The organism is Adhaeribacter aerolatus, from assembly GCF_007991635.1.
GTDB classification, from domain to species: Bacteria; Bacteroidota; Bacteroidia; order Cytophagales; family Hymenobacteraceae; genus Adhaeribacter; species Adhaeribacter aerolatus.
The window spans coordinates 57672-115342 of the sequence record NZ_BJYS01000017.1; the positions used below are offsets into that span (position 1 = coordinate 57672).

Genomic DNA, 57671 nt, shown 5'->3' on the forward strand with positions numbered 1-57671 from the left:
TTTGGCGACTTGGTTAAATTGATGGCTACTTTTTTATGGGTGCTGGTAGCGGGCATCACGCGGTAAATACGTCCTTTGTCGCTGCCAGCCATAAAATCCATATCGGCTTTTAACTCGTCCGGAATAGAAACCGGGGTTTCGATATGCTGCCGGTAATAATCCAGCACGTACAAGTAGCCGTCGGGGCCAATTAAAAAATTAGTAGGCCGGAACCAGGAATCGGTAGAAGCCATAAACTCCTGGCTTTTTTCTACATCAGCGCGCTTGGCTACGTAAACCGGACTCTTATCGCTGGGCATTAAAATATCCCGGTGAATTAGATTCCCGGCTACTTCGCTTACAAAAATATTACCGTAGAATTCTTTCGGAAACGCACCGGCCGCGTAATAAGCCATGCCCGCCGCCCCGGTAAACCGGTCTTCGTCGTATTCTACCCGGTTTAAATTATTCTCTTTAAACGCCTGATTGCGTTGTTTTGTCCGTTCGGCCCGCCAGTAGGGCGGCGGGGTTTCCTGAAACATAATTTCTTCGTGATCGGTCAGGCTAACCACCGCTTTGGTTGTTGGCAGGTACGGGTGCCGGTGCGTGTACCGCCACGGAATAACAACTTGCTGCAGGTGTAAAGAATTTTCGTTGGAGAACCGGTGACCCCATTCATCCAGGGCTTGGCCAAACTGCGCCGGCCCGGTTTCCAATTCAAATTTATTTTGGTCGAGCCGGAACCGGAAATCAGCGCCACGTACCGGAATTGGTTCGGCATTCGGGGTCCGGGTAAAGGTTACTAAACCATGCTGGCCGTGGTTATTGGCATAAATCCAGTTATCAATGCCAAACCGCAGGTTGGTAATTTGGGCTTCCGAATTGTTCTGAAAGAAACCCGTAAACAGCACTTCCCGTGTATCGGCTTTGCCATCGCCGTTGGTATCTTTTAAGTAAAGAATATCCGGCGCCGCCGTAACAATCAAACCGCCCTGCCAGGGTAAAATACTCGTAGCTTCGGTTACATTTTCGGCAAAAATAATGGCTTGGTCCACCCGGCCATCGTTGTTGGTATCTTTTAATAGCCGTATCCGGCCTTTACCTTTACCCGGTTCCACTTCATAAGGGTAATCGGGCATTTCCACAACGTAGGCATTACCTTGTTCGTCAAACTCCAGGTCTACCGGATCTAAAACATGCGGCTCGGCGGCGTATATCTCGGCTTTAAAACCTTTAATTATTTTTATTTTTTTCAGCGACTCTTCCGGCGAAAGCGGTCCGGGATACCGCTGCGCCAGGCCCGTATACCCCACTCCCAGCAACAGTAATATTAAACCGGCTTTTTTTCCGGTGGCATAAGTATTTATCCTATTAAACATAATGTTGGCGATATTTTACTTAATTAGATTTCTTAAACTTTAAGCTTAAATAATTTCTTCGCGTTTTCGTAGAGTAATTTGCGTTCTATTTTTTTAGAAGGAGACAACCTGCGAATGGCCGCAATAGTCATGGCGCCCTGGCAGGCTTCGCCCTTTCCGGCGGTGTCGGCGCAGTCGCTGCCGTAAATTAGTTTATCTTGGTGCCGCTGCAGAAACGCGCGGGCGTGCTCTTCGTCGCGGGTAAGGGCGCTTAAACCAGAACCAGCCGACATGTCGGCGTACATATTGGGATAATCGCGTAGCAACCGATCGGTGATGCCGCCCGGTGTTACTTTGCTTTTGGGGTATAAAACGTTCTGGTTGGTATGATTTTTATCGATATTGGCCCACCAGGTTTGAGCGTGGCCCAGGAAATTTACCTTCGGGTATTTTTCGAGCATCTTATGAAAACGATCAAAACCCCAGTTAAACATTTTGTGCTGCCAGTGCATAATCAACGGCACATCATAAGCTTGCGCCAACTGATAAATCTTTTGCATTTCGGGGGAGTCGCACTCTATGTTAAATTTTAACTCGCCGATAACCGGTGCTCCCAGCTTTAAATATTTTTCAATTTCGGACACGGCACCGGGCACATCGGGTACTTCGTTGGCGCCAAACAAAAATTCTTTCGGATACTGCTGAGCTACCTTATAAGCCGCTTCGTTGGGGGTAACCTTTGCCTGCAAGCCGTTCGAAACACCATAGTGGGTAGAGCCATAATTTACCGGATGCCCCGCCGGCAATAAAATAGTAGTGGTAATCCCCATAGCCCGCTGGTGCGTTACCAGTTGTTCGGTAGTCAGGTCGTGGTAATCGGTGTGCTGGTGAATATCAATGATAGGCTCTTGGGGAGCAGCCTGAAAAAAAGGGGCCGCCTCTAAGTTTAGTGCCGTACCCGCCAGCAACATACCGGTTCCGGCTAAAAATTCGCGACGGGTAAACAACTGAGGAGTAGACATAGAGATTTTATTTTTTATTCCGCTCTGGTTTGTAAGAATAAGATTTTAATAAATTATTAATATTTTTATCCGACTCGTAAGGACTGGGGTCGGCGAGCTAATAAGGTGACTGTACTCTTCGCACTAACCCTTAAAAAAAGCAGAATTAAATCATCGGTAACGTACCCGAAATTAAAAACCTTTTTTAACAAAACCAACCTTTCAGGTAATTATAATAAGGCTGATTTAAGAAAATTTTCTTAAACCAGCTTATTTGCATTAAATCAGTAAACCTATATCGGAATGTTGTCAACTTATTTTTCTTCTTACATGTGGTTCATTCTTCAATGGCCTGGAGTGGAGGAACATTATTTTCTGCGCCCTGGTAACCGATATTCTGGTTTATCTTACCCAGTGTATTGGCGGTAATTACGCTTTGGGGAATAGCCCAATAAATATTATAGGGTTTTATGCTAACCGTCTGGCTCCGCCACCAGGTTCCGGTTGGCTTCTTGTACAAATCATTATACTGCATTACCCTGTCGTACCACCAGCTTTTCTGGCTGATATTGTTTAGGCTATAGCCATTCAGGTTTAATTTAGCCATAATATTCGATACCCTTACCATTTCGGAGTGGCGGGGCTCTTCGGCGTATAATTCCCGGGCCCGCTCATCGAAAATATAATCAATGGTAACCTCGCTGGCGGTAATTAAAGGCGCTTTTGACCGGGCTCTGACTTTATTAATGTCCGCGGCTGCAAGGGCAAGTTGATTTTTCCAGTAATAGGCTTCGGCTCTTAACAAATAAGTTTCGGCCAGCCGGAATACATAAGCATCGCCGTTGCCCCCGCTCCAGGTACTCTCGGCCTGGTTAGAAGGATTGTAAGTTAAGTAGTGCGGCCAGGAAAACCACCGGATAGTAGTATCGCTTTTATTAGGCCAAAGTTGCTGAATACGTTCGTTTAAGTTGGGCGAGCCGGGCCGGTTGTATTTTATTTCGGCCATATCAATCCAGTTAATATCGGCTCTTCTTAAATCCGGCGTATTTTTCCAGTTATAAGTGGCATCGCCCCATAGCTTAAACTGGTAAAAACGGGAGGCGGTAATAATCCCCTGCCCTCTCATTAAAGTATCCATCATGGGCGATGGGTACACAATTCCGCGTGAACCGGATTTATCCGGCACATCCCAATAATGGGGCATAAAATTGGCAGCCAGGTTCTGATTTTGTCGGGCCCCATCGGGCGCTTCCCACCGGTCAACCAAAGCCAGAATGGTTTCGGTGTTTTGCGCCAAATTAATATTTTCGTGCCGGTGCAGGTCCCAAATCACATTCCGCTCGGCGTCAGCAGCCCATTTGCCAAACCGGGCCGTCATTAAATTGTAAGGCCCTTCAATAACCTTATTAGCTGCGGCAATGGCTTTATCAAACTCGGTATTGGCCAGGTATATTTTGGTTAAAAGATGATTGCCGGCGCCTTTGGTTGGGATGCGCGGGCCGGCCGTAACCGATAGCCACTCCACTGCCCACTCCATATCAGTCTTAATTTTTTCGAGGATTGCCCACCTCGAATGAGTTTGAAAATCGAGCTTGGCACCGGTTAATTCTTTCCCAATAAACGGTACATCGCCGTAAGAATGCACCAGCCGGTAATACCAATAGGCCCGGTGCCAGTAGGCTTCGGCCAATATCCGGTTCTTTACTTTTTCATCTTTCCATTCTATATCATCTATCCGCGAAATCAGAACGTTGGCGTTTTTAATATAGCGGTAGATAGGGTCGAACATGGTACCGTAAGGCACCCTATCCGATGAGGTGGGCGTATTAATGGAAAAATCGGGCACATAGCCAGCTATTGCCAAATCACTGGGGGCAAACTCAGCGGTGGAATAATTAAACTGGCCGTAGAATTCGGCTTTCAGGCTCTTCCGCATGGTTACCAGCAGCGATTCAAATCCGGCTTCATTTACATACACGTTGCCGGGCGCAAAAAAAGATAATGGTTCCGGCTCCAACCATTCTTTGTTACAGGCCGCCTGTACCAGCATCGTTACCGTTAGAATAATCCGGGTAATTTTTATTTTTAAGTGTCTCATCGTATTTCGGATCAATATTGGGGTAAGATTATAAAGATAAATTCAGACCAAGAGTAAACGTTTGCGGCATAGGGGTCATGCCCGACTCCGGGTCCCATCCCGGCCATTTATCAAAACTGTACAGGTTCCGGATGGCCCCCATAATGCTCAAAGAATTCATTTTGAGCCGTGCCGTAACGGCAGTTGGTACGGCATAAGCCAGCGATATATCCTGAATGCGTACAAAAGAAGCAGGTTTGTATATGCCCAACCCACCACCGTAAGCCGAGTGGATGGGCCGCAAGCGGGCATAATCGTTGTTCCGGTTCTCGGGGGTCCAGTACGGCATCGGGCCGCCATCGTAGTTGCGCCGGTCGTGCGATAAGGAGCCTTGCAGGGCCTGATTAAACGGCAAAATATGGCCCAGATCGCCACGCACAAATACCGAAGCAGTAAAGTTTTTGTACGTGAAATCGTTGCGGAAGCCCAGATTATACCGGGGCGTGGTATAGCCGATAAATTGCTTATCAATCAGGTCGGTATATTTACCATCGTTGTTCACGTCTTCGGCCTTAAAATCGCCCGGCGACATATTGTATACTTTGGCGGCTTCTTTATCTTCTATTTGCCATATCCCTGTAACATCATAGTCCCAAACTACATCTACGGCCTGACCGGGGAACCATTGATTAGAAAAATCGGGTAACTCCCCCGTGCGGGTTTCCCCTAATAAGGTATATTGGCCCTGGTCGCCAAAGAGCGATTTTATTTTATTGCGGTTCAGCGAAAAAACAAAATCTGAACTCCAGTTAAAGTTTTTGGCATTAATATTTACCGTTCGGAGGTTTAGCTCAAAGCCCCGGTTTTCCAGTTCGCCCAGGTTGGTGGTAATATTTCTGAAACCGGTAATGGTAGGCAGTATCCGGTTCATGAGCATATCGGTGGTAGTACCCACGTAGTAATTGGCGCTCACGTCTAGCCGGTTTTTAAATAATCCAAGGTCTACTCCCAGGTTTATTGAGGTGGTTTTTTCCCAGACCAAACCCGGATTAGATAACCTTGTATTTTCTACCCCAACATCAATCTTAGAACCATTGTAATCGATAACTGAGCCTAGTTGAGCCAGGGCAGAATAAGCGCCGATTGCCCGGTTGCCGTTTACGCCCCAGGACAATCTGAATTTAAGGCGGTTTACGAGCCAGTTTTCGTTAAAAAAATCTTCGTCAGAAATTTTCCAGGCAAAGGCAGCGGCCGGAAAGTACGCCCAGGGTTGTTCCTGTCCGAATGCCGAGTACCCGTCTCTTCTTAAAGAGGCGGTAAATAAATATTTATCTAGTAAAGTATAATTTACCCTGCCCATCAGGGCGTCGCCGGTTTCCTTTGTATCGGTATTATTTAAAGACGGATTGCTGCCAAATTGCAGACCATGGTAGCTCAGGTTCGGATTAGGCGAAAAGTTTTGATTGGCTTGCAGTTCCGACCAACTGCTGTACTTTTCGATGTTGTACAAGAAAGTTAAATCAATCTGATGCATCTTGAATTGTTTGTGCCAGCTTAATAAATTATCTACCATCCATTCGCTGGTTTTATCGTTCTGCCGGGTGCCCCGCCCACCCGGAAAGGTTTGGGTTCCGGTGATGGTTTGGTCGCCCCAGAAATTTCGTTCGGTGGCAAACGAGTACCGCGGCTGAAACGAGAGTTTATAATTAATGCCCAATGGCAATTTTACGTTGGTGTATAAACTGGAAAACAAGGTGTTAACTTTCCGTTCCCGATCCTGCCCGTAGTAATTCATCAGCGGATTATAGGCGCTGGGGTCATCATGGGGCCGGAGGTTGATTCGGCCGTCTGCATTATACATTTCGCCGAACGGGCTGGCAATGTACATCAAAGACAAATCGGCCGGTACCGCACTTTCGTCGCGCTCGCTAAACTGTGTATTTGCCCCTACCGATAACCAATCCGTAATCTTAAAATCAACATTCAGCCGCGACCGGATTGCCGCATATTTATCGCCACGGATGATACCTTCATTATTTACATAACCCACCGACCAGAAATAACGGATATCCTCAGTACCACCCCCGATGCTCAGATCATAGGTTTGTCTTATCCCCTTCGCCATCACCCTGTCGTACCAATCTTCGGTTTTGCCGGCCAGGGCATTTTTTTGTTCGGTAGGATATAAGTTTAAGCGTTGTAAATATTCGGTATAAGCATCGGCATTGGGGTTGCGATTATAATTTAACCACTCCTGCAGGCTTACATTATCAGGAAGTTTGTTTGGATTGGTATAGAAGTGTTTCGGGATAGATGGATTGTTAATCGCCCCCTCAGCGAAGTAGTCGCCCCGAAAAGTAAGAAATTCTTCGGCACTTAGTGGTTTACGATCTTTGGTAGGCTGAGACACGCCGAGTCGGGTAGAAAAATTAATGGTAGGTTTCCCTTGCTTGCCTCTTTTGGTAGTAATAATTATTACTCCGGAGGCGGCCCGGGCACCATATACCGCCGATGAACTGGCATCTTTCAAAATATCAATTGCTTCAATGTCATTCGGATTAATATCGGAGAGGCTCCCATTGTATATTACCCCGTCCAGTACAATCATAGGCGAAGTATTGGCACTTAAAGAAGTACGCCCCCTGATTTCGAGCGAGCTACCGCCGGCGGCAGTGGCGCTTTGGTTAGCATTAAGCCCCGCTATCGTACCGGTTAGCATATCGGTTAGCTGGGTCATGGGCTGGTTCTTGAAAGTTTCGGCATCCACCCGTTCTACCGAACCGGTTAAATCACTTTTTTTCTGGGTTCCGTAGCCAATTACCACCACTTCGCTTAGCTGGGCCAGGTCGGGCGTCAGGCTAATATTTATTACCGTTAGATTTTTTACCGGAACTTCCTTTTTAAGGTAACCCACATAACTTACTACCAGCACGGCCTCCTGACCGGGCGCTTCGAGCGTATATTGGCCAGCGGCATCCGAAGCCGTACCGGTACTGGTACCTTTCAGCATAATGTTCACGCCCGGCAAAGGGTCACCGGAAGCAGCATCGGTAACTCGCCCCGTAATGGTTTGCCTGGCTTGCCAAACCACCGAGGCGCTTACACCAGCCTGTGCCTTTAAGAAGAATGTCAGAAAAAATAACAAAGCCAGCTTTATTTTTGAGCCCTTGTTAGCGCTAAATAAAAGATACAAGCTTGCAGTACCGGATGATTTATCTCCTGCTGGTTGGTAGTAATATGCCATTGCTTTATGGTTTAGTTACTGATTTTTATTTTCATATTTCCCTGCTAAAGCCGGTTGCCTGTTTATAATACAAGCCAGCAGGGGCCTTCTATTCAGATATAGCAAATGCTACGGGTACGCTATCGCAACTCTTGATAAAATATTCAATCACCTAATATCGCTTCCTTATTAGCGAAATATTAAATTACTATTTGCCACGCGGAGGAACTGCCCCCCTACTTATGCGGGGAAGTACCTTCTAAATATTATCATATTAAACTTCTATTAAGTTTTTGTAAGATGCCTGTCGTTAAATTAAATCTCTCAGGACAAGCCAATAAGATTTTGTTTCATTTCTGAATGCGCGGTAAGTAAGGGCAAAAGAGACCTATCTTCATCTATCTAGTACAATTTAAAGCTTGCACCTTCCGGATAAGTTTGCCAGAGCGCCCGGGCTGGATGCCCATGCTTCATACATTAAATTCTATTTTATAGAGGTGTTTTCATATAGTTTAATTTAGTTTAGGCGATAATTCAGTATTCATTTATCCGGGAAATACAATTTATACTGATTATAAAGATTTGTTTTTGCCAAGCTGATCGTTTTTGTATCGCTTCGTCCTACTAATTTTCATTTTACAGCCACTAACCAGCACAGCAGGAAATTTTATTTAATCCTGTTTGAACCAGAAGCGGCTGGGCTAAATCAGCGGTTCCGCCACCTTTGCCAGCGGATCGGCCATTTTTACTAAATCCTGGATTACCCTGCCGTTGCATTCGAAGCGGGCCAACGTATAAATATTGCCGTCGGTGCTAACCGCAATGGAATTTACATAAGTGGGCCGGTTACCATCTTCGTAAAAAATAGGCCCGTGATCCACGTATTCCTGCCGGGGTAAGTTGAAAGTTATCAAATGCAGGTTTTCCAGCCCTTTGGCAGCCCCCTTGGCTATTTTGTCTTTGCCCTTCAGGCGTTTACCATTTATAAATATTGGACCACCAGTTAAGTAATAAATGGTTTGCAGGTCGGGGCCTAACTGAAAGCCCAGGTAGCCGTAGCTGAACTGGTCGTACATACCGCTCTTTTTTGAGGGCTCGGAGGTAATCCGCTCCAGGAGTTCAAGGGTTTGCTGCCGCGGATCGAACCGGAATAAATAACCGGAATTGCCGTGTACCCCGTAGGCCACTTCTTCGGTCGGGTGCCAGAATATTTTCCGCCAGTTGTAGCCCATACTGCCGGGCATGGTGGGATCGTACTGGCCAAAATAATCGAGCCGTAAATCAATGTCCGTTACTTTTTTAATAGCCGCACTTCCCGGCTTATAGTTAAAAATATCGCCTTCGGCTGTAGAGAAATATACAGCGCCGTCTTTGGGATCGACAAATAAAGAGCGGCAAAGCGAACGAAAATCGCTGCCCGGTGTGCCGGCTTCGCCTTTAGCCGAACATGGCCCCAGATTTGTTAATTTATTTGCGGCAATATCGTAATTAATAAAATTGCCGGTTGGCCACGTAATGCCATACAGATGCCCCCGCTCACGGTCCATGGTCATCGATACTACGCCTTCGCCGTTGGGTACTATTGCTAAATCTTCAAACGTGTAGGTAGTTAAATCGAATGATAAGAAATGGCCGCCGGGATAAAGCTGATATCCCGGAGGAGGCGTTTCGGGCAGGCGGTCCATGCCGGAGATGAGCTGGTAATAACCTACATGGGTAGCAAAATAGAGCTTACCTTCGCGCTCGTAAAACCGGACGTGGCTTTTGCCCTGGGGAATGGCTTTGGCATCCTTTTCGCCACAAACTTCGGTTAAATCTGCAATAAATTCTGTTTTATCGTTTATCGGATCGTAAACATACATCTGGCCGCCAACTTCGTACGAATCAGAACTAAGCACATAATATATTTTACCGTCGCTGGCTGCCGAAATGGCATTGTAGGTATCATGTGCCTGTTCGAACCCTGAAAAATAACTTTTCGCCTCCAGCGAAGGCTTTACCGGCACTTCCAGCGGCAATAATTCAAAATCTGGTTTTTTCATGATGCTTTGATTTTAAATCTTTCCTTTTGTGCATTATTATTCCGGGGATATATTTTTATACCCAAACACCGGCGGAAAGATCCGGGAATTATTTTGTTTTTACGTTGTTTGAGGCGGCCGGCGCTACGCCGATTTGCCTGGCTAAACCGGTCATGCCGGTTAAAATAACTTCCTCCAGACCGGGCGCCCAGGTCGTATGCAAACCGTAAGCCCGCTGCGAAGTTTCTCCTTCGTAACCGCCCTCTTGTAATATTTTCTCCGAAGGAATGTAAGACATCACATCGTTGGAATAACCTAACACAAAAGTATTAAGCCCGAATATTTGTTTTAGGCGAATGGCATATTCTATCACCAGTTCCCCGCCCAGGGCCAGCATTACCTGGTCGCCGAGTTGCCAAACCTGTAAGGGATAAGGATATTGGGTCCGGAACGGTTTTCCCTTTTTCATTTCGGCCAGCATGCGGGTAGCCCAGCGCTTATAATAATCCACGTTGGTTTCACTGATTAATTGGTTCAAGGCTGCTTCGGTAGGCGGATTGCCCAGTGGTAAATCTACTTCGGTGTAAGCCGTTTTAATGTTTGCCGACAATACGCGCATGTCTTCTTCCAGTACCCGGTTTACGGCTGCTGCCAACTCCCGCCCGTATTGCCGGGCCAGCGATTCGGTGCCCCGGGGCAAGGGATTTTGGTCGGCGCCGGCGCTTTGGAAAAACATGGCGGTTACGCCCGGATGAAATTTTTCGAGTTCTGCCTGGGCATAGCCCGGATAATCGCCCGACCATTTGTAATCGTTCAGCACGGTAGGATGACAGGCATAACCGAAAGCAATGGCCTTTAATTTTCCTTTGGTATTTACTACTTTAAAAACCGGTACGGCGTAATCGTTGGGGCCATTGAGTTCGGTTTGCTGCAGCAGTGCAGCCTCGCGGTTGTTGCGCCGGTTTACCTGAAAACGGGTAACCCCATTTTGGGCATAAAGCTGCACCGGCTCCATGGCTTTAAGCGCCGTTCCAACCAATCCGACTAATTGCTCCTCCAGTTTTCGGGTATACTCGGGTACTTTTTTCCATTCGGCCGCATTCATGGGGTAAACATCCGATAAGGCATTACCCACCACCGGGGCCGAGTGCGTATGGGAGCTATTTAATAATACCTGGGCTTTGGCCAGGCCATATCGGGCCTGCAACTGCTTCCGGATATTATCTGATACGTCTTTGGGTAAGCCCAGCAAATCGATAGTTACCAGCACAGCTTTCTGGCCATTGGCATCTTCTATAACCAGCGCTTTGGCCCACAACTCCAGGCGGGTGCCCTCCGATGGCTTCGTCCGGACACCATACCCAGCCATCCACATGGGTTGTTTGGGAGTAATATTTACCCGGGCCACCCCCGCTTTCCAGTCAGTTGCCGCCGGCGTGATAAATCCATAGGTTACCTGAGCTTGAAGTAAAGGAAATACAAAAACCAGGAGCAGGATGACATTCTTCATATTTTAGCGGCTTTCTTTATTTTATCGGCATTTTTATGGGTTTTCTCAATAGCTGCCGCAATAGCCGACATATCGGATTTGGTCCCGAGCAATAAATTCTGGGTAAACCACACGGCTTCTTCGTTACAGATGCGGTCGTTTTCCGGACATTTATTCTGCTCTAAATATTTGTTATAATCAAGCATTTCTTTCGGGTAAATTTTCTGGTAGTTTTTCGATTGAAAAACTTCTTTCAGGAAAGGCTGATTATTAAGTGTAGTATAGCCGCTGGCGCACGGAATACCTTCGGCCCGCAGTGCTTTCAGGAAATCTTCGCGCGACAAGCCTTTAAAATCTTCTTTTTTATACCGGAAGGCAAAAAGGTGAAAGGCGCCCCTGGTTACATTGTCGTATAATTTATAAGGTATAATGCCCGGTATATTTTCTATTTGTGATTTCAGGTAAGCCGCATTCTGGTTGCGGGTAGTCGTTTGGGCATCCAGGCGCTTTAACTGAGCCAGCCCGATGGCGGCCTGGTATTCGGTTAAACGCACCTTCGTACCTTCCCGGATGCTGCCGGTACCCACCGAACCGACTACACTGCCGTAAGGCAAACCTAAATTCTGGTAAGAAAAACAGCGGTCCATAAAGGCATCGTCGTTGCTCACAATAGCCCCGGCTTCGCCGATAGGCAAATTTTTAGAATTCTGGAAGCTGAAACAGCCGGCGTGGCCGATGGTACCTACCTTTTTACCGTTTATTTCTGCTAAATGCGCCTGGCAGGCATCTTCTATTACCACCAGGTTGTGCTTTTTAGCAATGGCCATAATCCGGTCCATATCGGCTGGTAATCCCAGAATGTGTACCGGCAAAATGGCTTTCGTACGGGGGGTAATTTTAGCTTCTATTTTGGCCGGATCCATCTGAAAGGTTTGGGGATCAATATCTACAAATACCGGCATGGCCCCATTGGCAAGTACCGCCTGCACCGTAGCGATAAACGTATAAGGCGGCACCAGCACCTCATCTCCTCCCCTGATATTAAACTGATTTAGCGCGACAATTAAGGCATTGGTGCCATTGGCAACGGCTAGGCTACGTTTAGCGTCCAGGGCCGCCGCCCACTCTTTTTCGAATTCCGTAACCACTGCAGCCCGCGACCATACCCCGCTCCGCAGTACTTCGAGTACGCGTTTCTCGTCGGTTTCGGGGTTCCAAACCGGCCATTTGGGCCACTTGCGGGTATCCCAGGCGGCCGGGCCACCCAAGATAGCGGGCGTTTGGGCAGCTTTGTTAATACTGGCAAATAAAGAAGGTACCAGGCCCAAACTCAGCGCCGAACCAATGCTGGCCAGTGAGCTTTGCTTGATAAAGGCGCGTCGGGAAAAATTCTTTTTAAACATATTTTTCTGCAATTATTGTTTAACGCTTTCTTCGGGTAAGTTGTAGTAAGGTTATAAACCAATTAAAGCTGGGACGACTGTTCTAATCTTTTAGCCCTTGTATTTACTTATAGAGCTCCAAATGCGTATTTTCGGGTGCGTGCCCGGACACACGGATATATTTATCAACTCGGGACCGGAACAATGGGTATTGTTAGTTCTTCCGGAATAATCTTAACCGGAGAAATAATATTGGATGATTTAACCAACTCTTTATTCTTGAATAAAAAACTTCCGGTAACGTACCCGATAATAGATAAAATATTTTGAATATAAAAATGTATTTGTGTAAATATTTTATTGTAGCAAACAACATTGGCATCAAATACCTTAAAAGCAACTTTTATTTAAGGTTTTTACCTCTTTTTTGGAGAGAAAAAAGTATTAATATCTGCCTTTTTCCGAGCCTCTTCAATTAGTTTCGAGGCAACTTTGCAACCTAACTTGTTTGTCCTTCCGTTCCTGATAATGCACGTTTTAAGGTGCTTTCGTTTTTGTTGGCGAATGATATTATTGCATCCAACCCGCATTGAACTTACTATAAAAAGTAGTATCGTAATCAATACCATTTTTATCTTCAAAATGGCAGTTAATCTTTAAAGAATATTTCTTCCTCAATTCTTCTTGCGTTTGCTTAAGTTCATTTACTTTTAATTGAAAAAAAGCGGTGTCATTCAAGACTTTCTTCACTTTAAACCATTTATCAGTGTTTGATAATTCTTTTTTATAGGTTGTATCTAAAAAGTAGGTCTTCGTATAGGAAATATTTTCTTTATCTGCTACCTGACGTAATGCTGAATCTGCCAGCCAAAATTTCACATTTATAAGGTTTATATTATTAATGGTATCCACTGTTATTATGCCAAATGGTTTATCTAATTGGTCAAACGATTTCCAATTTCTTGGATAATACTTAGATTTCCATAAAGCCAAATAAGTATGGCCATTTAAGGTATCGACAAGGGAGTTAGTTTCTTCTTTTAATTCTTTATTCTCGCTACATCCAACTATTAAGATCAAAACCGCTAAGCTTAAACCTATTACTTGTTTCATATCTAATATTTGCCAATTTTAAAAAGCAAGCTCACAATATTTTGTTTCACATCGGGAAATTTAAAATTTTCATGTTTTTACTAAATATTCTTACCACTGTTGTCTCTGTTAACACTACCCTAAAAAATTATTCGAGTTCTTGGGAATTTGGGATATGCTTTAATATTTTATCTACAAATTGATAAGCCTGTAACCTGGTTTCGGTCGGAAAATCATGGCCGGCCACCGGGTAGCGCACCTGCAGGTTGTCTGCCGCTTTCAGGAAACGGTATACTTCGGAAGCGGATTGGATACCTTTCTTTACGCCGTTTACATCAAAGTTTGTATCGTTTACCGGGGAGTTTGAGAAAAAAGCGCGTGGTGCCAAAGCAGCTATTACCTCGTCAAAATCGAAAGGAATTTGCTTTTCATCCAGGTTAAATTTATCCCGAATAAGAGGCATGTACCTGTCCTGCGCCCAGGGGCCTAATCTCCCACCGTATCTCTTGGATCCCTCTTCGCCAATATTGTAGTAGGCAAAAGGTGTCCAGCCGCAACTGGCTACAATTACTTTCAGGCGCGGGTCAAAAGCACCCACAAACATGGCATTATGTCCACCCAGCGAATGGCCTATAACACCTATGCGGTTAGCATCTACCTCCGGCCGGGCCTGGAGTAAATCTACGCAACGCATGTGGTTAAAAATAGCTTTCATGGTGCCGGACTGATACCGGTCTTTGGTAAAATCATAATCTTTTAAATCGCCGAAGCTGGGATAATCGGGTGCTATTACTACATAACCTCTTTGGGCTAATTCTTTGGCTTGGGCCCGGTTAGAAAGGGGGCTCTCACCATCTACTAATTTTTTGCCGGCGTCGCCGGTGCCGTGCAGCACCAACATGGCAGCCCTTTTTTGTTTTTGTTTTTTGGGTTGCGGCACATATAAATAGGCGGGTAGCTGCTCGTTTTCGGCTACCGTAAAGCGGATGTTATAACGGGTATACGCCGCGGTTTTTAAGCTATCAAGGTATATAATATTCAGCGGAGGCAACTGCTGGCGGCTGGGCAATTTACCCATCACCTGTTCCATGCCACTAATTATTTGCTTGCGTTTCAGTTGCCAATCGGCCGCATTCATCACCGGCTTGCGTTGTCCTTTCACATCCAGATAGTAAAGTAAATCCGAGGGAATAGATTTACTTATCCAGCCACCCAGCATTAAAAATAAACCGAATAGGAATAATGATTTTCTCATACCTTTTATATTGTTTCAGTCTTTATTTTATTGCTGCTCTTACTTTTACCGGCTTGTTCTTTAAGAGAAGTTCTGCTGGCTTTTACTTGGCCGTAATTACCTAAACTCTAAACCCCCAGCATTTTCCGGATATTACCAGCCCGCAACAGGTCTTTGGTTTTTGCATCTGCTTCGGCGTTGGTCATGGACTCAATCCGTAACAAACCGCTTAAATAATCCAGAATGGGCGAATGCGTACCAAAGGCAAATTTTTCCGGGCCATACGATTTTAATAGCTGGGGTAAGGTAGCAATTCCCCGTCCCGAAGTATCTAAAATGACATTTGCCTTTTTTAATAGCTGGGTTTCGGCCTCCCCTACCTGAATACCATTGGCTACATTTAGGATTAAATATTTAGCATCGGGTACTGCTTTTATTATCGGTAGCACGTCTTTCAGCGACCATTCATTTTCAATGTCTAGCCACGAACTTACCCGGCTATCCACCATGCGGAGGGTAAGGGCTACGGGCAAGTCCCGGTCGCGGGCGCTTTTTACCAATTCGATGCAGGCCGGATTCTCCAGGTCGTATCCGTGATACAACGGATAAAGCCGAATACCTTTCATTCCTAGCTTAGTAGCGCTTATTTCCAGATCGTGCCGCCAGCCGTTGAAAATAGGATTGATAACGGCAAATGGTATAAAACGGTCCCGGAACTCTTTTTTTGATTCGATTTCGGCGTAAAGCTCTTCGTTGGCCGGTTGGGTATTTTTATAAAATATGCCGTTCAGATTGCTCACCACCGATGCATCCACGCCAAACTGGTTCATGCGCCCCAGCAGGGTTTCGCAGGTACTGTATTGCAGTTGTTTAAAGGGCCAGTGCCCCACGGAGGCGTTAGAATCAATTAACATGGTGGCCCGATTTTTTGAGGATGTTGTTATAATTTCCAAAAAACAGCTTCTGTTTCTGCGCTTCCGTTAGGTTAGAAGCCAGCACATGGCCAACCGCCTGATAAAAGCTGTTGTCGCAGCCGAAAAGTATGCGATCCTCTCCCAGGTACTTCAGGGCAAAATCAACCATATTGGCTTCGTTGTTACTGCCCGAGGTATCTACATAAACATTCGGCGAATCCTGCAGCGCTTTAATGCCGTCTTCCCAGTCAATGCCACCGCCAATATGGGCAAACTGAAACATGCCTTCGGGGTAGCGTTTGGCTACGTCTACAAAATATTCCGGTATCGATACATTTTCCGGCTCCCGTTTATCAAATTTTATGCGCGATTTACCAATGCCCACGTGCATCAGTATTATCATTTTCAGATCAATAAATTTCTCGATGATAGGAAAGAATAAAGGAGAATTAAATTTTACCTGGGTGTATACTTTCAGGCCTACCATGCCCTGGTCGGTGCAGCGCTTTATTTCTTCGAGCGACTCTTTTGGAAAGGCCGGGTTCAGCGTCATTTGTCCGATAAAGCGATCCGGATATTTTTTTACCACTTTTAAGATAACATCATTGGCCTTCCGGATCTCGTCGGGCGGAGCCAGCCCCCGCGTTACCGGCGCCGAAATAAACAACTTCTCAATTTTTAGTTTATCGGCCAATTCTATCTGCGACTCCGGCACGCCACTGTCCGGGTCCCAGATGTGGGCATGGGCATCTATTTTGCGGTATTTCATTACCTCTGCCATAATATCAAAAGCCTGCTTTCCAGCTGGTTCCGCACCAAAACGGTTAACACCGGCTTTTACCTGACCGGCGTTGGTACAGCCTGCCAGTGTATGGCCCAGCATGGCGCCGGCTGCCCCCAAAGCGCTATTGGCTAAAAACTTCCGGCGATTAATATTTGGCATAACTCTAATTTAAATAACTCATAAAAAATTGAGGAATATCGGATTGTATGCTCCTCAGTAATCAGGAAATAAAATTAAAAGCACAAAGCTTGTTTTGCCTTCTTTGCGGCCAACCTCCTATTTGTTGCCTTATTCAGAGCCGCTTCGGGTAAGCCGGAATGGCCGCTGTAATCCTTCAGGAGACAATTTTAATGACGAGAATATATTCTCGAACAAATCTCCGGGTACGCACCCGAAACTACATTTAATTTTTTAAAATCAAAACAAAAAACCGCAAAAGCTTTATAGCTGATTATACCAGAAATGCACGGTAATTATTAGTAGATTAAAATCTGGGAATAAAAAAGCGAAAGTATTTTTAGAATTGAACCCGCAACCAGATCTTAAGTACTGGAATTTAATCGAACCACTTCGCTACTTCTATAAACTTCCGCCTGCATATTTTTACTAACTTATTACTTACAACTTAATACTAACAACTTAGTAATTGCCGGCACGCACTTTATCTAACACCAGATCCAGGATATTCTCCGGAAAAGCAGAGGGCTGGCCATACCATAGAAATGAGTTGTAGCCTTCGTAAACGCCCGTACGGATGTGCCTTTCCACGGGCAGATAACTGGCCACATCGTTGCAATAGCCGGCTACCGATACCAATTTATCCGGCCAGATGGCTTTTATTCCCAAACTATATTCCGTTACCACTTCCCGTGACAATCCTACCATTTTCCAGTTGCCAATATTTATGGTTTGGATGTAAACCGGCATGTGGTTCGGCATGGTACCCTTGTCGAGCTTTTGCAGCATTAAATCGGCCCAGCGAACGTTCTTCTCCATATCAATATTGCCGGGTTCTTTCAGATTCTCTTGCCGGAAAGCTACTATTTTTTCCCTGCTCCAGGGCGTAGCAGGCGCTTGCAGGGTATCCATATAAAAAGAAATACCTCCCTGTAGGAATGTCATTTTATGGTTTAATACCTGCATGGCATCTTGGGCAAGTTTATGGCCGGTAACATCGGGTTGGTTATCGCGCGGGTTAATGTCGCCGGCGCAACCCTGAATAAACAAAGCGGTGGTATTTTTCTGACTGCGCTCCAGCATATCGCGCATGTAACCCGGATAGTTGCTGCTGATGGTATAGTTTTGCCGGCCCGGTTTTACAAATACCGGATGGCAGCCGGCCAGCACCAATACATAATTATTTTTGCCGTCTTTACTTTCTACTTTTAGCACGTCTACGTCATCGTCGTAGGGTGTTTCCAGGTTTTTATTGCTGCGGTTACGGCCAATGGCGGTTTTGCCCCGGCCAAAGTAAATATCAGCCGGCGCTAAGTTATCCAGCGCCTTTTCAGCAGCTTTCAAAATGGCCGGTTTAACCACCAAGTTTAAATAACTACTGTCGGGCACCTGGTTTTGCGGCCCCCAGGTAGCCCACAACTGGGTTACAGGAGCAAAATGGGTATGAGAGGCATTTATCAAAACGGCTGCCGCCGGTAACCCTCTTTTCCGGGTAAGTTCAGCTTTTATTTCCTTTACCATACTATCGTCGAAACCGCAGAGGTCTACCCCCAGCAGCACGACAGTCTGATTAACCTGTTTAATAGCCAGAGCCGTGGCAAACAGTTCGTCGGGTTTGTCGCCATAAATTTTGGTAGCTTCGTATAAATTTCCTTTTTCGTCGAGGCTATACAACTTATCATTGGCTACTAGCAATTTTTGAACCTTCACGTTCTGAATTACCTGGTTGTAATAGCCGGCTTTGATCCACCTGCCTGGCACCTGGTTTAAATTATACCGGTACAAGGTATCGGTGCCGGTAGCCGCGTAAATAGATTGTCGGTGTACCACAAAACTAACGGCGCCGGGTAAGTGGGTTACGGTTTGCCATTGCAACTTTTTTTCATCGGGCACTGCTTTTTTAAAGGATCCGTCGGTACCCAGGCCGAATAAATTATTTCCGGCAAGCACAATCTCTTTTAAAGCCAGTGCCGCACCAGCTTTTTCCCATTTTTTACCGGAACTGCTCTTGTGGTAAATTTTATTTCCGACTGTATTCAGCAGGTATAAGTTATCATTATCTCCGGTGAGGCTTTTGGCCGCCCGGGCCCGACCAATAGTTGTCCACTGCAATGGAAAACGATTAACCGGAGCTTGCTGTAATATGTCTTTAGCGCTAATTGCCAGGAAAACGGCATCCGTTCCGGTTAGCACGGAACCTGGCGCCAGGTTTGCTTTTTGTTCCCAATCCAAAGTAAAACGGCCATCGCGCGGAGCCCCGTAACCCGCCAGGGCCAACGAGAAAGATTCTTTACCGGGTTGCAGGCTTTGCCGGGCTAATCCGGCCAGAAAATTCTGTTGCCCGAATACCTGGCTGGAAAATAAGAAGAGGCAAACTAAAAGCTTAAATCGTTTGGTATTCATGTAATTTAAGTAAAGAAATATTTTAAGTAGCGGTTAGCGATTAGTTTTTAGTGGTAAGTTTGAAGTTATGCTTGCCAGTAGAGAGACTCCGAATATGGCGCGGTAGTTACTTCCGGGCCTTTCCAGCTAAGTTGAATTAGATACTATTTCTACTTTGGCATTCTTCAGCGCCTAATACTTTTGTAAGAAGATATGCGGTTTGCATTATGGTTTTACTTGCTATCCAAAAGATTTATTTTTCAGTTTTATTTGTTGAAGGCACGGAAGTAAATCCGCGCCATAGAGGTCATAGTGATTACAACATCCCTTCTGTCTTCTTACAAAATCCGGATTATTGGAGAATTGTACCAGTTATCTATAAGGCTTTTTGCCTTAAATAGGTTAGGGCTTTTTTAACACTGCCGTAGCGGAAAAGCAATTCTTTGGAGTAGGCATAATCCTTCAAGCCGGCAGTTTCCATCAGCATGCGCACGCCTCGGTCTATAATTTTATTGTTAATCAATTTCACGTTCACCATTTTATTATCTTCTACCCGCCCTAGCTGAATCATAACCGTGGTACTAATCATATCGAAGATTATTTTCTGAGCGGTGCCGCATTTCATGCGGGTGCTGCCGGTAATAAATTCGGGGCCTGTAATTACTTCTATCGGGTAATCGGCTGCCTGGGCAATTGGAGTACCGGGGTTGCTGACGATACAGCCGGTTAAAATATTTTTTTCCTGACATCTGGTAAGGGCCCCAAGAACAAAGGGTGTGGTACCGCTGGCGGAAATACCCACCACGATATCAGCCGGCGAAATATGATGCTGCACCAGTGCTTTCCAACCTTCCTCCTCTTCATCTTCCATTTCTTCGAGGGCATCGGCCAGGCGTTCTATGCCCCCGGCCAGAATGGCGTTTACCATGCCCTTCGGAACCCCGTACGTCGTGGGTAGTTCAATAACATCTAATACCGATAAACGACCACCACTACCGGCCCCCACGTAAAACAGGCGGCCTCCGGCTTTCAGCTTGTTCACAATGGCTTCGATTAAAGCCTGAATCTGAGGCAGCGCTTTTTCTATAGCCAGCGGTACGGTTTTATCTTCCTGGTTAATCAGGGTAGTTATTTCGGCCACCGACTTTTTTTCTAAATCTCTATGGGGTGATGGTTCTTCGGTTATTTTTTGCATGTTTAAGTATCTTCTAAAAATATTAGGTATGTTACGGATATATCCACCCGGATGATGGGCATTAATATTTTTTACGGGCCGTACTGTCCAAAATTTATTCCCGCCTTATGCTAATTAAGGAACTTACACTTTAGCCAATTCGCGGCTATACTTGTGTATTTTCTGAACGGCATCGGCAATTTGTTCCATATCGGTTTTGGAGCCCAGCAGCATGTTTTGGGTCAGCCACACGCCCTGTTCACTGCTCAATATATCGTTTTGCGGGCATTGGTTACGTTCCAGCCATTGCTGCATGGTTTTTTCGCCGTAAATGCGCAGGTAATGTTTGTTTTGGGCCAAACCCGTTACGTAAGCATCTTTGTTCATCTGGCCGTAACCCGCCGAACAAGGTACGCCTTCCGCACTCAGGGCTTTCAGGAATTGCGCCCGGTCCAGGCCGCCAAACTGCTTTTTATCAAAGCGGAACATGTATAGATGATAGGCACTGCTGGTGGTGCCGTCGTACAACTTGGCCGGCTTTATACCCGGTATTTCGCTGAATAATTTAGAGAGATAAGTGGCGTTTTCGTTACGTCTTTTGGTTTGTTCGGCTACGCGGGCCATTTGCGCCAGCAACAAAGCCCCCTGAAACTCCGTCAGGCGCAGGTTGGTAGCCCGGGTACCGCTGCCGGGGTTATATGCAGTGGCATTTCCGCCTTGCCCCTGGTTATGAAAACTGTAGCAGGTGCGGGCAAACTGCTCGTCGTTGGTGCTAATGGCCCCGCCTTCGGCCGAATTCAGGTTTTTGGAAGCCTGAAAGCTAAACGCACCGGCCAAACCATAAGTACCTACCTTGCGGCCCTTCCACTCCGCCAAATGGGCCTGGCAGGCATCTTCCACCACCGGAATATTTCGCCGCCGCCCTACTTCTAATATCTTATCCAGGTTAGCCGGCGAGCCACCCACGTGTACCGGCATAATAACCTTGGTTTGTGGCGTAACGGCATTTTCGATTTTGTTTGCATCAATTTGGAAACTTTCAATATCGGTATCGACAAAAACCGGCAACGCATAATTAAGTACTACCACATTGTAAGTGGCAATAAAGGTATAAGGCGGAATAATTACTTCGTCGCCGGGGCCAATTTCCAAGGCTCCCAATATGGTATAAAGCGCGCTGGTACCGCTCGAAACGCCCAGGCAATGTTTAGCGCCCAATAACTGCTGGTATTCTTTTTCGAAAGTGGCTACCACTTTGCCGCCCAGCCGGCCCCAGACTTTACTTCGGAGTACATCCAACAAAGCTTTTTCCTCGCTCTGATCGAACAGGGGCCAGCTTGGGAAGGCACCGGGGTGGGCCTTGGGCCCGCCCAGCAGGGCCGGTTTCGCGTTAGCTGCTGTAGCGGTGGCCAGGTGCGGCATACCCATAGCCAGGCTAACCCCCGCTAAAGACAAAGCACTGATAAAATCCCGGCGATCCAATTTGTTTTCCATGCTAATTTTTTATATTTCTATTTAAGATTAAGATAATTTACTGCGGGTTACCGGCTACTGAATTAGTAATTCCAGTGGCGTACTGTAATTATAATAATTGCCGGGATTTGCCGTACGGCCACTGCTTCTCAGGTAATATTTAGTGTGCGGCGTTAAATTAGTAATGGTGAATATTTTTTCCCCGGCGGTCAGGTTCTGGGCCTCTACAATTTCCTGGTTAATGGCGCCGCCGGCAAATGTAAAATTATTGGGGTTCGGGAATTTGCTCCAGACAACCGCCAGATGCACCAGTTTCTGGTCGGTGGCTACCTTGTTGTATTTTACTTTAATTTTGGCGGTCGTGCCGCTTACCTCTTCCACAGTTGCCTCCAGCCTGACGTTGGGTATCACCTTAATCTCAATTTCGGCATCCTGATCAACGGTTGTTCTTTGCGGCTCGCTGGTAACCAATTTAAAAGGGCCTTGAGCCGTGTAGGAATAACTGCCGGCAAAAAATTTGCTATTAGTAAAGGTGCCGTCCGGCAGCGTATTTAAAACCAGGGGCTGCTGCGAGTCGCCCTCGTACAACCGTACCACCGTACCGGCATTAATTCCACCCGATTCTACCAATTTATTTGTCTGGGCATCTACAATTTTGCCGGTTAAGGTAACCTCGGGTGCCTCGTAATTATCTACTTCGCAACTAGCTAATAGGAAGAGCGATAAAGATAAAGTATAGATAGCTTTCATTTTCTTATACATTAAAGTTAAACCTTACCAGCCCGGATTATTTACAATTTGCTCGTTGGTAGCAATGTAGCCGGAAAGCGTGCTGTAATAATCTCTTTCGTTGAATACCCGGGGCAAACCGTCGTCAATGGGGTAACCGCTCACCGCCTTATGCATATATTTATACTGGCCGTTTTCGTATTTTAAATAGGGCCACAAGCCGTGCAGGTAGGTATTCCGGAACAAGTCGGTGCCAATGCGCCAGCGGCGGATGTCCCAAAGCCGTTTGTCTTCAAAGGCCAGTTCTACTTTTCTTTCGTTGCGCAGCCGTTCCATGGTTAATTCACCGGCCGTTAAGGTTTTAATACCGGCCCGCTTCCGAACCTGATTAATGGCATCCAAGGCCAAGGGTACGTCGCCTAACTCGAAAGCCGCTTCGGCATAATTTAACAGAACTTCGGCGTAACGAATTTCGATGTAGTTTTGATCAGAGAAGTTAGGTTCTACCACGGCGTTAGCGGTGTTCATGTATTTTTTAATATAAAAACCGGTTTTGCTGAAATTGCCTTCCGGAAAAGGGCCGTCGCGGCCTACCTGCCGCATGGCCGGATCTTCGGGGAAAGGCGCTAAACTCTCGTACAAAGTACCGTTACTGCCGTAAATACCCCGGTAAATCTGTACCGGCCGGCCAGCAAACGGGCTGCCGGAGCGCAGAATACTACCATCAAAACGCGGGTCTTTATCTTTAAAAATCGCGTCGGCTGAATTATAGACTTTGTTGCTTATCTCTAATTTACCGGGTCTTCCATCAATATATTCGTAAGATTCTACCATTTCCAAGGTTGGCGCAATGCCGCTGCCGTTATTGGTGGTATAGCCTTCCGGAATAAACCAGTTATCGTAACTGTGGGCCTTATCGGGCGTGCGGTATGCTTTCTGAAATATTACTTCTTTGTTGCCTTCGTCGCGGAATATATTCTGGTAATTGGCCGCCGGGTCGCCGGCTTTGGTTTCGGGGTTGTATAATTTATCGTACAGGGCAAACTTATTACCCTGTATAACCGCTTTGGCAGCGTTCAACGATTCGGTAAAATATTTTGTCGCTTTATCGGCCGGAATACCTGCTAACCCGTTTAGCTGCACATTGCCGTATTTAGCTACCGAACCGGCGTACAGCATGGCCCGCGATTTTAAAGCCAGGGCGGTATATTTAGTGGCCCGGTTACTGTTGGCGGTGGCTTGGGTTTCGGGCAAATCTTTGGCAGCTTCGTCCAGTTCCTGCAAGATAAAATCGTACACTTCTGCTTCGGTGTTTCTTTTTACCTGCAGCTCCGGCAAATTATTATTAAAAGTTTGCACCTCCTGGATGATGGGCATACCGCCGTATTTTTTTACTAAGTCCAAGTAATAAAAAGCCCGGATAAAGCGGCATTCGGCGGTTAAAACCGCAATCTTTTCCGGCGGCAGCGGACTGGTTTTTACTTGCTCCAGAAAGTAATTGGCGTTCCGGATAAAAGCATACATGCCGGTGTTCAGCGTGTGCGACACATTCCCGAAATCTTTAACCACGGCTCCATCGGGGTAAGTAGCCTCATCGGTAAGCGCCGACTGCGACAAGCGGCTGGTGAAACCCATCGGAATGGCATCGTACAAGGAAACCAGGTAAATATCTATCAACTGCTCCGATTGCCACACATCTTTATCCGAAATAAGATTCAATGGTTTCCGGTCCAGCACATCCTCGATGCAACCAGACAGCAGTATTCCTATTAAAAGGGTGAGAAGCTTCGTTTTCATATCTGTTTTGCTTAGAAAATTATGTTAACCCCCAGGTTGTAGGTCTTTTGCTGCGGATAATAAGATAAGCGGCCACTGGGGCTTTCCGGGTCGATGGGTCCTAGCTCCGAAAAGGTAAGCAAGTTCTGGCCGCTTAGGGTTATTTGGGCACTGGGCAGGCCAAACTTCTTCAATACGTCCAGGTTATAGCTGATACCCAGGAATTTCATTCTTAAATAAGTGGCATCTTTGAGCCAGAAAGAAGAAAACATTTTGTTGTTGGGCGCGCCGTCGTTAATGGTGCTGGGGTATTTGCCCGGTATCCATTCCGAACTGGGGTCGGTCATATCGGCGCGGTGCCACCGGTCCATAAAGTAAGCGTAGGCATTCATGCCGTTGGCAAAAGGCTGAATCAGAAAATGTTGCTGTTCTACGTTAAAGTTGCTGGCTCCCTGCCAGGTCATGTTCAACGAAAACTTCTTCCAGCTCAGGTCCAGGCCCAGGCCGTAGAATATTTCGGGCGTTTGCCCCCGACCTATTACCTGGCGGTCGTTCGCATCAATAATGCCATCGTGGTTATAGTCGTCGTATTTAATATCGCCTGGCCGCAGCGTAGCGTTCGCCTGCTGATCCTGAATCGGTGAATTCATAATGTCTTCCTGAGATTGGAACTGCCCAACCGATTTCAGGCCCCAGTAAATATTTTTCCAGCGATACTGGGTGTTGTTGCGCCAGCTATCGTACTGCGAGGTAAATGGCCTTTGTTCTACATGGTCCCATTTAGACCTGGTAAAAGAGACGTTGGGCGCGATATGATATTTAAGTTCGCCAATTTGGTGGCTATGCCGCAAGGTAATTTCGAAACCCCGGGTATTATCGGAATTTAAATTTTCGAAGGGCAACGAAGCGCCAAAGGTACTGGGTAATTGCAAGTTTCTTTGGGTTAACAAACCACCCCGCTCCCGGTAAAATACATCGGCTTCTAACTCCAATAGCCGGTTCCACAAACTCATGTCTAACCCCACGTTATACATGGTAGATTTTTCCCAGGTAATGTCCGGATTAGGTACGCCGGTTGGTAACATGCCGTTCGAAACCACATTATCACCCATAATATAATTGCGGGCCGGGTAGGTATAACCGGTCAGGAACTGGAAATTACCCGTGTTATCGCTGCCCGATTGCCCCCAGGAAGCCCGCAATTTTAAATCGTTAAGAGCCGCTATTTTATTCCGGAGAAATTTTTCTTCGGAAATACGCCAGCCGCCTGATACGCCGGAGAAAAAGCCCCAGCGTTTATCTACCGGAAATTTGGCCGAGCCATCGTACCGGAAGCTGTATTCAAATAAATACCGACCTTCAAAATCGTAGTTTACGCGCCCTACCACACTCTGGCGGCCGTTATCGGAGGCCCCGCCGCTGTTACTCTTGTTTAAATCCGGTCCGGCAAAAAGCTGATCAATGGGTACCACATAATCCTGCCGGCTGGCCGAGAAGTTAGTAGCCCGGTCTTCGTTTTCTTCGTACAGCAAAAGGGCAGCAACATTATGCCGCTCCAGAAAGCTGCGGTTGTAATTAAGTGAAGCCTGGATGCGGGAAGCGGCATATTTCCAATCGGTTAGTAAAATCCGGTTGGTTTCCCGCGACCCGACCACACTGGAGGTTTTGGTATCGGCATTATACGCATACGTCAGGTACTTTTTACGCCACTGCTTTTCGTCCTGAAAGGACAGATCGTGGGCGGCGGTCAGGCGGGCGCTTAGTCCTTCTACAAAAGGTATTTTGTAGTTAACCGATAAACTCCCTTCAAAAACATTGCGCCGGTCCTGGACATAACCGGTTAATTCCGGATCTAAGTAGGCCGTTAAACCGTAATTGGTAGAAGCAATTTTACCGTCCGGAGTTTTGGGCGCGAAAATAGGCCAGGAATATTGCAGCCACGATGCCATCAGGTAAGAGTCCTGCACCAGATTATTGCGGTCTTCTTTGCGGGCTCCGAAAATCACCGAAACATCCAGGTTTTTGGTAATTTTGGCATCTACGTTAGAGCGGAAATTATAAGTGGCAAAATCCTGGTTACCGCCTTTCCACATAGATTCCTGTTTGGTTTGGCCTAAAAGGAAAAAATATTGAATATTTTCGCTACCGCCCCTCACCGTTAAATTCTGCTGCATTTGCGGTGCGTAATCCCGCACAAAATAATCGTAATAATCGAAGTTCGGGTAGCTGGGGTCAGTGCCTTGCTTGAATTTTTCGATTTCTTCAGGTGTATAAATCAAAGGGCCGCCTAGGTTCGTAGAGGCCTCATTTTTTAATTCTGCGTACTCCGCTGAATTCACAAACCGGGGATATTTGGTTACCGTTTGCACCCCATAATTAAAAGAATAGCCCAGTTCGGGCTTGCCCAAAGTACCTTTTTTGGTGGTTACCAGAATTACCCCGTTGCCGCCGCTTACCCCGTAAACCGCTGTGGAAGCCGCATCTTTTAAGATGGTAATACTCTCAATTTCGTTAGGATTTAACCGGGAAAAATCGCGACCCACAATCCCATCCACTACGACCAGGGCATTGCCAAAACCGCGAATTGAAAGATTGGCATTATCGCGGCCGGGCTCGCCGCTGGGTTGCACCGCTATGAGGCCCGGCAACTTACCGGCCAGGGCAGTAGTGGTATTAGCCACCGGCACTACCGTCAGATCCTCGCTGGAAATAGCGGCCACGGAGCCCGTCAGGTTTACTTTTTTCTGCGTACCGTAGCCTACAACCACCACTTCGTCCAGCGATTTGGCATTTACTTTTAGCGTAACGTTTAGCTGGGTACGGTTAGCAATGGGCACCTCCTGGGTCTCGAAACCAATAAAACTAAACACCAGGGTAGCAGTGTTCTGGGGTACGGCCAGGCTGAAATTACCCTCGGAGTCTGTTACCGTACCGACAGATTCGTTTTTGACAACCACCGATACGCCCGGCAAGGCTTCTCCTTCTTCGCTGGTTACTTTACCAGCTACCTGGGCTTTGGTTTGGGCATTTGCTTCCAAGCAAATGCCCATCCCGAATAGAAATAGCAACAAACAGGAAGAACAGACCAGAAAGGATCTGACTACCCTTATAGTAGATTTTTTGCTCATAATGATGCTTGTTTAGATGGAGAATAATGACTTAAATGCTTGCCTAAATAGGCACTTTTTTTTTCCAGTTGCGCCTGCCACCTAAATGCGCAATTCAGCAACTAGAAACCGCAAAAAGAATATAGTCAGGCGCCAGGCGCAAATAATCTGTAAGAAAAATTTAACCTAAATAATAGAAGAGAAAGTGATTTAGGTTATAAAATGAGCTATTAAAACCTGTTTAAATATTCTATAAACAATCATCCGCTGTAAATTTTAAACCGGGAAGTTTATAGTATTGCGTTTTTAATGCGTTTATGTTGTAAATATAACCGCAAAAGCAACTCCATGCAAATATTTGGGTAATATTTTTATTCCTATAAATTTGACGGGCACTACGCATTCCACCACCGATAAAACCAATATGAATTATGCAGAAGGAAGAGCGGCATAAGTTAATTATGCGGGAAATAAACTTACACAACAAAGTTCTCTCGGCCGATTTAAGTGCTTTGCTGAATGTTTCGGATGATACTGTCAGGCGGGATTTAAAGGAGTTGGTGGAAGACGGGAAAATATTAAAAGTACACGGCGGTGCCATCAGCAAATCTTTTGTTGCCCCTTTTAACACGCAAAATGAGGTGTATGCGGTAGAGGCCAAAAGACAAATAGCATTAAAAACGCTAAAGCTCTTCCGAAACGACATGGTGATTCTGACCGAAGGGGGAACGACTATTCTGGAACTCGCCAAACTAATACCAAATAATTTAAGAGCTACTTTCTTTACCATTAGTCCCCAGGTAGCCATTACGCTCTCGGAGCATAGCAACCTGAATGTAATTACCATTGGGGGCAAACTTAATAAAAACGCAAACTTGCATGTTGGCGCCAGTGTTATAAACCAACTGGCCGAAATACAGGTAGACCTTTGTTTACTGGGCGCGAATGCGTTTTCGGTAGCCGAAGGACTTACTGATCTGGATTGGGAAATTGTACAGGTTAAGAAAGCCATTATTCGTTCGGCTAAAAATGTTGCTTTGTTAATCATCGCCGAAAAACTAAATACGGCCCAGCGCATCCGGATTTGCCCGGTAAACCAGATTGGGTACTTAATAACCGAAATGCCGCCCGAGAGCCATCACCTGGCCGCTTATAAAACCGGCGACCTAAAAATTTTATGAGTACCTGCACCCAGGATTATTTTCGTAACACTCTTAAACATTAACTTCCCAATATTTCTCCCCCAGTTAAAGTTGTTTTACTTCATAAAGAAACTGAAACAACTTACTCGTGGTGCAGCCCCGAAGCGGCGTAATCCCGCAGCGATTGGTGAAGCCCACTTTTTTTTCTGGTTTAGCCCCAGCCCGAAAGGACGTAATCACCTCTTTCAAAGATTAATTATAAAGCCCCTTTTGGACTTAGGTAAGCCACTCTAAACCCAGGGCTACACCCTGGGCTGGGAGTTTCCGTCCTGACAGGACTTAGTCTTAAAAACTTTTAACTCTTAACTTTTTAACGCTTATCTATCTTAGTTATAACCATCGTTCTGGCTTAAAGCACCCGGGCTAACTCTTTGGATTTGGCGCAAGGGAACCGGGAAAAACTTGTAGTGCGGTTTGGGCTGCAAGGTAACCCGCAGTGGAGTCTTGGTATCGAAATTGTAGCCTCGCTCTTCCTGCGATAATTCCTGCACTACGCGGTCGGTTCTAACCAAATCAAACCAGCGCTCATTCTCGAAGGCCAACTCCAGCCGGCGTTCCAGCAACAACTTTTCTAAAAAGCTTTCCGGAGTGGCAATATCGGCTAAAGTATAGTTATGGGAGTTATCGCCAAAGGCCCGGGCCCTCACCTTATTCAACTCCTGTAAGGCCAAATCGGGTTGTTTCAGCCCAAAATAGGTTTCTGCCAGGAGCAGCACCATATCAGCGTAGCGCAGCACCGGCAAATCTATCCCTGATGCCTGGTTGGTTTGTTTTACCTCAAATTTATTTACGTGCGGAAACCAGATAGTTGGCGCATTCGCAGGAGTAGGCGCTTTGTAATATTCATTAATTGTGGCGGCTTTGCGGGTATCGCCGGGTTCGTATAATTTATGCAAATCCCAGGACGGAAAAACACCTTCTAGTCCGGCCGAGGAAATACCGGTTTTGCCGCCAAACGGTAAAAAATCGCTCGTCAACCGGTGCCCATTGGTACCGTCGGTATATTTCATGGTAAAAATAAACTCGTTATTATCTTCATTTTCGAGCTTCCACAACGAGGCAAAGTTTGGTAGCAGACGGTGACCGAAAGCCGGTACCAGATCGAGGTAAGTTTTGGCATTAGCCCAGTCTTTCCGGTACACGTATACCTTGCCCAGCAAGGCCGCTGCTGCCCCCTTGGTAGCGCGCCCTTTAGCCGTGTTGGCCTGCAGGGGCAATTGTTCGATGGCCTCTTTCAAATCCGCAATAATGAGCGTGTAAACTTCTTCGGCCGGGGTTCGGGTAGCAACTTTGGCCTCTTCGGCACTAAGTAAACTGGTAATTTTAGGCACATCGCCGTACAGCCGCACCAAATCGAAATAAAAGAGCGCCCGCATAAACTTAGCTTCTCCGGCAAGTTGCTCTTTCTGTCCGGCTTTGTAATCGGTGGGCACCTCAATATTTGCTAAAACTGTATTAGCCCTGACAATGCCGTAATAAGTATTCTCCCAGAAAAGGGCAAACAATGGGTTTTCGGGGGTAATCGCCATATTATCCACTTCGTTTGCCCCGGCCGCCGAGGTATAGGTAGACCGGTAGAGGTTATCGGTTGGTAATTCCAGCAATAAATAATCGGTTGGCTTGCGGACCTGCAGGCTGCTATAAACGCCTATAACGGCCAAATCCAAATCGCTGGAAGTCTTAAAGAAGTCGGCGTTTGTCAGGTCCGAATCAGGCGTCATGTTTACCAGTTCATCGTTACAGGCACCCAACCCGATCAACAGCAGTACCAGGTATATTTTCGTGCAGATATTTCTTCTCATGGCCAAGTAATTAAAAGTTAACATTGATACCGACGGTAAAAGTGCGGTTAATGGGTTCTGAGCCGGAATTATACCCTGGCATACTGGTTAAACCGGATATTTCTCCGCGGGTGTAACCTTCGGGATTGTACCCGTGAAACTCGTCTTTGGTAAGCACCAGCACATTACTCAAAGATGTATACAGGCGCAAATTATTCAGGCGTAATTTACCGGCGAAAGCAGCCGGCAGGGTATAACCCAGGTTCAGGTTGCGGACGCTCAGGAAAGAAGCATCTTCAAGGTAGATATCGCTGTTCGACTGCCAGGTTAACTTGCTGAGCGCCGCGCCCGGCATCCGGCCATCACCGGGTTCGGCTTCCGACCACCACTGGGTTTCGACTAGCGACCGCCGCATGGCGCCGGCCAGAGCACCCTGGTAATATTCATTTTCGAAATTGTACAACTTAGCGCCCAGCGAAGCTTGCATAATTAAGCTCAGGTCAAAATTCTTATATACAAAATTATTCGTCATACCCATAAATAATTTCGGCTGAAAGCTGCCCAGAATAACCATATCGGCCGGAGTAATTTGCCCGTCGCTGTTCGTATCCTGGTATTTGGTATTGCCGGGCAGCGAACCAGCCAGAATAGGCGAATTGGCTACATCTTCTTTGTTTTGCAGCACCCCAATGGCTTTGTAGCCATAGTAAGAAAACATGGGCTCTCCTACCCGCAATATCCAGTTCATGCCGTACACATCCGGATTAATTATTTCGGTTACGCCGCCGCCTAAACTAACCACTTCGTTCCGGTTCCGCGAAATATTAAACCCGGTTTCCCATTTTAGTTTGCCGGTCAGGTTTTTGCTGTTGATTTCAAATTCCACCCCCTTGTTACTGATTTCGCCGGTGTTGGTGTAGTAATTGGCAAAACCGGTGAGGGCCGACAGTGCATCCTGGTAAAGCAAATCGGTTGTACGCTTGTCGTAATAATCTACCACCAGGTTCAGGCGGCTGTTGAATAAACCTAACTCCAGCCCTACATCATAACTCTTGGTGCGTTCCCACTGCAGGCGGGGGTTAGCATAGCTGGTTTGGGCCTTGCCTTTGGTAACGACTCCGTTGGGTGAATAATAAGCATCGCCAATTACGCCTAAATACGGAAAATCGGGCAGGTTAAAATTACCCGTGACGCCGTAACTGGCGCGCAGCTTTAAGTCGCTGATGGTGGGCATCCCTTTCATAAATTCTTCCTGCGATACCCGCCAGGCAACGGAGGCCGACGGAAAATTACCCCACTTGTTATCGGGTCCGAAGCGGGAACTGCCATCAGTCCGGATAGAAGCGGACAGCAAATATTTATCTTTGAAGTTATAGTTTACCCGGCTGAAATAAGAGGCCAGCCCCCACTTCGATTTTCTGGTAAAAGTAGTTGTGGGTGATATTACCGCATTATTTAAAGTTTGAATGGCCGGATTACCGAAGCTGCCGGTAACAATACCCATGGCCGTTTGGCGCGAGGTATTCTTTTGGTAAGAGGCCCCGGCAATGGCGCTAAAATGATGAACCTCGTTAATACTTTTGTTATAACTCAGGATATTCTCATTTACCAGGTTAATATTTCTTAAATCGGAGGCAGAAGCCCCGGCCGCATTATTAGAGGAACCGTAAGCCGCAACATAATTCTCGTTGGTGGTGTAAGTAATATTGCTGCCAAAGGTAGATTTAAAGGTTAAATCTTTCAGAAGATTCAGGCTCATGTACATTTCCCCGAGGTTATTCATCAAATAAGAATAATTCTGGGTGGCATTTAGAATGCCCAACGGGTTTAAGCCGCCCGTCACGACTACGCCCCAGTAATCGCGGGCTTTTGGGTAAGTACCGTCCGGGTTCTGAATAGGCACAAACGGCGGATATTTGGCCATGGCTTCGATGCCCAGACCTAAATGACGGCGCTTGGTATAGTTGGGGTTAAGCATAAAACCGGCGCTTACCACCGGATTAATTTTTAAATCAACATTTGCCCGCAAGCCATAATAGGTGTAGGACGTATTTTTAACGGTTCCGAGTTCATCGCGCAAGGTACCGGATACATAATATTTGGCGTTATCGGTTCCGCCCGAAACCGAAAGGTTGTAGTTTTGAATAGGGCCGGGCTGCAGTACCGCATTTTGCCAGTTTACATTACCTTCTTTAATAACCGGGTTTACCTGGTAAGCGGCCGGCCGGCGCACATCGCCCCAAACCGGAATGGTAGGATCGCCGCCCACCCACACAAACTCGCGGTTCTGGTAGCGCACCACGTAATCGTAGTATTCTTCGCCGCTAATCCAATCGTCGTGCCCAATGGCTTTGGCTACCCCGGTGTACGAATTGAAGTTGAGTTGCGGCTTACCGGATTTGCCTTTTTTGGTGGTAACAATAATAACCCCGCCCGAACCCCGGGAGCCGTAGATAGCCGCCGCCGAAGCATCTTTCAATACCTCAATAGATTCCACATCGTTCATGTTCACGTTGTTCAGGGTGCCCCCCGGAAAACCATCTATTACCACTAACGGGTCGTTGCTGGCGCTAATGGTACCGGCCCCTCTAATCCGTACCACGGGCGCCTCTCCGGGCCGGCTACGGGCCGTTGAAATATTAACCCCGGCCATCCGGCCTACGAGCGCGGTCTCGGGCCGTCCGGACGGTATCTGATCGAGGTTCGTATTTTCGACTTTGGAAATAGCGGCGGTGACCGAACTTTTCTTAACGGTGCCATAACCAATAACGATTACTTCGTCTAACTGGGCTAAATCCGGCACCAGGTTAATATCTATTATCGTTTGGTTTTTCACTGGCACTTCTTTGGCGGTGTAGCCAATAAAAGAAAATACCAGCACGGCTTCTGCTCCGTTTACGTCCAGGCTGTAATTACCAGTGGCATCGGTAGTGGTGCCATTGGTGGTGCCACGCTCTACAATGCTTACGCCGGGTAAGGCATCGCCGGTACCCGCATCCGTTACCCGCCCGGTTATTACCTGTTTTACCGGCCGGGTAGCCGCCAAAGATCCGGTAGTGTTTACCACCAGAACTACAGCGAAGAGTAACAGTAGAACAAACTTGGCGGTTAGGGAAGAATGGACAATACAGCGCCACCTTAGCTTAGGCGGCACCGGTTGGTAAAGTTCTTTCATGGGCTAATTTTTTATAAAGTAAAACTGTATGATATGCTTTGATGACTGGGTTATGAATGTGTCGGTTCACCGCCTGCTTATATATACCCTGTTTGCAGGTATCTTTAACTAATAATTCGGTAAGCTTACTCCCGGCTGAAAAAAGGTTGTTAAAACGCAGGTTAAAGACTTATGCTTGCTTTTGGCCAGCAGCCAGCTCCTCGCTGTTGCGGGCTACTACTATCGCATCTATAAGTTTTATTTCCACAATCTGCTTTATCTGTTACCTCTAAATAGAGCAGGGAAGAAATATTTACCGGTTTAATTGTAGTTATCGTTTTGCACCAGTACGCCTGGGTTGGCCTGCTCTATTTCCCGGTTCGGGATTGGGAAAAATTTGTAATGCGGCTGGGGCTGCAAGTTTTGTTTTGAAGCCGTTTTAGTATCGTAGTTGTAGTCGGTTTCAACCTGGGTCAGTTCGGCTATCAACCGGCCGGTTCTCACCAAATCGAACCAGCGCTGGTTCTCAAAAGCCAGTTCTAACCGGCGCTCCAGCAAGAGCTTATCTAAAAAAGCTTCCGGAGTAGCGATATCGGCCAGGGTATAATTGTGCGAAGTGTTGCCAAAAGCCCGCTCGCGAATGCGGTTCAGTTCTACCAAAGCCTGCTGGGGCTGATTCAACCGGTACAGTACCTCGGCTTTTAACAAAACCAAGTCGGCGTAGCGGATTACCGGCAGATCGAGCCCGGCGGCGTTCTGGGTGTGCTTTACGCTGTATTTGCTGATGTAGGGTTTCCACACCAAAGGGGCGTTGGCCGGCGCATCCGGCGATTTATAAAACTCCGTAATAGTGGCTGCTTTGCGGGTATCAGTCTCCTCGTACAGTTTATGCAAATCCCACGACGGAAAAGCGCTTTCGTTGCCCCGCGGCGCAATATTACTCACGCCAAAGTAAGGCAGAAAATCGCTGGACATGGGTTGGCCATTGGTGCCGTCGATGTATTTAATGGCAAATACCAGTTCGTTATTATCTTCGTTTTCCAGCTTCCACAAAGCGGCAAAATTCGGCAACAACTGGTAACCAAATTCCGGAAGCATGTCCAGGTAGGTTTTGGCATTAGTCCAATCCTGCCGGAAAACATAAACCTTGCTTAGCAAAGCCACAGCAGCCCCTTTGCTGGCCCGCCCTTTGGCTATTTCGGTTTTGCCCGGTAGGTTGGCAATGGCATCTTTTAAATCCGAAATTACCAGGTCATAAATTTCGGCTTCCGTGGCCTTTGGCACCGCCTTCGATTCCTGGCTGGTCAGAACCGTGGTTATTTTGGGTACCCCGCCGAACATCCGCACCAAATCAAAATAAAATAAGGCCCGCAAAAATTTAGCCTCGCCGGTTAGCTGTTCTTTTTGCTTGGGTTTGTAATCGGTGGGTATATCTATTTTGGATAGTACCATATTAGCCCGATAAATGCCATTATAGGTTTCGGTCCACATGGCACCGAACAAAGGATTTTCGGAGGTAAAAGCCAGGTTATTTACTTCAGGCAAGCCCCCGATGTTAAAATAACCAGTCATGTGCATATTATCGGTGGGCATTTCGAGCATGGCCCAGTCGCGGGGCAGGCGGGCCTGGTAGCGGCTGTAAATGCCTAAGGTGGCCCCTTCCAGGTCCTGAGCGGTTTTGTAAAAATTACCTTCCGTCAGAATAGACTGCGGTACCAGGTCAATAACCTCGTCGTTGCAGGCGCCTAAACTTATAGCCAGGGCCAATAAACCTATATTCAAATATGGATGCTTTTTCATGTTGATGCAGCGCTGAAAAATTAGAAATTAACGTTTAAGCCTAAGGCAACGGTCCGGTTCAGGGGCTCTGAGCCATTGTTGAAACCCGGCATACTGTTAATGCCGGTAATTTCGCCGCCGGTATACCCTTCGGGGTTATAGCCGTGGAATCCCCGCTTTGTCAGCATCAGGGCATTGCTCATGGTCAGGTAAACCCGTAAATTATTCATCCGCATTTTTTGGGCGATAGCTGCCGGAAACTGATAACCCAGGTTCACGTTCCGGATAGCCAGAAAAGAAGCATCTTCGAGATAAAAGTCACTGTTGGAGACGTAAGCCAAAGCGCTCAGGGCCGTGGCCGGCTCTTTTCCGTTGCCGGGTTCTGCTTCGGACCACCATTGGTTTTCTACCAAAGACCGCCGCATGGCACTTACGGTGGCGCCCTGGTAATATAAGTTTTCGAGGTTGTACATTTTAGCGCCCAAAGAAGCCTGCATCATAATGCTTAGGTCAAAGTTCTTATAGGCGAAATCGTTTACCATTCCCAAAATCAGCTTTGGCTGAAAATTGCCCAGGATTATTCGGTCCGCCGGCGTAATTTTGCCATCGTTATTCGTATCCTGATACTTGGCATTGCCGGGCCGGGAGCCAGGCAGCGTGGGCGAATTAGCTATATCTTCGGCATCCTGCAGTACCCCAATGGCTTTATAGCCATAGTAAGAAAAGGCCGGCTCTCCTACTCGTAACAACCAGCTCATGCCGCGCGTGTGGGTATTGATAATTTCGTTTACACCACCCAAATCAACCACTTTATTGCGGTTGCGGGTAACGTTAAAAGCAGTAGACCAGGTTAAAGCGCCGGTTAAGTTTTTACTGTTTAATTCCAGTTCTATGCCTTTATTATTTACCACGCCAGTATTAACCAGGGCATTGGTAAAGCCCGAAACCGAAGGTACCGAAACATTGTACAACAAGTCGTCGGTGTTTTTATCGTAATAATCTAATACTACATTAAGGCGGCTGTTAAACAAGCCTAATTCCAGGCCAATATCATAGCTTTTGGTTCTTTCCCAGCGCAGGGTTGGGTAACCCAGGGTAGTCTGGGCCTGCCCTTTGGTTAGTATACCGTTAGGCGCGTAATATACATCGCTGATATTACCAAAGTAGCCGAAATCGGTTATGTTGAAATTGCCCACCACCCCGTAGCTGGCGCGCAGCTTCAGGTCGCTGATAACCGGTAGGTCCTGTATAAATTCTTCCTGGGAAACCCGCCAGGCCGCCGAGGCTGACGGGAAGTTACCCCACCGGTTATTGGGCCCAAACTTAGAGCTGCCATCGGTCCGGAACGAAGCAGCCAGCAAATATTTATCGCGGAAGCTATAGTTGATGCGGCTGAAATACGAAGCCAGTCCCCACTGCGATTTGGTAGTACGGGTGGTAGTAGGTGAAATAACGGCGTTATTCAGGGTACGGATGGCTTCGTTGCCGAAGCTGCCGGCCAGCACCCCCATAGCGGCCAAACGGGAGGTATTTTTCTGGAAAGAGGCGCCCGCAATGGCACTGATATAATGGATATCGTTAAAGGATTTGGTATAGCTGAATACGTTTTCGTTGAGCAGGTTGATGTTGGTAGCATCGGAAGCCGAACCATTGTTTAAGCCATTTGAATTGGCCGAGGCTTTGGAATAATTCTCAGCCGTGGTAAAGGTAACGTTGCCGCCCAGCGAGGTTCTGAAAGTTAAATTTTTTAAAATATTCAGGTTCACAAAAGCTTCCCCAATGGTGTTCATGGCATCGGTAGTATTCGTAGTACCTTCCAGCGTGGCCAAAGGGCTTACCTGGGCCGAAACCGAGGAACCCCAATAATCCAAAGGTTTGGGATAGGTGCCATTGGCATTGCGCACCGGCGAAACAAAAGGCGATGTTTTCACCAGGGCTTCCATGGATAAGGGAGCCGTGCGGCGGATAGAATAATTTGGATTGACCATAAAGCCGGTACTCACAACCGAATTTATTTTTAAATCCAGGTTTGCCCGCAGCGAGTAATACTTGTAGCCGGTATTCAGCAGAGTTCCTTTTTCATCGCGCAGCGTACCCGACACATAATATTTGGCATTATCGGTACCGCCTGCCACTGAAAGGTTATAATTCTGGATGGGCGCCGGTTTAAGCAACACTTCTTCCCAAACCGTATTTCCTTCTTTTACCACCGGGTTTACCTGGTATTGGGCCGGCCGGCGCACATCGCCCCACAACGGAATAGTAGGATCGCCGCCGGCCCAAACGAACTCGCGGTTATGGTACCGGGCTACATAATCGTGAAACTCCTGGCCGGTTATCCAATCGTCATGGCCAATGGCGCGGGCTACACCGGTGTATGCGTTAAAATTGAGCTGCGGCTTGCTGGACTTACCTTTTTTGGTGGTAACAATAATAACCCCACCGTTGCCCCGGGATCCGTAAATAGCCGCCGAAGAAGCATCTTTCAGCACTTCAATGGATTCCACGTCGTTCATGTTTACGTTGTCGAGGCTACCGCCCGGAAACCCATCTATTACGACCAATGGGTCGTTGCTGGCGCTGATTGAACCGGCTCCCCTTATCCGGATAATGGGCGAGGCGCCCGGCGTGCTGCGGTTAGTAGAAATATTCACTCCGGACAAGCGACCCACCAATGCCGTTTCGGGCCGGGCTACCGGTATCTGGTCCAGTTTGTTGTTTTCAATTTTAGATACCGCCGCCGTTACCGAGCTCTTCTTGACGGTGCCATAGCCAATAACCACCACTTCATCCAGCTGCGCCTGATTCGGCGCTAAACTTACCTGGAGCGTGGTCTGGCCTTTAACCGGTATTTCCTTCTTTAAATAGCCTACAAAAGTAAACACCAGCACCGCCTCGGAATGGGCCACCTCCAGACTGTAATTACCGCCAGCATCGGTGGTGGTACCTAAATTGGTACCTTTTAACACAATGCTTACGCCCGGCAAAGGCTCGCCGTTATCGGCATCGGTTACCCGCCCGGTAACCGTTTGTAACTTTCGGACCGGAATAGCCGCGAAAGTTACTGCCGGATAAATAAATGCAACCAGTGATATAAATAATACCAGCAGCGCCAGCGAAGGCTTACCGGCTAGAAATGGTACTGGAAATTTTCTGGCAAACGGCGTTAGCGCCTGCCAATCGGGGTAGCGTTTTTTCATAGCATTATAAATGGTTAAAAGAAAGTCCAGATAAACGGAAAGTGCCGAAACACCTTCGCTGTTACGTTTCTTGCGGTTTGTTGCGCACTAAAATACCCTACCCTGTACCCGCAGTAAAAATTCTTCCTGAATTAATTAATCATCTTCCGGTAGCGTACCCGGAAAAGAACGAAATAAACATATCAGGTAAATCTTAATTCAAAAAAGCTATATAAAATTAGATTATTCTGGAAACTGAAAAGAAGAGCCTTGCTACCCGAACAGGGTATCTACCTGATTTATCACTTACCTCCGAAGCAGCACGGTAACGTACCCGAATATAGAAAAGAAAAGATCTATTTCAAAAATATTTTATTAATTAATTTATGAATTGTTGGCTGTTGCCCATAGAATTGATATTTAAGGACAAAATTTATCCTTTATAGTCAGTCTAACAGCCGAAAGAATATCCTTATATGAAAGGCTTTCTAATCAAAATCAGAGGTTAGATGATTATTCTTTTTCTTATTAGTGGCACGAAATTACTTCAGGTAAAGGGTTTGTAATCGCATAATAATATCTACCCTGCCAAAAAGGTATTCCATTGATGGGCTAATGTTGTAATAGTATATCTTTTGAAAGATTTCATCTTTCAATGATCAGGTGCTAACTGTATTTGTAGGTCTAAGAAGCCTCTGGGCCGGCGGGCCTCGTTTGGTCACTCGGGCTGCTCATCTTTCTTTTGCTCGTACCTCGCAATGCTGCGCACCGGAAACCTGAAAGGCCCTCGCTGTCCAAACTGCTGTCACTTGCCTGTAGCTACTACTTTACTAGGTGCAATCGTTATTAAAAATAATAGAATAATAAGCCTACCCTTCTAAGCTAATGGCAACGTGCTGGTTCGGCCGAACTCCTTCCCTGATTGAGGGAAGGTGCCCGGAGGGCGGAAGGGTTAATCTCATCCACCAGAAAAGCAAGTGCCCGCCGCACAGACGAAAAAAGAAGTAGCTGAATATTCAAATTAACTTTTCAACTATATTAAATGGAGCAAAAAATTGGAAACAATAACGGTCAGGTAAACCAAGTGTGCCTTCAAGACTCCACCGGGCCTACCTGACCGCATATTTTACACATCAATAATTTTAAATCAACGCAGGACTAATACTTACCAAAAACCTTGGTATGTAAAAGTTACTATTCGTCTGCGGGACAATATAACCGATACCCGGCTGGGGCTTAATTCCGGTAAAAGGCGTAATTTTCTTTGGTTACAATATCAATCGGCATAAAATAAGCCTTTTCGATGGGGGCTTGCTGCACAATTTTATTGTACAAGGCCATAATACCCCGGTAACCTTGCTCCTGGGGCTTCTGACAAATTAAAAAATCGATGGTTCCCTTCTTTAAGTACTCAATATTTTCGTTTAAGAAGTCAAACCCAATCAATAACTTATCCTGAATACTGCTTTCTTCTATAAAATGGGCCACGTAAGAAACCCGCGAGTTGGTTACAAAAATGGCCTTTACATCTTTTTCTTTGGTGAGGATTTTAGCTAAATTCTTTTTAATTGATTTGTAATCGGTCTTACGGATATCTATCTTGACAATCTCTTTGTTAATGTTATTCTTTTGAAAATAGGTTCTGAACCCTTCCTCTTTCCGCAACAGGTGGTGGTGATTATCTATTTCTTTGGAAATATTAACGAGTAAAATTTTGCCGGATTCGAACAAATAATTGATCAGGTGCCCGGCCAGGTAACCGGTTTGAAATAAATCCGGGCCGATAAAACTCAGGCTTTCCTGGTTAGGAATATCCGAATCGATGAAAATATAAGGAATATTACGCTTCTGAAGTTCTTTGGTAAATGCAATAGATTCTTCTATAAAAGAGGGTGCCAGCAAAACACCATCTAAATTGCCTTTCAACAATACCTGTGTTTGCTTTACAAAAGAACTTTTATTGTTCAGGTCGAAAAAATATTTATCCAGTTTAATCCCGTATTGTATAATTTCTGCTTCGGCTTGCTCGATGCCGTTTAGCGGAGCCTGCCAAAAATCTGTTTCGTTGGAAATTTGGGGAATTAAGATAGCAAATTGAATAGCCTTGCGCGAAGCCAGTCGGCGGGCCAGCAAGTTAGGCTGGTAATCTAGTTCCTGGATAATGCTATTTATTTTTTCCTTGGTCTTTTCCGAAACCCCGGTTCGGTTATGAAGAACTCTATCTACGGTGGCAATCGAAACATTGGCTCTTCTGGCTATTTCTTTTACACCAACTAACTCTTCTTCAACTTTCTTCATTTAAAAATAGGCTTATATAGGTAAGAGATTATAAAAGTACGGGATTTGGTTTACAGTATCTGTAAGGTATTATTAGAAAATTATCATTAAGTAGGAAGTTTTACGTGATAAGTGTTAAGGATTGGCTACAAATATGATGGTTGAAGCCCTTACACCATTTCTTCCGAAAGCTAAGGGTACTATCAGAAAGCTTACACAAGCATTTACCTGAACTTATGCTACTTATTAATTGCACCGGCTTCGCACAGTTGGTTACTTCACTTGGCTCGAAAATAAAAACAATATAGCCTTCTGTTCCGAGATCGAGCTTAATTTTTAACCAGCAATTATGTATTTGTAAAGCTAATGCCCGTAATTTAATGCCGCGTTAGAGATATCTTTTTGAATATGATAAACCAAAGCCCATTCTGCTTTATAAAAGACGTATTCAGCGTTAGCCCCGGCGTGGAAAGTTGAAGTTCCACCAAGTTTTCATAATTATTATCATGCCCTGATTATTCTGTTTGGTATAAATCAGAACTTATGCCAAGAGCTTTTGCATCTGTTTTTGCGACGGATACTGACCAGCAAGTGACGAATAAACCTCATTTTCCTCTGGGAGAAGAGAGCCATGCAACTCGGGCGGTTAATTCGCGGACATACAAAAATATAGGTTCGTCCAGAAGGCCTACTATTTGAATAAAAGACATTGCGCTGCGTCTTTCCTTAGAATTCAGTGAACTTCAGTAGAATTTTCTGCTCGGAAGATATTATAGGAAATAATCAATGAAAGTTATTTACCTGTATTCTTGTCTAAACACAAGATACCTTTGATATAAGACGGAGAAGTAGATTTGATCCTGTTGAGCAATAATATTCAGTTAACCCGATTGTAGCGTCTCTGGGCAATGGTTGGGTGGAAGTAAAAACCAATTCTACCATTTGGCCGGATGGGTTTAAACTGGAGAGGCTAAAAAAGCCTGCTAAGTTCTTAAAACCCAACAGGCTTTATCCACCCAAAAAAATTCTTGTGGTATGCCAATGCGGGTAACTTATTTTTTTACAACTACCCGGGCAAGCGTATAGAAAGCTTTATTTAAAAGCTACTCAATTTTAATTCAGTAAAGAACTACTGGCTTTATCCAGAAACAAAACCGCCTGCGGGTGCCTTCTTAAAATAGTAGACGGATACAGTTCCTGTATGTCGCTTTTTAAGGTATGGAAAACCGCTTGGGCTTTGGTTGGCCCAGGCACCATGCAAAAGACATACCGGGCCCGCATTAAAGCCGGTACAGTTAAGGTTAAAGCGTGGGTAGGCACATCGGCAATGGTGGCAAAACAGCCGTCATTTACTTGTTGCTGACGACAAGCCTGGTCCAAATCCACTACTTTCACCAGATTTGGGTCGTTAAAATCGGCAACGTGCGGATCGTTAAAGGCAATGTGGGCGTTTTCACCAATTCCCATACACACAATATCTGCCAGAAATTCTTCCAGCAAGCCGGTATAGCGGACACACTCAGCGGTTACATCTTTGGCTAAGCCGTTAAGATAATTAACCGAACGGAAAGGTACTATGGCAAAGAGGCGGTCTTTCAGAAAATTGCCGAACCGTTGCGGCGCCTCTTCCGGCAAGCCGACGTATTCATCCATGTGAAAGGCATTGATGCGTTCCCAGGCAATATTCTGATTGGCTACCAGGTTTGCTAAAAATTCGTTTTGGGAAGGCGCTGCGGCAAAAATAATATTAACATACTCCTGCTGGTCGAGCAACGCGCTTATTACCTGACCGGCGGCGACCGCTGCCTCCGCTCCCATGGCGGACCGGGTTTCGTAAATCTTAACTTCTAAATTTTCTGTGGTTACTGCATTTAGCATATTGGCCATATTTTACTGTTTTAGTACCTACTGAAAGGCTTGCCTTCAAGGTCGGCACAAATTAATAAAAGGAAAGCGGCGGAAGGCGTTGCCCAGTAGTATTTAACCGGGAGTAGTATTCCACCCAAACATCCTACTCCCTTTAGCACTGAATCCATAACAGTACTTGGTTAAATACTTAATTATTTATTTCTGCTATTTATCTCTGCCGTAAAAATAACTCTTCTTCTTGCTTACTGCCTCTGCCAGTTACATGATGACGTATGCATTAAGGTTAGCAACCTCCCGTTACCTGAACAACCGGGTACCTCCTGCTGCCCGGATTGCCAATTCACTGAATCTATAATCTATATATCGAGGCTTTCGGCTACCAATAGCACTTCCGGAATAATTTGCAGGGCTCCGGCATAGCTTTTAATTTGAAATAGTACCGGCGGCTGAAATATTTAACCCTGCTGAAAACCAAAAAGGTAAATTTTTCGGGTACGTACACGAAAATAGAGAAAAAATTCATTTATCAAAAATAATTTTGATAAATGTTAACTTTTTATTCTTTATTCAAATTTTTTATGTTTGCTAAGGCTGGTGTTTTAGTTGCAGACTGCCAGGTGAGGCATAGGTTACGCCTGTTAAAATAATCAAATAATAAAAAAATGCTGCTTTACCGAGACAGGCAACCAGCCGTTTATGCTTTCCCGGTCTTAGCCAGTACCCCGGCTGAAAGCAAGGAGGCAGAAGCTTCGTCGAGGTAGTAATGGCAATTAGGGTGTAACTGTAAAATGCTGGCCGGGAATAGGTTACTTACTGGTTTTTCAAGACAGTTTTGCACGGCGGCAGCTTTGCGGCTTTCGGGTACCGCGCAAATGATGTGCTTTGCCTTCATTATCTGTTTTACCGACATGCTGATGGCGCTGTTGGGCACTTCGTCGATAGAATTAAACCAACCCTCCTTCCATTGCTGCTGGCGGCACTGCTCATCTAAATCAACTATTAAGTAAGGTTGCTCGGTATCAAAATCGGCCGGCGGATCATTAAAGGCCAGGTGCCCGTTCTCTCCTACCCCAACCAAGGCTACCGCTATCGGATGAGAACTGATAATATTACCTAAGCGCTCACATTCGGCCTGGGGGTCATTTTCACCGTTTATTAAAAAAGTAGCTTGCAGCGGAGGTACTTTGTCTAAGAAGCGTTCTTTCAGGTATTTCCGGAAGCTGGCTTTTGCGGTTTCCGGCAGGCCAATATATTCATCCAGGTGGAACATGGTTACTTTACGCCATTCAATATCTGGTTCAGAAATTAGCTGGTTCAGGGTTTCGAACTGGCTGGTACCGGTTGCCAATATTATATTGGCATAGCCCTGGCCCGCAATAGATTCCCGTATTAAGGCCGCCGCTTTGCTTCCGGCTAGCTTGCCAAGTTCGCCGGGATTTTTCAGTACGCTAATTTCCATCTGACTATTTATTTTAATGAATAACTGTTTTTACGTTTTATAGCGCTTTTGCCTTTTGTAGCTGTTCTTTACTTCCCCTTTAAATATTATTAGCCGTTTAAATATTGTTGTACCACAGCAACGCCAAGCCAGGGCTTAAGTTAAGGCGTAAAAATTAAAAACCCGCAAATCCGATAAAAACAGAAAGAAAATATACTGCTATTTTGGAGCCCCGGGTAGCAGTTAGCTAAAGAATTATAGTAGTTAAAGCGGTTTAAGACCAAAGCTTTCACTTAAAATATTTACGTTAAATATACTTTTAATTCTCTGAAAAAAGGTTGTAACCTTTAGGCGGTTGGGTTACTCTATTGCTATAGAACTAACCTTAAAAGAAATGAAAACGCTTAGAACGCTTAGAAATTTAGCCTTAGCCGGCGGCTGTGTTATCCTCTTTATGCCCGCCACAGCACAGGACAACCCGAAGCTTTCCGATGAAGAAGTTGCTTCGGTGGCGGTTACCGCCAATCAGATTGACATAAATCAGGCCCGGCTGGCGAAAGAAAGATCTAAAAATACCCAGGTGCTGCAATTTGCGGAAACAATGGCCAACGACCATAAGGCCGTAATCGGGCAAGCCTCCGCGCTGGTAAAAAAATTAGGGGTAACGCCGAAGGACAATGCGGTGAGTCGCCAATTATTAGCCGATGCTGCTAAAACGGAGAAGGTCCTTAAAACAAAAAAAGGAAAAGAGTTTGATAAGGCTTATATAGATAATGAGGTAGCTTACCATAAGGCCGTGATTTCCGCCGTTAAGGGGCTGCTGATTCCCGAAACAGAAAATCAGGAATTAAAAGATTTACTTCAGAATATTCTGCCGGCCCTGGATGCGCACCTGCAACACGCCCAAATGCTGCAGAAGCAATACGCTGCTAAATAAAGTCCGATGTTAAACGTTTGGGTTTGGGGGTTATTTTTACCCCTTATTTTTAGAGGCTATAATCCCGGTACGGAAAGCAAGGCGCCGAAGATTTATACCGTAGAAATCAGAGAAATGAAATTTGTACCAGCCGAAATCAGGGTTAATAAAGGCGATACCATTGTTTGGGTAAACCGCGACATGGTGGCTCATAATGTTACAGAAGAAAAAAGTAAAGCCTGGGCCTCTCCTTTATTACCGGTTGGCAAATCCTGGAAAATGGTAGCCTCCAAGAATTCGGCTTATTTCTGCAGCCTGCACCCCGTAATGAAAGGCCGGATAGCGGTACAGTAAGCCGGCTTAATAATGAAAAAATAAACAATATATAAAAATATTGCCATGATACAAGTTGCGGAAGAGGACCTAATCGAAAAAATAATAGAAGGTAGAACCGAGCTTTTTGAAATCCTGATTAGAAGAAATAATCCCTTTTTATACAAAGTAGGTAAGTCGTACGGCTACCAGCACCAGGATGTGGAAGACTTGATGCAGGAAACATTTATCAGTGCCTATAAAAGTTTAGCCAGCTTTCAGCACCGATCGTCTTTTAAAACCTGGATTATTAAAATAATGCTGCATCATTGCTACCAGAAGAATCACAAATTCAGTTTTAAATACGAAAAAGCCGGGTATGAAGAAATTGTTGACAAGCAGGTACCATTGTTTGCCGGTTCTCCTTTGGATATGGAAAAGAATATTTTTACACAGGAGCTAAAAGCGATTATAGAAAAGGCAGTAGGTGAAATTCCGCTGGATTACCGCATGGTATTTTCCTTGCGGGAATTAAATGGCCTGAATGTAGCCGAAACCGCCGAAGCGCTGGGCATATCAGAAGCCAATGTTAAGGTGCGTCTGAACCGGGCCAAAAATATGCTCCGCCGGGAGATTGAAAAATATTACTCTCCCGAAGAAATCTTTGAATTTAACCTCATTCATTGCGACCGTATCGTTAACAAGGTAATGGCAGAGATTACAAAGGAAAATTATCCTGTACCTTAAGCTTACCATGTTCCGAATTATACTTTTTTAATTAATTCGAGCATAACATTTTCCAAACCTGACCTGGAATATTAGCGATGGTACAGTTTAATATTTCATCTTGCCTGATTCTTTTTCTGAAAACTTTAACTAAAAATATAAACCGTAGCCTCCCGACACCAGCACCGGCGGTAATGACCCGTCTTTTCCGTTTCATCAATTTTTTTGGCGGAACCATTGGGTGCTGGGATAGTAGGATAACTATTCTCAATTCCGGTGGCCAACAGAAACGGCTCCGCTAATAAACTGGTCATAACCCAACCGTTTAAGCAGACAGAATAATTGGTTATCGCATCCATATCGGCAGGGAGGCCTGACCCTTCGCTTTATTTTTTTAATTTTTATTTTTCAAATACTACTGCTTCGGGCGAAGCGCCCAGCCGGGCTAAAATATGTTGCAAACCTTCTACCATTGGCGGAGGGCCGCACACGTAGAAATGTCGCTTAAAATCTTCCACATTAGTCTTCAGGAAAGGTTCATCAATATGTCCGTGGTGATAGCGGTTGCTAGGTTCACCGGTAATCGTATAAATGGCGTTTGCTCCCAGCATGGCTGTTAGCTCCTGCCTTAGAATAATATCCTGCTCGGTCTTATTCGAAAAAAAGAGTTTGTTACCGGCTAATTTTTGTTCTTTTTGTAATTGCCGAAGAATGGCAATGAAAGGCGTGATGCCGGCGCCACCAGCAATAAAATAACCGGGACCGTGGTAGGCAATAGCCCCCCAAACGTCTTCAATAATTAATTCATCCCCTACAACCAGGCTATCCAGTTCATTGGTAACGCCTGCATGATCGCGGTATATTTTTATGGTAAACTCCAGGTCCGGCGATGTGGCTAAGGAAGTAAAAGAAAAAGGCCTCTTTTCGGCTTCCCAGCCTTTTTTGTTAATAGCCACATCAGTAGCCTGCCCCGGTATAAAAGTGTAGTTTGCCGGTTTTTCAAACTGAAATCTTTTAACGTTGTGCGTCAGGTTTTCAATTGCTTTTATTTTAACTTTATTTTCCATGGTAATTGGTTATTTATAGGAGAATAATTGAAAAAAGGGTTAGAGAAAATTTCATTTCAGCCACGATAGCAATTCCTTTTTTATAGCATTGTTCTGGAATTTGCCCGAATAATGGCTCGTGCGGGTGGTGCTGGCAATATCCCGTATCCCGCGGGCTGCTACGCAAAGGTGGGTTGCCTCTATTATTACGGCTACATCTTCTGTGTGTAAAGCTTTCTGCAAGGCTTGTGCAATTTGCTCGGTTAGCCGTTCCTGCACCTGCGGGCGCTGGCAATAATATTGTACCAGGCGGTTTACTTTAGATAATCCAATTACTTTGCCACTGGAAAAATACGCCACGTGGGCTTTGCCCATGATGGGCAGAAAATGGTGCTCGCAGCAGGAATACACCGTGATATCTTTCACCACCAGCATTTTATTATAGTGATATTTGTTTTCGAAAAGCGTAACTGCCGGCTTATTCGCGGGATTCATCCCCCGGAATATTTCCTGCACATACATTTTAGCTACCCGGTCCGGCGTACCTTTCAGACTATCATCCTCCATATCCAGACCCAGCATAAGCATGATTTGCCGGAAATAATGACTGATGGCCTTGATTTTGGATTCGTCGGTAGCTTCCGCGCCATTTAACTTTAACAATTTTTCAGGGTTATGGGCAGCATCTTTTCCGTTGGCTTCCTTAACCGGGATTATATTTCCGTTAAGCGTTATCATAGTTATTGCATTTAAGATCTAATCGTCTGTTTCAGGAGAATTAAAACCGGGTGGTTTTACAACTCACTTAATTAATAGAGTAAGAGAGGCAGCAGAAGGTTACAAAAGGCTATGGCAAAAAGATTAATAGGAATAAGGCAATCATATTTAAGAGAAAATACCGGTAAGTTATAATACCGCTGCGCAGACATTCTGTATTTTTAAGAACGGTCGAAATAAATCACTCAAGGCTTTATTCCTTGTAATTTTAAATAATTCACAACTTACCGGTAATAACGCTTGCGAAACAGGTAGTTAAATTTACCTCAAGTAAAAGCGGCGTGATGACAGGTTGTTTTGCTTAAATATATTTCCGAAAACTTCTGGTGGGCTCTTTAAAAATTCTATTAACCAATATTTCTTAATAATATATTAGGATGAGGAATGGCAGCCGCCTGACCATTTAAATATTGACCGCTGCCACAATATTAGCTGCGCTTTATAAATTTTAAGAAATTATTTAAGACAAATTTATCCTTTTTAGTTTTTATTCGTTAAACTCATGAATGCTGCTATAAACTTCCCTAATGTACCTGCACTCCCAACTTCCGCCTCCCTTTTTTAATAAGTACACCAGCCAGTTGCTTCTTATCTTGTTTTTATATGGCTTTACGCCTACCCGGCTTTATGCCCAAAATGGTAGTGAACAAGCCGGTTTATTCAGTCAACCCGGTATACTTATTACTATATTTCTGATTCTGATTCCGCTACTGGCCGCAATATTATACCTGGTGGTTAAAGCCAATAATGTTTACTACTACCTTAAAAGCCGGAAACAAGCAGAGGAAGCTACCCGCTTTGCCGCTTACCTGAAAACGCTGGATGCTGCCACGTTAGCCCAATTACAACAGGAGAAATACAACCTGCAATATTTAAACAAGCCCGGGCAGCTAACCGGTAATTTACCGGTTTGGGATGAGAAAGGGCTTTTAGCCAATATTAATGAACACGCCAACATCCGGTTTATCGAAACCAAACGCAAAGCACTTAAAAGGCCAAACATCGACCCGGCGCTTTCCCGCCTGATTATCTGGTTTTTAGTTACGGCTACCTTCTGGCTGGTTTTCGGGACTACCATTGGCGAGTACCTGGGCATAAAGTTGGTAGCCCCCGATCTAGACCATGCGAGTTGGCTGAGTTTTGGGCGGCTGCGGCCGGTGCATACCAATGCGGTATTCTGGGGCTGGTCGTCGCTGGCCATGCTGGGTTTGGGCTATTACGTGGTGCCCCGGGTGGGCAATGTGCAAATTGCGAGTTTAAAACTAGGCTGGTGGACCTTGTACCTGGTAAATGCTTCGGTAGTGCTGGGCAGCTTGGCTTTAATGGCCGGCATTAACAACGGCGGCGGCGAATACCGCGAATATATCTGGCCCATTCAACTATTATTTGCGCTAGGCCTGGTATTAACGCTGGTTAACTTTTTAAGAACCGTAGCCCGGCGCACTACCAAAGAAATTTACGTTTCTAACTGGTACATAGTGGCAGCGGTTATTTTTGCTATTACCATTGGGGTGGTAGCCTACGTACCCAACTGGCAAAATGGCATGGGCGAAACCATTATTCAGGGCTACTACATGCACCAGGGCGTAGGTATGTGGTTTATGTTGTTTACCCTGGGGCTGGTCTATTATTTTTTACCGCAGCAACTCAACAAGCCCATTTATTCTTACAGCCTGGGTATTCTGGCTTTCTGGTCGCAGATATTTTTTTATACCCTCATTGGTACGCACCATTTTGTTTTCAGCGCAATACCGTGGTCTTTGCAAACCGTGGCCATTGTGGGCAGCGCCGGCATGGCTATCCCGGTGGTATCGGGCACCACCAACTTTCTAATGACCTTCCGGGGTTCCTGGCATAAAGTTTCCGGCAGCTATACCCTGCCCTTCTTTATTATCGGTATCATCTTTTACTTTACCGGGTCCTTGCAAGGCACCGCCGAAGCTTTCCGGTATACTAACCGCCTGTGGCACTTTACCGATTTTACCATTGCTCACTCCCACCTGACCATGTACGGGATTATTGCGTTTTTCTTATGGGGCGGAATTTATGCCATTGTGCCCCGGCTTACGGCCCAGGAGCCGCCGCAACTTACCGTCGGTATCCATTTCTGGATGGCGTTTATCGGCCTCATGTTTTACTCCATTCCCCTGATGCTGGGCGGTACCTTAAGGGGGCTACTCTGGCTGGAAGGTAAACCCTTTATTGACAGTGTGGTACTAATGGCGCCCTACTGGCTTTGGCGAGCTATTGGGGGCTCGCTCATGTGGGTGGCTCATTTAATATTTGCCTTTAATATGTACAAAATGCTTGTAACCCATAAAAAAACCAGGATAAACGGAGTAGCACCGGAAAGACCAGAAATACCGGATTATGAGCTGGTAAAAATGCAATAAGCAATTAAAATTCACCAAAAATATAATACCGAGCATCAAGTATAGAACAGCAAACAGCCAGATATGGATTTTTTTAACGACCATCGGAAACTCTTTTTAACGGCTACCGGCTTGTTTTTTTTCTTAACGTTTTGGGTAGCCATTATGCCGGCCATCAGAAACCAGAATGATAATTTGCCGCTGCCCAACGCCGCCCAGCTAACCGCCGAAGAACTGGCTGGCAAAGCCGTGTATGTGTCGCACGGCTGCGTGGCCTGTCATACCCAGCAGGTCCGGAATATTGACATGGATAAACCCTTTGGCAAACGCCCCAGTGTGGCGGCAGATTATGCCGGCAACGGCCGCACCGACTTCTGGCGCAACACCGCTACCCTGATGGGTACCGGCCGCATCGGCCCCGACCTTACTAATATTGGTAATCGCCAGCCCAGCGCCGAGTGGAACTTACTGCATTTATACCAACCCCGCGCCGTGGTAAAAGAATCGGTAATGCCGGCCTATCCTTTCTTATTCCAAGTAAAGCAGCAGGTAGAAACCGGCGATGTGGAAATAAACGTACCCGACGAATTTAGGCCGGCAGGGCCCGGCAAAATAGTGGCCACGAAAGAAGCCCGGCAACTGATTGCTTATCTGCAAGCCCTGAAACAAACGGAGCTGGAAAATCCGGCAGTTGTCCCGGCATTTTTATATAAGCGGGAAATAAAAGCGGCCGATGTGCCGGCTGGCAGCACTTCCGAACCCGGGTTGGACGGGGTTGCTTTGTACGCATCTAATTGCCAGAGCTGCCACCAGGCCAACGGCGAAGGCCTAAAGGGCGCTTTCCCCGCTTTAAAGGGCAGCCCCATTGTACTGGACGACAACCCCGAACTACTGATTGATGTGATTATGAACGGCTACGACCCGCGCCCGGAATTTGCAGCTATGCCGGCAGTAGGTAAAAACAGCAACCTGAGTGCCGCCGAAATTACCGCTATCATTAACCACGAGCGAACCAGTTGGGGTAATAAGGCCCGGGAAGTACCAGCGGCGGAAGTACAGCAAATTCTGGATTTACTCAAAAAAACAGCTTCGAACTGAATATTTAATCTCATGTTCATGCAAAACCCCAAAGAGAATTATTTACCCGGCAACATTTATACTTCCCCTTTTAAAGGGCACCAACTGGCTATAAAACCGCCCCGCGAATCCGTTGGCGCTATTCAGCCGGATGCCGGAATAGGCCAGGCCTGGCAGAATAAATATGCTACCGATGTCGCCCAACTTATGGCTCCTGCCCGGGTAGTAACCACCGGATTTAAGACCATTCCAAACGCTTAATAATTATTGACACCCCAAAGATTAAGCCTATGAAAACCTATTTTCTCACCATCGTGGCCGCCTTGTTAACCATAACCACCTCGGCCTGCCCCGTATGTGAAAAGCAGCAGCCTAAACTCTTACAAGGCATTTCGCACGGAATCGGTCCGCAAAGTAACTGGGATTACGCCTTGGTTTGGGCTACTGCATTTATTGTGCTGTTAACGCTGTTTTATACGATAAAATGGCTAAGAAAACCCGGCGAAGATAGTGACGCTCACATTAAAAAAGCCATATTAAATGAATGCTAGTCATGGAAGGTAAAAGTTCAATCCTGATTTTTGTAGATGATGCGCCGCAACCCGTCGGCTCTTTTTATTCACCGGTTAACTTTGAACTGGATACACGCAAATTAGTAGACGGCGACCATTATTTACGCATTGTTAGCCAGGACCCCTCCGGCAAAGAGGGCGTGCGCAAAATTCCGTTTGTGGTACGCAATGGTCCGGATATTACGGTAGAAGGCCTGAATGAAGATGAAGTAGTAGACGGAGTGGTGCCTATTATGATTAGCGCCTACGGTAAAGGTGACCAGAAAATATTTTTAATCGAAAGCAGCGAAACACCCCGCAGCATTCCGAATTGGGTTTGGGTTTCCCATATATTATTCGGCGGCTGGGCAATCTATTATTTAATCACCCAGTTTACGTTAAATTAAAGTAGTACCCGGAACCTAGTAAGTTTTACCCGCTTACCCAAGAAACCGGAATAACTGAATAATGGTTTTATACATTGATATTCCATTTCTAATTAATAATTACCTAAAAAATGGATCTTAAACACGACATACAAGGGCTCGAAGAGGTTAAACTAATGGTAGATGATTTTTATGCTAGAGTGGCCGAGGACGAATTGCTGGCTCCCATCTTTAACTTTCGGCTTTCTACATATTGGGTTCCGCACCTGGAAAAAATGTATACCTTCTGGAATGCCGCTTTATTTGGGGTAAAAGGTTATACGGGCAACCCTTTTGCCAAACACGCTACCATGCCCGTGGAAGCCAAACATTTTGAAAGGTGGTTGAGTCTCTTTAACGAAACGGTGGATAAGCACTTTACCGGGCCAATGGCCGAAGAAGCCAAAAGAAGAGCTTTGATTATGGCAAATACTTTTGAACGCCGCATCCGGGAGAGCCAAGGGCAAGACAAGATTACCCTTATCTGAAATACCCGAAAATCTGACTGTTCGGCCCCGGTGGAATTGAGTGATAGCTGCCGCCGAAGACAAAGTTAATGCGCAAAGAAGTATAAATAATGGAGCAAAAACCGCCTGCATCCCAGGAACCATTCGCTTTGCTTTCTCCGGAGCATCATACCGGCTTATTATTCTGCTGGAAGATACGGCAGGGACTGAAGAAAAAGGTGGACACCCGCCGGATTCAACCGTATGCGCTTTTTTTCTGGGACAAACATCTCCGGCAACACTTCCGGGAAGAGGAAATTTATTTGTTTGAAAAGGTTAATGACGATTACTGTTGGAACGCCATGCAACAACACCGGAATATAAGGGCCTCCATTCACCAGCTAAAAGGCAGTTCGCCGGCCCAATTTCCGGATCTGCTAACCCAACTGGCTGATGCGGTAGAAGCCCACATCCGTTACGAAGAAAGAGAGCTGTTTCCGCACCTGGAGAAAACATTAAATAAAAGCGAATTGCTGCTTATAGGAGCGGCTTTAGAACAATTGCACACTAGCCCGGTTCGGGATAACTTTCCCGATGAATTCTGGGTAACGTAGCCTTTTACTCCCTTTCAAAAAGTTTATGAACAGGCAATAAAATAATAAAGTAAAGAAACAATATAAACGGGCGGGGCGAATTAGATGATATCCAAAGCATGTAAATACGGAATACGGGCGGCGGTTTTTGTGGCTTCGCAAGCTGATAAAAACCAAAAGCTGAATGTAAAAGAAATTGCCCGGGAAGTGGATGCCCCGGAAGCCTTCACTGCCAAAATTCTGCAGGTATTAAACAAGCACCGCATTATCACGTCGCTGAAAGGGCCTTATGGTGGTTTTTACATCGAAGATTTTCAACTGGAGCAGCCGGTTATCAATATTGTAAATGCCATCGATGGCATGGCGGTGTTCCACGAGTGTGGCCTGGGTCTAAAAAGATGCGCTGAACTTCACCCCTGCCCCATGCACGACAAATTTAAAGCTGCCCGCGAAACGCTGCGCCAGGTATTTCAGGAAACCACCATCCGGCAATTAGCTTCTGCATTGCAGGAAGGAACCTCTTTTATTAACAATCTGTCTTAAGGCTCTGATTTAGGTTTTTAGTCAATTTCATCGTGCGCCTGTTACGCCGGAAATTACAAGTCGCTGCATTAGCAGATAGTTAAACTTCTGAATTATTCTTAAAAATAATGCAATGAAAAGTAAGCAATTGTATCCCGAAGCCAGTTTGGCTCTTTCGGCTAAAAGGAGTTCTCTGGCTCCCGAAATAGCCGAGGCCTTTCGTAATTTTAGCCAGGCTGTTTTTAAAGAAGGTGCGTTACCCGAAAAAACAAAACAATTAATTGCCGTGGCGGTAGCCCACGTAACCCAGTGCCCTTACTGCATTCGGAGCCATACCGCTCAGGCAATCAGAAAAGGTGCTACCCAGCACGAAATTATTGAAGCCGTTTGGATTGCGGCCGAAATGCAGGCCGGCGGTGCGGTATCCCATTCTAAATTAGCCATCGATGAAATGGAATCTTTGGAAGAGGCGTAAATACTACATCCGGTGCTATGCTTATAGCAATTGATAGCTGCTGTTACGCAAGCCAGCAGTTTGGCCAAAAGTTATACAGCAGTCAATTACTGCCCTTCCAGGAATCCAAAAATCTCTGAGGAAACTTGTTAGTGATCTGCTAAAGAATTTCCTCCGGAACGACAACACCTGCTTAACTGCTGCCGCTTAATAAAATGCGGTGGAATATTAGTTAACAATCCGGTGTACTGGCAGGTCTTCCGCCGCTTCACCGTGCCAAAAACAACAGCTAATTATAGGCCTTTAGCCCGGCTAAGCTTTCGTTTGTGTTAATTAAAGACGGCAAATGTGGCTACAATCAGGACCTGAAATCCACCACTTTATCATTCTGCGGAAGGACAGTTTATATTAAAGCTTTTGACACCTTTTAACTGATTTACCGATTTAATATTTGTAACCAAATGGTAAGCATATTGGGGACAGATCATAATATTATAAATATCATATTATCATAAATATTAGGTAAGGATAGTAAAAGACAGGGTTCCTGAAAATGCTTTTAATTTACCGGCACAAATATGTATACCGGCAACCAACTTAATGGTATATAAGTTATAGTCTTTAACTTTAATATAGCCAATATTCTATAGAACCCATGACAACTATTTCGGATGCGTTGAATAAATTTAAACAGGAAGGATATACAGTAGAGTTCAGCTTAAATGATAATTGCCTGGTTTGTCGCGACAGTTCTTTAGAGATTTACCCGGATGAATTTCTGGTAGAAAGTTATTTCCGCTTCGATGGCATTCTGGACCCGGAAGATGAAGTGTTGGTATACGCGATCTCGTCTAATAAACGTCAGGTAAAAGGCACCCTTATAAATGTGTATGGGGTATACAGCGAAAATACTACGGATGAAATGGTTAGGGCCTTAAACGCAAATATTCCTTTAAAGCGTCCGAAAAAGGCTATTCCGGCTGCGGAAGAGACAGATACCAGCAATTCCGGTGAAAGTTATGGGTTAGAAAAGCACCTGACCGTAATTAACCTGCCCGCCTTAAAAGACCAAATAAAGCAAAGGCAAACCTGGAAATTTAAAGACCGCAATGCCATGACGCTGTGCAAGCGAGATAATATACGACTGGTACTGGTCGCGCTCGCATCGCAGGCACAAATGAAAACCCATCGAGCAGTTACTATCGTCAGTTTACAAGTGCTGGAGGGCAAGTTAAAAGTAAGTACCGAGAAGCAGACTGTGGAGTTAGCGGCAGGTCAGGTACTGGCCCTGACGGCCGGCATCCCGCACCACATATTTGCCGACGAGGAATCTATCTTTCTTTTAACCATGATACCGGGCAAAAAGAATGATTAAGCATTTAAAAAGTAGCTGGTAGAAACCAATACCATATAGTAACTATTGTGTTCCCTGGCAATATTGTAAATAGCGTTACCGGTCGTCATAAGTACTGCTTCCACTTTCATCATAAATTTACAATAAAACGTTTAAACACGCTTCCATTGCAACACTAATAGTAGCTCTTGAAAAACCTCACAGGTTTTGTAGCCCTGTAAGGTTTTAATTACCGCAAGTTAATAGATGCGAATGGGTAGGCGTAAAAACTAATTTTAGGTGGTTTTAGAAATTTGGTTGCAGGGCCCTTCGTAATGAATAAATATATTAATCCAGATAGCGCGGGACCAACGGAAAATAATGGGCAAAAACCCGATTACTACGGTAGCTACTACTCCTATCATCATAGGCATGGTAACTTCTTTTACCAGTTGGCTTAAGATAAAGAAAGCCACCAGAAATATAGCTACATTAAAGGCAAAACTGACGTACATAGCCCCGTAATAATAGCCCGGCTCCTGCTCTAAATCCTGGCCGCAGCAAGGGCAATTCGGGTTCATATTGGCAAACCTGGTGGTATATAAGCTACCGGCCGGAAACATATTTCCTTCCCGGCAGCGGGGACATTTTGCGGTTAAAAGGCTAGACAATAAAGAATTCGGCTGATCCATGATATCTGAAAAGTGCTTTAAATTACTTTACAAAGATACGATTCTGCCTTACCATTTTTACGGGACAAAAAGTCCGTTTGATTGGACTTTTAAGATTAGCAGCTAATATCAAAGCTCTTGCACGCTCTTCCCTAACAGAACTATGGTTATACCGGTTACGCAAACCTCACAGGTTTTCAAGACCGGTGAGGTTTTAAGCAAGGGCAGCTAGTTTATGCGAGTTGGTATTAAATGATATCAGATTGGTTTGATTATCGTCGGATATTGTTAATGTCAGTATAGGATTATTAAATTTAAGCAGATGCCAAAAATGGCATTATTCCGATTTTAAAGGCTGGGAAAAAGTTCTAAGCTAAAGCCCTGGCAACTTGCTGGACCAGGAATATTTGGTCTTCGGTTGCGGGCAATTTAATCGTTCTAACGAATCTTCAACTTCTTTATTAACTTTAGCCGCTATAAACAAGGAAATGCCCAAAGAACATTTGCCCATTTACCAGATTCAGGACTTTCAGGCGCATGTCCAAAAAGAGCACTATTTTTATTTAAGTTCCTTTGCCGCCCACCTGCAGGAGCACCTGTTTATCCGGGAGCCTCATAAGCATAACTTTTATATAATCTTTTTTATCACGCAAGGAACCGGTTCACATACCATCGACTTTAAAACCTATGCGGTTAAACCAAGCCTGGTATTCTTTATGATGCCGGGCCAGGTGCACAGTTGGGAGCTTTCCGACGATACCGATGGCTTCGTAATTTTCTTTACGCCGGAATTTTATTTAAAGGAGTTCCCCCACCGGAAACTATCTGAATTCCCTTTTTTTAATGCTTTACTGCATAAGCCTATCCTCTCTATTTCGCCAGAGGAGCAAGCGGCACTGCTGCCCATATTCCAGGCTTTGCAGAGAGAACACCTCAACCACTGGGCAATATTGCGCCAGGAAATGCTCAGTTGCTACCTGGATATTCTTTTAATTTACCTAACCAGAATCTATCGAACCCAGGAAACAGAATTAACAGTACCCGGCGGAGAATTTTCGCTGTTACAGAACCTGGAAGCCCTGATAGAGAGGCACTACAAAGAGCATGTGCCGGTAACTTATTATGCCGGAAAATTAAACGTAACTGCCAAGCATTTAAAAGAGGTATGTAAAAGCTCTTTAGGAAAGACGACTACTGAGCTGATTCAGGAACGATTGATACTGGAAGCCCAAAGGTTATTGGTGCATTCGGAATTAACCAGTTCCCAAATTGCCGCAGAACTAGGTTATTTCGATAATACCTACTTTTTCCGCTTCTTTAAAAAACGCACGGGCTGCACGCCCGAGCAGTTCCGCAGTTTAAACAAATAACACCAAATAGTATGAAGCCTATTCCATAG

Annotated in this window: 43 protein-coding genes (1 of these 43 only partly in view); 15 read left to right on the top strand and 28 right to left on the bottom strand. The window is 45.6% G+C overall.

All coding sequences use genetic code 11. The features are described 5' to 3' along the window. The 17 genes from AAE02nite_RS12220 to AAE02nite_RS12300 form a co-directional block, all read right to left on the bottom strand. Positions 1–1358, bottom strand: partial view of a PVC-type heme-binding CxxCH protein gene (locus AAE02nite_RS12220; protein ID WP_146898022.1) — the 5' portion only. Its footprint begins 775 nt before the window's first position; only the first 1358 of its 2133 coding nucleotides appear in the window; it begins with the start codon at positions 1356–1358; its stop codon lies off the left edge, out of view. Between the two features lie 32 nt (positions 1359–1390). Further along, on the bottom strand, positions 1391–2359 hold the full coding sequence (locus AAE02nite_RS12225) for an amidohydrolase family protein (protein ID WP_146898023.1): 969 nt from the start codon (positions 2357–2359) through the stop codon (positions 1391–1393). Between the two features lie 316 nt (positions 2360–2675). Then, positions 2676–4436 carry a RagB/SusD family nutrient uptake outer membrane protein gene (locus tag AAE02nite_RS12230; RefSeq protein ID WP_246151001.1) on the bottom strand — a complete coding sequence of 587 codons (1761 nt, stop codon included), beginning with the start codon at positions 4434–4436 and terminating at the stop codon, positions 2676–2678. Positions 4437–4464: 28 nt separating this feature from the next. Continuing rightward, positions 4465–7659 (bottom strand): SusC/RagA family TonB-linked outer membrane protein, encoded by a 3195-nt coding sequence (locus AAE02nite_RS12235; protein WP_146898024.1) that lies wholly within the window; start codon positions 7657–7659, stop codon positions 4465–4467. A 680-nt stretch (positions 7660–8339) separates the two neighbouring features. After that, entirely contained in the window at positions 8340–9680 is a 1341-nt protein-coding gene (locus AAE02nite_RS12240) for a hypothetical protein (RefSeq protein WP_146898025.1), read from the bottom strand. 88 nt (positions 9681–9768) lie between these two features. Next, entirely contained in the window at positions 9769–11169 is a 1401-nt protein-coding gene (locus tag AAE02nite_RS12245; RefSeq protein ID WP_146898026.1) for a neutral/alkaline non-lysosomal ceramidase N-terminal domain-containing protein, read from the bottom strand. Next, the gene (locus AAE02nite_RS12250; RefSeq protein WP_146898027.1) at positions 11166–12551 is read right to left on the bottom strand and encodes a DegT/DnrJ/EryC1/StrS family aminotransferase; all 1386 of its coding nucleotides are present in this window, start codon (positions 12549–12551) and stop codon (positions 11166–11168) included. The genes AAE02nite_RS12245 and AAE02nite_RS12250 overlap by 4 nt, the downstream gene beginning before the upstream one ends. A 549-nt stretch (positions 12552–13100) precedes the next feature. Beyond that, positions 13101–13643 carry a hypothetical protein gene (locus tag AAE02nite_RS12255; RefSeq protein WP_146898028.1) on the bottom strand — a complete coding sequence of 181 codons (543 nt, stop codon included), beginning with the start codon at positions 13641–13643 and terminating at the stop codon, positions 13101–13103. Positions 13644–13770: 127 nt separating this feature from the next. Next, positions 13771–14877, bottom strand: coding sequence for an alpha/beta hydrolase family protein (locus AAE02nite_RS12260; protein ID WP_146898029.1), 1107 nt, complete (start codon positions 14875–14877; stop codon positions 13771–13773). A 107-nt stretch (positions 14878–14984) separates the two neighbouring features. Further along, positions 14985–15770, bottom strand: coding sequence for an amidohydrolase family protein (locus AAE02nite_RS12265; protein ID WP_146898030.1), 786 nt, complete (start codon positions 15768–15770; stop codon positions 14985–14987). Continuing rightward, positions 15760–16713 carry an amidohydrolase family protein gene (locus tag AAE02nite_RS12270; protein ID WP_246151003.1) on the bottom strand — a complete coding sequence of 318 codons (954 nt, stop codon included), beginning with the start codon at positions 16711–16713 and terminating at the stop codon, positions 15760–15762. The genes AAE02nite_RS12265 and AAE02nite_RS12270 overlap by 11 nt, the downstream gene beginning before the upstream one ends. Positions 16714–17193: 480 nt before the next feature. Continuing rightward, the gene (locus tag AAE02nite_RS12275) at positions 17194–19134 is read right to left on the bottom strand and encodes a hypothetical protein (protein ID WP_146898031.1); all 1941 of its coding nucleotides are present in this window, start codon (positions 19132–19134) and stop codon (positions 17194–17196) included. A 355-nt stretch (positions 19135–19489) separates the two neighbouring features. Next, entirely contained in the window at positions 19490–20308 is an 819-nt protein-coding gene (locus tag AAE02nite_RS12280) for an N-acetylmuramic acid 6-phosphate etherase (protein WP_146898032.1), read from the bottom strand. 123 nt (positions 20309–20431) lie between these two features. Beyond that, a complete protein-coding gene (locus AAE02nite_RS12285; protein WP_146898033.1) occupies positions 20432–21781 on the bottom strand; it encodes a DegT/DnrJ/EryC1/StrS family aminotransferase in 1350 nt (449 codons plus the stop codon). A gap of 54 nt (positions 21782–21835) precedes the next feature. Continuing rightward, the gene (locus tag AAE02nite_RS12290; RefSeq protein ID WP_170252591.1) at positions 21836–22510 is read right to left on the bottom strand and encodes a DUF3823 domain-containing protein; all 675 of its coding nucleotides are present in this window, start codon (positions 22508–22510) and stop codon (positions 21836–21838) included. 24 nt (positions 22511–22534) lie between these two features. Continuing rightward, a complete protein-coding gene (locus tag AAE02nite_RS12295) occupies positions 22535–24286 on the bottom strand; it encodes a RagB/SusD family nutrient uptake outer membrane protein (protein WP_146898035.1) in 1752 nt (583 codons plus the stop codon). A gap of 11 nt (positions 24287–24297) precedes the next feature. Further along, entirely contained in the window at positions 24298–27393 is a 3096-nt protein-coding gene (locus AAE02nite_RS12300; RefSeq protein ID WP_146898036.1) for a SusC/RagA family TonB-linked outer membrane protein, read from the bottom strand. 410 nt (positions 27394–27803) lie between these two features. On the opposite strand from AAE02nite_RS12300, the gene AAE02nite_RS12305 reads away from it, so the two are divergent. After that, a complete protein-coding gene (locus AAE02nite_RS12305) occupies positions 27804–28553 on the top strand; it encodes a DeoR/GlpR family DNA-binding transcription regulator (RefSeq protein WP_146898037.1) in 750 nt (249 codons plus the stop codon). Positions 28554–28900: 347 nt separating this feature from the next. Here AAE02nite_RS12305 and AAE02nite_RS12310 read toward each other — a convergent pair whose 3' ends face one another. The 7 genes from AAE02nite_RS12310 to AAE02nite_RS12340 form a co-directional block, all read right to left on the bottom strand. Next, positions 28901–30376 carry a RagB/SusD family nutrient uptake outer membrane protein gene (locus AAE02nite_RS12310; RefSeq protein WP_146898038.1) on the bottom strand — a complete coding sequence of 492 codons (1476 nt, stop codon included), beginning with the start codon at positions 30374–30376 and terminating at the stop codon, positions 28901–28903. 10 nt (positions 30377–30386) lie between these two features. Continuing rightward, positions 30387–33530 (bottom strand): SusC/RagA family TonB-linked outer membrane protein, encoded by a 3144-nt coding sequence (locus AAE02nite_RS12315; protein WP_146898039.1) that lies wholly within the window; start codon positions 33528–33530, stop codon positions 30387–30389. Between the two features lie 300 nt (positions 33531–33830). After that, the gene (locus tag AAE02nite_RS12320) at positions 33831–35309 is read right to left on the bottom strand and encodes a RagB/SusD family nutrient uptake outer membrane protein (RefSeq protein ID WP_146898040.1); all 1479 of its coding nucleotides are present in this window, start codon (positions 35307–35309) and stop codon (positions 33831–33833) included. A gap of 20 nt (positions 35310–35329) precedes the next feature. After that, positions 35330–38488 (bottom strand): SusC/RagA family TonB-linked outer membrane protein, encoded by a 3159-nt coding sequence (locus tag AAE02nite_RS12325; protein WP_146898041.1) that lies wholly within the window; start codon positions 38486–38488, stop codon positions 35330–35332. Between the two features lie 1215 nt (positions 38489–39703). After that, positions 39704–40765 carry a LacI family DNA-binding transcriptional regulator gene (locus tag AAE02nite_RS12330; protein WP_146898042.1) on the bottom strand — a complete coding sequence of 354 codons (1062 nt, stop codon included), beginning with the start codon at positions 40763–40765 and terminating at the stop codon, positions 39704–39706. Positions 40766–41857: 1092 nt separating this feature from the next. Further along, positions 41858–42622, bottom strand: a complete 765-nt coding sequence (locus tag AAE02nite_RS12335) for a glucosamine-6-phosphate deaminase (RefSeq protein WP_146898086.1) — start codon at positions 42620–42622, stop codon at positions 41858–41860. Positions 42623–43307: 685 nt separating this feature from the next. Continuing rightward, complete coding sequence (locus AAE02nite_RS12340; protein ID WP_146898043.1) at positions 43308–44072, bottom strand: glucosamine-6-phosphate deaminase; 765 nt, start codon at positions 44070–44072, stop codon at positions 43308–43310. Between the two features lie 373 nt (positions 44073–44445). Here AAE02nite_RS12340 and AAE02nite_RS12345 point away from each other — a divergent pair, with 373 nt between their 5' ends. The 3 genes from AAE02nite_RS12345 to AAE02nite_RS12355 are packed head-to-tail and all read left to right on the top strand — an operon-like array spanning position 44446 to position 46026. Next, positions 44446–44988, top strand: coding sequence for a DUF4142 domain-containing protein (locus AAE02nite_RS12345; RefSeq protein ID WP_146898044.1), 543 nt, complete (start codon positions 44446–44448; stop codon positions 44986–44988). A gap of 6 nt (positions 44989–44994) precedes the next feature. After that, the gene (locus AAE02nite_RS12350; protein ID WP_146898045.1) at positions 44995–45321 is read left to right on the top strand and encodes a plastocyanin/azurin family copper-binding protein; all 327 of its coding nucleotides are present in this window, start codon (positions 44995–44997) and stop codon (positions 45319–45321) included. A 45-nt stretch (positions 45322–45366) separates the two neighbouring features. Beyond that, positions 45367–46026 carry a sigma-70 family RNA polymerase sigma factor gene (locus AAE02nite_RS12355; RefSeq protein WP_146898046.1) on the top strand — a complete coding sequence of 220 codons (660 nt, stop codon included), beginning with the start codon at positions 45367–45369 and terminating at the stop codon, positions 46024–46026. Positions 46027–46151: 125 nt separating this feature from the next. On the opposite strand, the gene AAE02nite_RS26290 is transcribed toward AAE02nite_RS12355, so the two are convergent. The 3 genes from AAE02nite_RS26290 to folE all read right to left on the bottom strand — a co-directional run bounded on the left by AAE02nite_RS26290 (position 46152) and on the right by folE (position 47789). Next, positions 46152–46319 carry a hypothetical protein gene (locus AAE02nite_RS26290; protein WP_170252589.1) on the bottom strand — a complete coding sequence of 56 codons (168 nt, stop codon included), beginning with the start codon at positions 46317–46319 and terminating at the stop codon, positions 46152–46154. Between the two features lie 87 nt (positions 46320–46406). After that, complete coding sequence (locus tag AAE02nite_RS12360) at positions 46407–47072, bottom strand: FAD-binding oxidoreductase (protein WP_146898047.1); 666 nt, start codon at positions 47070–47072, stop codon at positions 46407–46409. A gap of 51 nt (positions 47073–47123) precedes the next feature. Continuing rightward, the gene (folE, locus tag AAE02nite_RS12365) at positions 47124–47789 is read right to left on the bottom strand and encodes a GTP cyclohydrolase I FolE (RefSeq protein ID WP_146898048.1); all 666 of its coding nucleotides are present in this window, start codon (positions 47787–47789) and stop codon (positions 47124–47126) included. A gap of 566 nt (positions 47790–48355) precedes the next feature. On the opposite strand from folE, the gene AAE02nite_RS12370 reads away from it, so the two are divergent. From AAE02nite_RS12370 to AAE02nite_RS26485, 10 genes are all read left to right on the top strand, one after another. Beyond that, complete coding sequence (locus AAE02nite_RS12370; protein ID WP_146898049.1) at positions 48356–50221, top strand: cbb3-type cytochrome c oxidase subunit I; 1866 nt, start codon at positions 48356–48358, stop codon at positions 50219–50221. A 63-nt stretch (positions 50222–50284) separates the two neighbouring features. Then, positions 50285–51298, top strand: a complete 1014-nt coding sequence (locus tag AAE02nite_RS12375; protein WP_146898050.1) for a cytochrome c — start codon at positions 50285–50287, stop codon at positions 51296–51298. Positions 51299–51316: 18 nt separating this feature from the next. Then, positions 51317–51538, top strand: a complete 222-nt coding sequence (locus AAE02nite_RS12380; protein WP_170252592.1) for a hexameric tyrosine-coordinated heme protein — start codon at positions 51317–51319, stop codon at positions 51536–51538. A 29-nt stretch (positions 51539–51567) separates the two neighbouring features. Next, on the top strand, positions 51568–51828 hold the full coding sequence (locus AAE02nite_RS12385) for a hypothetical protein (protein WP_146898052.1): 261 nt from the start codon (positions 51568–51570) through the stop codon (positions 51826–51828). 2 nt (positions 51829–51830) lie between these two features. Continuing rightward, positions 51831–52235, top strand: a complete 405-nt coding sequence (locus AAE02nite_RS12390; RefSeq protein WP_146898053.1) for a cytochrome C — start codon at positions 51831–51833, stop codon at positions 52233–52235. A 110-nt stretch (positions 52236–52345) separates the two neighbouring features. Continuing rightward, positions 52346–52741: a group III truncated hemoglobin gene (locus tag AAE02nite_RS12395; RefSeq protein WP_146898054.1), complete on the top strand. Its 396-nt coding sequence runs from the start codon at positions 52346–52348 to the stop codon at positions 52739–52741. A gap of 89 nt (positions 52742–52830) precedes the next feature. Beyond that, positions 52831–53313, top strand: coding sequence for a hemerythrin domain-containing protein (locus AAE02nite_RS12400; RefSeq protein ID WP_146898055.1), 483 nt, complete (start codon positions 52831–52833; stop codon positions 53311–53313). An 84-nt stretch (positions 53314–53397) separates the two neighbouring features. Beyond that, complete coding sequence (locus AAE02nite_RS12405) at positions 53398–53835, top strand: RrF2 family transcriptional regulator (RefSeq protein WP_146898056.1); 438 nt, start codon at positions 53398–53400, stop codon at positions 53833–53835. 112 nt (positions 53836–53947) lie between these two features. Next, on the top strand, positions 53948–54289 hold the full coding sequence (locus tag AAE02nite_RS12410) for a carboxymuconolactone decarboxylase family protein (protein ID WP_146898057.1): 342 nt from the start codon (positions 53948–53950) through the stop codon (positions 54287–54289). A gap of 634 nt (positions 54290–54923) precedes the next feature. Next, positions 54924–55643: a cupin domain-containing protein gene (locus AAE02nite_RS26485; RefSeq protein WP_174761950.1), complete on the top strand. Its 720-nt coding sequence runs from the start codon at positions 54924–54926 to the stop codon at positions 55641–55643. Positions 55644–55897: 254 nt separating this feature from the next. Here the strand turns inward: AAE02nite_RS26485 and AAE02nite_RS12420 are convergent, their stop codons facing one another. Further along, positions 55898–56182: a DUF983 domain-containing protein gene (locus AAE02nite_RS12420; protein WP_246151005.1), complete on the bottom strand. Its 285-nt coding sequence runs from the start codon at positions 56180–56182 to the stop codon at positions 55898–55900. Positions 56183–56661: 479 nt separating this feature from the next. Between AAE02nite_RS12420 and AAE02nite_RS12425 the strand changes: the two genes are divergently transcribed. Continuing rightward, entirely contained in the window at positions 56662–57642 is a 981-nt protein-coding gene (locus AAE02nite_RS12425; RefSeq protein WP_246151007.1) for a helix-turn-helix domain-containing protein, read from the top strand. Positions 57643–57671: the final 29 nt, after the last annotated feature.

Coding starts and splice junctions, on each gene's coding strand:
- AAE02nite_RS12340 (WP_146898043.1), bottom strand. CDS start 44,072: ATGGAAATTAGCGTACTGAAAAATCCCGGCGAACTTGGCAAGCTAGCC.
- AAE02nite_RS12330 (WP_146898042.1), bottom strand. CDS start 40,765: ATGAAGAAAGTTGAAGAAGAGTTAGTTGGTGTAAAAGAAATAGCCAGA.
- AAE02nite_RS12300 (WP_146898036.1), bottom strand. CDS start 27,393: ATGAGCAAAAAATCTACTATAAGGGTAGTCAGATCCTTTCTGGTCTGT.
- AAE02nite_RS12320 (WP_146898040.1), bottom strand. CDS start 35,309: ATGAAAAAGCATCCATATTTGAATATAGGTTTATTGGCCCTGGCTATA.
- AAE02nite_RS12345 (WP_146898044.1), top strand. CDS start 44,446: ATGAAAACGCTTAGAACGCTTAGAAATTTAGCCTTAGCCGGCGGCTGT.
- AAE02nite_RS12310 (WP_146898038.1), bottom strand. CDS start 30,376: ATGAGAAGAAATATCTGCACGAAAATATACCTGGTACTGCTGTTGATC.
- AAE02nite_RS12380 (WP_170252592.1), top strand. CDS start 51,317: ATGCAAAACCCCAAAGAGAATTATTTACCCGGCAACATTTATACTTCC.
- AAE02nite_RS12390 (WP_146898053.1), top strand. CDS start 51,831: ATGGAAGGTAAAAGTTCAATCCTGATTTTTGTAGATGATGCGCCGCAA.
- AAE02nite_RS12290 (WP_170252591.1), bottom strand. CDS start 22,510: ATGAAAGCTATCTATACTTTATCTTTATCGCTCTTCCTATTAGCTAGT.
- AAE02nite_RS12270 (WP_246151003.1), bottom strand. CDS start 16,713: ATGCCAAATATTAATCGCCGGAAGTTTTTAGCCAATAGCGCTTTGGGG.
- AAE02nite_RS12250 (WP_146898027.1), bottom strand. CDS start 12,551: ATGTTTAAAAAGAATTTTTCCCGACGCGCCTTTATCAAGCAAAGCTCA.
- AAE02nite_RS12335 (WP_146898086.1), bottom strand. CDS start 42,622: ATGCTAAATGCAGTAACCACAGAAAATTTAGAAGTTAAGATTTACGAA.
- AAE02nite_RS12355 (WP_146898046.1), top strand. CDS start 45,367: ATGATACAAGTTGCGGAAGAGGACCTAATCGAAAAAATAATAGAAGGT.
- AAE02nite_RS12305 (WP_146898037.1), top strand. CDS start 27,804: ATGCAGAAGGAAGAGCGGCATAAGTTAATTATGCGGGAAATAAACTTA.
- AAE02nite_RS12395 (WP_146898054.1), top strand. CDS start 52,346: ATGGATCTTAAACACGACATACAAGGGCTCGAAGAGGTTAAACTAATG.
- AAE02nite_RS12275 (WP_146898031.1), bottom strand. CDS start 19,134: ATGAATACCAAACGATTTAAGCTTTTAGTTTGCCTCTTCTTATTTTCC.
- AAE02nite_RS12410 (WP_146898057.1), top strand. CDS start 53,948: ATGAAAAGTAAGCAATTGTATCCCGAAGCCAGTTTGGCTCTTTCGGCT.
- AAE02nite_RS26290 (WP_170252589.1), bottom strand. CDS start 46,319: ATGACCAGTTTATTAGCGGAGCCGTTTCTGTTGGCCACCGGAATTGAG.
- AAE02nite_RS12280 (WP_146898032.1), bottom strand. CDS start 20,308: ATGCAAAAAATAACCGAAGAACCATCACCCCATAGAGATTTAGAAAAA.
- AAE02nite_RS12420 (WP_246151005.1), bottom strand. CDS start 56,182: ATGAACCCGAATTGCCCTTGCTGCGGCCAGGATTTAGAGCAGGAGCCG.
- AAE02nite_RS12255 (WP_146898028.1), bottom strand. CDS start 13,643: ATGAAACAAGTAATAGGTTTAAGCTTAGCGGTTTTGATCTTAATAGTT.
- AAE02nite_RS12325 (WP_146898041.1), bottom strand. CDS start 38,488: ATGAAAAAACGCTACCCCGATTGGCAGGCGCTAACGCCGTTTGCCAGA.
- AAE02nite_RS12285 (WP_146898033.1), bottom strand. CDS start 21,781: ATGGAAAACAAATTGGATCGCCGGGATTTTATCAGTGCTTTGTCTTTA.
- AAE02nite_RS12405 (WP_146898056.1), top strand. CDS start 53,398: ATGATATCCAAAGCATGTAAATACGGAATACGGGCGGCGGTTTTTGTG.
- AAE02nite_RS12315 (WP_146898039.1), bottom strand. CDS start 33,530: ATGAAAGAACTTTACCAACCGGTGCCGCCTAAGCTAAGGTGGCGCTGT.
- AAE02nite_RS12240 (WP_146898025.1), bottom strand. CDS start 9,680: ATGAAAAAACCAGATTTTGAATTATTGCCGCTGGAAGTGCCGGTAAAG.
- AAE02nite_RS26485 (WP_174761950.1), top strand. CDS start 54,924: ATGACAACTATTTCGGATGCGTTGAATAAATTTAAACAGGAAGGATAT.
- AAE02nite_RS12400 (WP_146898055.1), top strand. CDS start 52,831: ATGGAGCAAAAACCGCCTGCATCCCAGGAACCATTCGCTTTGCTTTCT.
- AAE02nite_RS12375 (WP_146898050.1), top strand. CDS start 50,285: ATGGATTTTTTTAACGACCATCGGAAACTCTTTTTAACGGCTACCGGC.
- AAE02nite_RS12245 (WP_146898026.1), bottom strand. CDS start 11,169: ATGAAGAATGTCATCCTGCTCCTGGTTTTTGTATTTCCTTTACTTCAA.
- AAE02nite_RS12235 (WP_146898024.1), bottom strand. CDS start 7,659: ATGGCATATTACTACCAACCAGCAGGAGATAAATCATCCGGTACTGCA.
- AAE02nite_RS12265 (WP_146898030.1), bottom strand. CDS start 15,770: ATGTTAATTGATTCTAACGCCTCCGTGGGGCACTGGCCCTTTAAACAA.
- AAE02nite_RS12230 (WP_246151001.1), bottom strand. CDS start 4,436: ATGAGACACTTAAAAATAAAAATTACCCGGATTATTCTAACGGTAACG.
- AAE02nite_RS12385 (WP_146898052.1), top strand. CDS start 51,568: ATGAAAACCTATTTTCTCACCATCGTGGCCGCCTTGTTAACCATAACC.
- AAE02nite_RS12350 (WP_146898045.1), top strand. CDS start 44,995: ATGTTAAACGTTTGGGTTTGGGGGTTATTTTTACCCCTTATTTTTAGA.
- AAE02nite_RS12360 (WP_146898047.1), bottom strand. CDS start 47,072: ATGGAAAATAAAGTTAAAATAAAAGCAATTGAAAACCTGACGCACAAC.
- AAE02nite_RS12370 (WP_146898049.1), top strand. CDS start 48,356: ATGTACCTGCACTCCCAACTTCCGCCTCCCTTTTTTAATAAGTACACC.
- AAE02nite_RS12295 (WP_146898035.1), bottom strand. CDS start 24,286: ATGAAAACGAAGCTTCTCACCCTTTTAATAGGAATACTGCTGTCTGGT.
- folE (WP_146898048.1), bottom strand. CDS start 47,789: ATGATAACGCTTAACGGAAATATAATCCCGGTTAAGGAAGCCAACGGA.
- AAE02nite_RS12225 (WP_146898023.1), bottom strand. CDS start 2,359: ATGTCTACTCCTCAGTTGTTTACCCGTCGCGAATTTTTAGCCGGAACC.
- AAE02nite_RS12260 (WP_146898029.1), bottom strand. CDS start 14,877: ATGAGAAAATCATTATTCCTATTCGGTTTATTTTTAATGCTGGGTGGC.